At 70.2% G+C, this 57,232-nt stretch carries 50 protein-coding genes and 3 pseudogenes (1 of these 53 cut by a window edge); 26 read left to right on the top strand and 27 right to left on the bottom strand.

The genetic code is table 11. From position 1 onward, the window contains the following. Nucleotides 1–386: the 5' portion of a hypothetical protein gene (locus tag ACGF2V_RS29030; RefSeq protein WP_362710285.1), read on the bottom strand. The gene continues 661 nt to the left of window position 1, outside the view; only the first 386 of its 1,047 coding nucleotides appear in the window; it begins with the start codon at nt 384–386; its stop codon lies beyond the left edge, outside the window. 344 nt (nt 387–730) lie between these two features. Here ACGF2V_RS29030 and purN point away from each other — a divergent pair, with 344 nt between their 5' ends. After that, the gene (gene purN / locus ACGF2V_RS29025) at nt 731–1,387 is read left to right on the top strand and encodes a phosphoribosylglycinamide formyltransferase (RefSeq protein ID WP_362630755.1); all 657 of its coding nucleotides are present in this window, start codon (nt 731–733) and stop codon (nt 1,385–1,387) included. Then, nucleotides 1,374–2,927: a bifunctional phosphoribosylaminoimidazolecarboxamide formyltransferase/IMP cyclohydrolase gene (gene purH / locus ACGF2V_RS29020; protein WP_362710282.1), complete on the top strand. Its 1,554-nt coding sequence runs from the start codon at nt 1,374–1,376 to the stop codon at nt 2,925–2,927. Before purN ends, purH begins: the two co-directional genes overlap by 14 nt. Before the next feature lie 122 nt (nt 2,928–3,049). Here the strand turns inward: purH and ACGF2V_RS29015 are convergent, their stop codons facing one another. Next, nucleotides 3,050–3,805, bottom strand: a complete 756-nt coding sequence (locus ACGF2V_RS29015; protein WP_362710279.1) for an RDD family protein — start codon at nt 3,803–3,805, stop codon at nt 3,050–3,052. 228 nt (nt 3,806–4,033) lie between these two features. Between ACGF2V_RS29015 and ACGF2V_RS29010 the strand changes: the two genes are divergently transcribed. From ACGF2V_RS29010 to ACGF2V_RS29000, 3 genes are all read left to right on the top strand, one after another. Then, nucleotides 4,034–4,897, top strand: a complete 864-nt coding sequence (locus tag ACGF2V_RS29010; RefSeq protein WP_362710277.1) for a bifunctional methylenetetrahydrofolate dehydrogenase/methenyltetrahydrofolate cyclohydrolase — start codon at nt 4,034–4,036, stop codon at nt 4,895–4,897. Nucleotides 4,898–4,927: 30 nt separating this feature from the next. Next, entirely contained in the window at nt 4,928–5,623 is a 696-nt protein-coding gene (locus tag ACGF2V_RS29005) for a DUF3017 domain-containing protein (RefSeq protein WP_362710274.1), read from the top strand. Between the two features lie 703 nt (nt 5,624–6,326). Further along, nucleotides 6,327–7,316 (top strand): malate dehydrogenase, encoded by a 990-nt coding sequence (locus tag ACGF2V_RS29000; RefSeq protein ID WP_362620876.1) that lies wholly within the window; start codon nt 6,327–6,329, stop codon nt 7,314–7,316. Nucleotides 7,317–7,542: 226 nt separating this feature from the next. On the opposite strand, the gene ACGF2V_RS28995 is transcribed toward ACGF2V_RS29000, so the two are convergent. The 8 genes and pseudogenes from ACGF2V_RS28995 to ACGF2V_RS28960 all read right to left on the bottom strand — a co-directional run bounded on the left by ACGF2V_RS28995 (nt 7,543) and on the right by ACGF2V_RS28960 (nt 13,317). Continuing rightward, entirely contained in the window at nt 7,543–8,277 is a 735-nt protein-coding gene (locus ACGF2V_RS28995; protein WP_362620877.1) for an isocitrate lyase/phosphoenolpyruvate mutase family protein, read from the bottom strand. A 493-nt stretch (nt 8,278–8,770) separates the two neighbouring features. Further along, a pseudogene (locus ACGF2V_RS28990) lies at nt 8,771–8,908 on the bottom strand (carboxymuconolactone decarboxylase family protein); the annotation flags it as partial. 165 nt (nt 8,909–9,073) lie between these two features. Next, nucleotides 9,074–9,697 (bottom strand): hypothetical protein, encoded by a 624-nt coding sequence (locus tag ACGF2V_RS28985; protein WP_362710271.1) that lies wholly within the window; start codon nt 9,695–9,697, stop codon nt 9,074–9,076. 11 nt (nt 9,698–9,708) lie between these two features. Continuing rightward, nucleotides 9,709–11,208, bottom strand: coding sequence for a hypothetical protein (locus ACGF2V_RS28980; protein WP_362710269.1), 1,500 nt, complete (start codon nt 11,206–11,208; stop codon nt 9,709–9,711). A 17-nt stretch (nt 11,209–11,225) separates the two neighbouring features. After that, a complete protein-coding gene (locus ACGF2V_RS28975; RefSeq protein WP_362710266.1) occupies nt 11,226–11,711 on the bottom strand; it encodes a hypothetical protein in 486 nt (161 codons plus the stop codon). A 268-nt stretch (nt 11,712–11,979) separates the two neighbouring features. Continuing rightward, a complete protein-coding gene (locus tag ACGF2V_RS28970; RefSeq protein ID WP_362710263.1) occupies nt 11,980–12,522 on the bottom strand; it encodes a hypothetical protein in 543 nt (180 codons plus the stop codon). A gap of 125 nt (nt 12,523–12,647) precedes the next feature. After that, the gene (locus ACGF2V_RS28965) at nt 12,648–13,076 is read right to left on the bottom strand and encodes a hypothetical protein (protein ID WP_362710260.1); all 429 of its coding nucleotides are present in this window, start codon (nt 13,074–13,076) and stop codon (nt 12,648–12,650) included. Next, nucleotides 13,073–13,317, bottom strand: a pseudogene (locus ACGF2V_RS28960) (hypothetical protein). The gene ACGF2V_RS28965 and the pseudogene ACGF2V_RS28960 overlap by 4 nt, the downstream one beginning before the upstream one ends. A 101-nt stretch (nt 13,318–13,418) precedes the next feature. Here ACGF2V_RS28960 and ACGF2V_RS28955 point away from each other — a divergent pair. From ACGF2V_RS28955 to ACGF2V_RS28940, 4 genes and pseudogenes are all read left to right on the top strand, one after another. After that, nucleotides 13,419–14,245 (top strand): annotated as a pseudogene (locus ACGF2V_RS28955) (Scr1 family TA system antitoxin-like transcriptional regulator). After that, nucleotides 14,242–14,442 (top strand): DUF397 domain-containing protein, encoded by a 201-nt coding sequence (locus ACGF2V_RS28950; protein WP_362620883.1) that lies wholly within the window; start codon nt 14,242–14,244, stop codon nt 14,440–14,442. Before ACGF2V_RS28955 ends, ACGF2V_RS28950 begins: the two are co-directional and overlap by 4 nt. 709 nt (nt 14,443–15,151) lie before the next feature. Beyond that, nucleotides 15,152–15,454, top strand: a complete 303-nt coding sequence (locus ACGF2V_RS28945; protein WP_362620884.1) for a hypothetical protein — start codon at nt 15,152–15,154, stop codon at nt 15,452–15,454. A gap of 6 nt (nt 15,455–15,460) precedes the next feature. Next, nucleotides 15,461–16,657, top strand: coding sequence for a glutathionylspermidine synthase family protein (locus ACGF2V_RS28940; protein WP_362620886.1), 1,197 nt, complete (start codon nt 15,461–15,463; stop codon nt 16,655–16,657). 223 nt (nt 16,658–16,880) lie between these two features. Here ACGF2V_RS28940 and rocD read toward each other — a convergent pair whose 3' ends face one another. Beyond that, complete coding sequence (gene rocD / locus ACGF2V_RS28935; protein ID WP_362620888.1) at nt 16,881–18,086, bottom strand: ornithine--oxo-acid transaminase; 1,206 nt, start codon at nt 18,084–18,086, stop codon at nt 16,881–16,883. A gap of 221 nt (nt 18,087–18,307) precedes the next feature. Between rocD and trpS the strand changes: the two genes are divergently transcribed. After that, the gene (gene trpS, locus ACGF2V_RS28930) at nt 18,308–19,321 is read left to right on the top strand and encodes a tryptophan--tRNA ligase (RefSeq protein WP_362620890.1); all 1,014 of its coding nucleotides are present in this window, start codon (nt 18,308–18,310) and stop codon (nt 19,319–19,321) included. Between the two features lie 129 nt (nt 19,322–19,450). Beyond that, nucleotides 19,451–20,041: a 2'-5' RNA ligase family protein gene (locus ACGF2V_RS28925; protein WP_362620892.1), complete on the top strand. Its 591-nt coding sequence runs from the start codon at nt 19,451–19,453 to the stop codon at nt 20,039–20,041. 188 nt (nt 20,042–20,229) lie between these two features. Here the strand turns inward: ACGF2V_RS28925 and ACGF2V_RS28920 are convergent, their stop codons facing one another. Next, a complete protein-coding gene (locus ACGF2V_RS28920) occupies nt 20,230–21,168 on the bottom strand; it encodes an SDR family NAD(P)-dependent oxidoreductase (RefSeq protein WP_362710256.1) in 939 nt (312 codons plus the stop codon). 184 nt (nt 21,169–21,352) lie between these two features. Beyond that, nucleotides 21,353–22,738: an FAD-binding oxidoreductase gene (locus ACGF2V_RS28915; protein WP_362620896.1), complete on the bottom strand. Its 1,386-nt coding sequence runs from the start codon at nt 22,736–22,738 to the stop codon at nt 21,353–21,355. Nucleotides 22,739–22,889: 151 nt separating this feature from the next. Here ACGF2V_RS28915 and ACGF2V_RS28910 point away from each other — a divergent pair, with 151 nt between their 5' ends. Continuing rightward, complete coding sequence (locus ACGF2V_RS28910) at nt 22,890–23,882, top strand: YihY/virulence factor BrkB family protein (RefSeq protein WP_362620898.1); 993 nt, start codon at nt 22,890–22,892, stop codon at nt 23,880–23,882. Here ACGF2V_RS28910 and ACGF2V_RS28905 read toward each other — a convergent pair. After that, nucleotides 23,830–25,107 carry a D-alanyl-D-alanine carboxypeptidase gene (locus ACGF2V_RS28905; protein ID WP_362620899.1) on the bottom strand — a complete coding sequence of 426 codons (1,278 nt, stop codon included), beginning with the start codon at nt 25,105–25,107 and terminating at the stop codon, nt 23,830–23,832. The two genes, ACGF2V_RS28910 and ACGF2V_RS28905, sit on opposite strands and share 53 nt — an antisense overlap. A gap of 121 nt (nt 25,108–25,228) precedes the next feature. Between ACGF2V_RS28905 and ACGF2V_RS28900 the strand changes: the two genes are divergently transcribed. The 3 genes from ACGF2V_RS28900 to ACGF2V_RS28890 all read left to right on the top strand — a co-directional run bounded on the left by ACGF2V_RS28900 (nt 25,229) and on the right by ACGF2V_RS28890 (nt 28,835). Next, nucleotides 25,229–25,474, top strand: a complete 246-nt coding sequence (locus ACGF2V_RS28900) for an SCO4848 family membrane protein (RefSeq protein ID WP_362620900.1) — start codon at nt 25,229–25,231, stop codon at nt 25,472–25,474. Nucleotides 25,475–25,504: 30 nt separating this feature from the next. Then, entirely contained in the window at nt 25,505–27,088 is a 1,584-nt protein-coding gene (locus ACGF2V_RS28895; protein WP_362710254.1) for a metallophosphoesterase, read from the top strand. A 190-nt stretch (nt 27,089–27,278) separates the two neighbouring features. After that, nucleotides 27,279–28,835 (top strand): ABC transporter substrate-binding protein, encoded by a 1,557-nt coding sequence (locus ACGF2V_RS28890; protein WP_362710251.1) that lies wholly within the window; start codon nt 27,279–27,281, stop codon nt 28,833–28,835. Between the two features lie 220 nt (nt 28,836–29,055). Here the strand turns inward: ACGF2V_RS28890 and ACGF2V_RS28885 are convergent, their stop codons facing one another. From ACGF2V_RS28885 to ACGF2V_RS28850, 8 genes are all read right to left on the bottom strand, one after another. Continuing rightward, nucleotides 29,056–29,802, bottom strand: coding sequence for a TetR family transcriptional regulator (locus tag ACGF2V_RS28885; protein ID WP_362710249.1), 747 nt, complete (start codon nt 29,800–29,802; stop codon nt 29,056–29,058). A 198-nt stretch (nt 29,803–30,000) separates the two neighbouring features. Then, nucleotides 30,001–30,573, bottom strand: a complete 573-nt coding sequence (locus ACGF2V_RS28880; RefSeq protein ID WP_362620908.1) for a hypothetical protein — start codon at nt 30,571–30,573, stop codon at nt 30,001–30,003. Between the two features lie 262 nt (nt 30,574–30,835). Then, complete coding sequence (locus tag ACGF2V_RS28875) at nt 30,836–31,510, bottom strand: FxLYD domain-containing protein (RefSeq protein WP_362710247.1); 675 nt, start codon at nt 31,508–31,510, stop codon at nt 30,836–30,838. Between the two features lie 295 nt (nt 31,511–31,805). Further along, nucleotides 31,806–32,564 carry a succinate dehydrogenase iron-sulfur subunit gene (locus tag ACGF2V_RS28870; RefSeq protein WP_362620912.1) on the bottom strand — a complete coding sequence of 253 codons (759 nt, stop codon included), beginning with the start codon at nt 32,562–32,564 and terminating at the stop codon, nt 31,806–31,808. Next, nucleotides 32,564–34,318 carry a succinate dehydrogenase flavoprotein subunit gene (sdhA, locus tag ACGF2V_RS28865; protein ID WP_362620914.1) on the bottom strand — a complete coding sequence of 585 codons (1,755 nt, stop codon included), beginning with the start codon at nt 34,316–34,318 and terminating at the stop codon, nt 32,564–32,566. The genes ACGF2V_RS28870 and sdhA overlap by 1 nt, the downstream gene beginning before the upstream one ends. Before the next feature lie 31 nt (nt 34,319–34,349). Continuing rightward, a complete protein-coding gene (locus ACGF2V_RS28860; RefSeq protein ID WP_351524346.1) occupies nt 34,350–34,826 on the bottom strand; it encodes a succinate dehydrogenase hydrophobic membrane anchor subunit in 477 nt (158 codons plus the stop codon). 5 nt (nt 34,827–34,831) lie between these two features. Beyond that, nucleotides 34,832–35,212: a succinate dehydrogenase, cytochrome b556 subunit gene (sdhC, locus tag ACGF2V_RS28855; protein ID WP_073781590.1), complete on the bottom strand. Its 381-nt coding sequence runs from the start codon at nt 35,210–35,212 to the stop codon at nt 34,832–34,834. Nucleotides 35,213–35,419: 207 nt separating this feature from the next. Next, a complete protein-coding gene (locus tag ACGF2V_RS28850) occupies nt 35,420–35,974 on the bottom strand; it encodes a 2-oxo-4-hydroxy-4-carboxy-5-ureidoimidazoline decarboxylase (RefSeq protein ID WP_362710297.1) in 555 nt (184 codons plus the stop codon). Nucleotides 35,975–36,492: 518 nt separating this feature from the next. Here ACGF2V_RS28850 and ACGF2V_RS28845 point away from each other — a divergent pair. After that, complete coding sequence (locus ACGF2V_RS28845) at nt 36,493–38,091, top strand: glycoside hydrolase family 20 protein (RefSeq protein ID WP_362710244.1); 1,599 nt, start codon at nt 36,493–36,495, stop codon at nt 38,089–38,091. Nucleotides 38,092–38,206: 115 nt separating this feature from the next. On the opposite strand, the gene ACGF2V_RS28840 is transcribed toward ACGF2V_RS28845, so the two are convergent. Next, nucleotides 38,207–38,638 (bottom strand): hypothetical protein, encoded by a 432-nt coding sequence (locus ACGF2V_RS28840; protein WP_362620919.1) that lies wholly within the window; start codon nt 38,636–38,638, stop codon nt 38,207–38,209. Between the two features lie 686 nt (nt 38,639–39,324). Between ACGF2V_RS28840 and ACGF2V_RS28835 the strand changes: the two genes are divergently transcribed. Then, nucleotides 39,325–40,140 (top strand): RNA polymerase sigma factor, encoded by an 816-nt coding sequence (locus tag ACGF2V_RS28835; protein WP_362710241.1) that lies wholly within the window; start codon nt 39,325–39,327, stop codon nt 40,138–40,140. After that, the gene (locus ACGF2V_RS28830; RefSeq protein ID WP_362710238.1) at nt 40,119–41,636 is read left to right on the top strand and encodes a hypothetical protein; all 1,518 of its coding nucleotides are present in this window, start codon (nt 40,119–40,121) and stop codon (nt 41,634–41,636) included. Before ACGF2V_RS28835 ends, ACGF2V_RS28830 begins: the two co-directional genes overlap by 22 nt. Before the next feature lie 158 nt (nt 41,637–41,794). Here the strand turns inward: ACGF2V_RS28830 and ACGF2V_RS28825 are convergent, their stop codons facing one another. Further along, nucleotides 41,795–42,649, bottom strand: coding sequence for a peptidoglycan-binding protein (locus ACGF2V_RS28825; protein ID WP_362620923.1), 855 nt, complete (start codon nt 42,647–42,649; stop codon nt 41,795–41,797). A 469-nt stretch (nt 42,650–43,118) separates the two neighbouring features. Between ACGF2V_RS28825 and ACGF2V_RS28820 the strand changes: the two genes are divergently transcribed. The 3 genes from ACGF2V_RS28820 to ACGF2V_RS28810 all read left to right on the top strand — a co-directional run bounded on the left by ACGF2V_RS28820 (nt 43,119) and on the right by ACGF2V_RS28810 (nt 45,944). After that, the gene (locus ACGF2V_RS28820; protein WP_362621048.1) at nt 43,119–44,699 is read left to right on the top strand and encodes a methylmalonyl-CoA mutase family protein; all 1,581 of its coding nucleotides are present in this window, start codon (nt 43,119–43,121) and stop codon (nt 44,697–44,699) included. A gap of 96 nt (nt 44,700–44,795) precedes the next feature. Next, complete coding sequence (leuE, locus tag ACGF2V_RS28815; protein ID WP_362620925.1) at nt 44,796–45,461, top strand: leucine efflux protein LeuE; 666 nt, start codon at nt 44,796–44,798, stop codon at nt 45,459–45,461. 210 nt (nt 45,462–45,671) lie between these two features. Then, nucleotides 45,672–45,944, top strand: coding sequence for a DUF397 domain-containing protein (locus tag ACGF2V_RS28810; RefSeq protein WP_362620926.1), 273 nt, complete (start codon nt 45,672–45,674; stop codon nt 45,942–45,944). Nucleotides 45,945–46,001: 57 nt separating this feature from the next. Here ACGF2V_RS28810 and ACGF2V_RS28805 read toward each other — a convergent pair whose 3' ends face one another. After that, a complete protein-coding gene (locus tag ACGF2V_RS28805; protein WP_362710236.1) occupies nt 46,002–47,417 on the bottom strand; it encodes a polysialyltransferase family glycosyltransferase in 1,416 nt (471 codons plus the stop codon). Continuing rightward, nucleotides 47,417–48,394, bottom strand: a complete 978-nt coding sequence (locus ACGF2V_RS28800; protein WP_362710233.1) for a glycosyltransferase family 2 protein — start codon at nt 48,392–48,394, stop codon at nt 47,417–47,419. The genes ACGF2V_RS28805 and ACGF2V_RS28800 overlap by 1 nt, the downstream gene beginning before the upstream one ends. A gap of 209 nt (nt 48,395–48,603) precedes the next feature. Between ACGF2V_RS28800 and ACGF2V_RS28795 the strand changes: the two genes are divergently transcribed. The 4 genes from ACGF2V_RS28795 (at nt 48,604) to ACGF2V_RS28780 (ending at nt 53,386) form a co-directional block, all read left to right on the top strand. Then, complete coding sequence (locus ACGF2V_RS28795; protein ID WP_362710230.1) at nt 48,604–49,953, top strand: DUF6716 putative glycosyltransferase; 1,350 nt, start codon at nt 48,604–48,606, stop codon at nt 49,951–49,953. Nucleotides 49,954–50,026: 73 nt separating this feature from the next. Further along, on the top strand, nt 50,027–51,313 hold the full coding sequence (locus ACGF2V_RS28790; RefSeq protein ID WP_362620933.1) for an acylneuraminate cytidylyltransferase: 1,287 nt from the start codon (nt 50,027–50,029) through the stop codon (nt 51,311–51,313). Between the two features lie 49 nt (nt 51,314–51,362). Further along, nucleotides 51,363–52,319 carry an N-acetylneuraminate synthase family protein gene (locus ACGF2V_RS28785; RefSeq protein ID WP_362620934.1) on the top strand — a complete coding sequence of 319 codons (957 nt, stop codon included), beginning with the start codon at nt 51,363–51,365 and terminating at the stop codon, nt 52,317–52,319. Between the two features lie 11 nt (nt 52,320–52,330). Then, the gene (locus ACGF2V_RS28780; protein WP_362710228.1) at nt 52,331–53,386 is read left to right on the top strand and encodes a hypothetical protein; all 1,056 of its coding nucleotides are present in this window, start codon (nt 52,331–52,333) and stop codon (nt 53,384–53,386) included. 157 nt (nt 53,387–53,543) lie between these two features. Here the strand turns inward: ACGF2V_RS28780 and ACGF2V_RS28775 are convergent, their stop codons facing one another. Next, nucleotides 53,544–55,058: a N,N-dimethylformamidase beta subunit family domain-containing protein gene (locus tag ACGF2V_RS28775; RefSeq protein ID WP_362710225.1), complete on the bottom strand. Its 1,515-nt coding sequence runs from the start codon at nt 55,056–55,058 to the stop codon at nt 53,544–53,546. A 494-nt stretch (nt 55,059–55,552) separates the two neighbouring features. Here ACGF2V_RS28775 and ACGF2V_RS28770 point away from each other — a divergent pair, with 494 nt between their 5' ends. Then, nucleotides 55,553–56,779 (top strand): amidohydrolase, encoded by a 1,227-nt coding sequence (locus ACGF2V_RS28770; protein ID WP_362710291.1) that lies wholly within the window; start codon nt 55,553–55,555, stop codon nt 56,777–56,779. The last annotated feature ends 453 nt before the right edge of the window (nt 56,780–57,232 follow it).

The raw sequence follows: 57,232 nt of genomic DNA, 5'->3' as shown, positions 1-57,232 counted from the left end.
GACCCGCCGCCCTGGCCTCCGTCTCCCCGCCGCCCGTCGCCGCGGCCGTCGTCGGCGTTCGAGGGGTGCCGGGGCTGCCAGGGCTGGTCGGGGCGGTTCTCGGGCGGTGCGGCGAACGGGTTGTCGTCGGCGGGACCGGCGGACTTTTGAGAAGCCGTGGAACCCGCGGAGCCCGCGAAGCCCGCAGACCCGGCGGAATCGGAGGAGGACGGGGAGGAGTCCGCGGGGGACCGGTGCTCCCGCAGCAACGGTGATGAGGCCGACGCGGAGAGCGGCCACGACGACGGAGAGGGCGCTACGGGCGACGGCAGCGGCACCAGTGAGGCCGGCCCGGGCAACGGCTGCGGCGAGTGGTGGAAGGCAGTGCGGCGGCGTCGGTCCGTCATGTGGTGAACGTCTTCCCCATCTCGTCATTTCCGTCCTGCGGACGGTTCCCTGTCCCTTGACGCTACCTCCCGGCCAGGAAGGGCGGAAAGCTGGGAGTGGCGGCGCCGTGCGGGCGGAGCACCGACCCCGGTCCGCCCCGGGCCCGATGGTGGCCGATATGGGACGGATGCGCGGTCCCTCACCCCGTCCCGAGGGGGCTCGTACGGCTCCCGGTATCGTTGCTGACGGTCGACCGTTCGTAGAGTTCCCCGTATCGAGGGGCGCGATTCTTTCGTACGACCATACAAATTGAGCGTCGCTTGCTTCATGCCGCCTGCTTCATCACGCGAGAAAGGGCCCAGCCGTGGCCTCCCCGCCCCCTTCCGCTGCACCGGCCCGCCTGGTCGTGCTGGTCTCCGGCTCCGGAACGAACCTCCAAGCCCTGCTCGACGCCATCGGTGACGACCCCGAGGGCTTCGGCGCGCGGGTCGTCGCGGTCGGTGCCGACCGTGACGGCATCGCCGGTCTGGAGCGGGCGGAGCGCGCCGGGCTGCCGACCTTCGTGTGCCGGGTCAAGGACCACGCCACCCGCGAGGAGTGGGACGCGGCGCTCGCCGCCGCGACGGCCGAGCACCGCCCGGACCTCGTGGTGTCGGCGGGGTTCATGAAGATCGTGGGCAAGGAGTTCCTTGCCCGGTTCGGCGGTCGGTTCATCAACACCCACCCCGCCCTGCTCCCCAGCTTTCCCGGTGCCCATGGAGTGCGTGACGCGCTCGCGTACGGCGTGAAGGTCACCGGGTGCACCGTCCACTTCGTCGACGACGGGGTCGACACCGGTCCGATCATCGCGCAGGGCGTGGTCGAGGTGACCGAAGAGGACACGGCGGAGGGCGAAGCGGCCCTCCATGAACGCATCAAGGAAGTCGAGCGCAAGCTGCTCGTCGAGGCCGTGCGGCGGCTCGCCCGCGACGGCTATCGCATTGAGGGACGAAAGGTTCATCTCGGTCATGTCGGTGAATAAGCCCATCCGCCGCGCCCTGGTCAGTGTCTACGACAAGACGGGGCTCGAAGACCTCGCCCGCGGTCTGCACGAAGCGGGCGTCGAGCTGGTCTCGACCGGCTCCACCGCCGGGCGGATCGCCGCTGCCGGGGTGCCCGTCACCAAGGTCGAGGAGCTCACCGGCTTCCCCGAGTGCCTCGACGGCCGTGTCAAGACGCTGCACCCGCGCGTCCACGCCGGCATCCTCGCGGACCTGCGTCTGGACGCCCACCGCGAACAGCTCGCCGAGCTGGGCGTGGAGCCGTTCGACCTCGTCGTCGTCAACCTGTACCCGTTCAAGGAGACCGTCGCCTCCGGCGCCTCCGCCGACGAGTGCGTGGAGCAGATCGACATCGGCGGCCCGTCCATGGTCCGCGCCGCCGCCAAGAACCACCCGTCGGTCGCCGTGGTCACCAGCCCCGAGCGGTACGCCGACGTCCTCGCCGCCGTCAAGGCGGGCGGCTTCGACCTCGCCGCCCGCAAGCGCCTGGCCGCCGAGGCGTTCCAGCACACCGCCGCGTACGACGTCGCCGTCGCCTCCTGGTTCGCCGCAGACTACGCCGCCGCCGACGACTCGGGCTTCCCGGACTTCTTCGGTACGACGTACGAGCGCGCGAACGTCCTGCGGTACGGCGAGAACCCGCACCAGCCCGCCGCGCTCTACACCGCCGCCGCCGGCGGCCTGGCCGAGGCGGAGCAGCTGCACGGCAAGGAGATGTCGTACAACAACTACACGGACACCGACGCCGCGCGCCGGGCCGCGTACGACCACGCCGAGCCGTGCGTCGCGATCATCAAGCACGCCAACCCGTGCGGCATCGCGATCGCCGACGACGTCGCCGAGGCGCACCGCAAGGCGCACGCCTGCGACCCGCTGTCGGCCTTCGGCGGGGTCATCGCCGTCAACCGTCCGGTGACCGTGGCCATGGCCGAGCAGGTCGCGGAGATCTTCACCGAGGTCATCGTCGCCCCGGCGTACGAGGACGGCGCGGTCGAGGTCCTGGCCCGCAAGAAGAACATCCGCGTGCTGCGCTGCCCCGACGCCCCGACCGCCCCGGTCGAGGTCAAGCCGATCGACGGCGGCGCGCTGCTCCAGGTCACCGACCGCCTCCAGGCCGAGGGCGACGACCCGGCCAACTGGACCCTGGCCACCGGTGAGGCGCTCTCCGAGGACGAGCTGAAGGAGCTCGCCTTCGCGTGGAAGGCGTGCCGCGCCGTCAAGTCGAACGCGATCCTGCTCGCCAAGGACGGCGCCTCGGTGGGCGTCGGCATGGGACAGGTCAACCGGGTCGACTCCGCGAAGCTGGCCGTCGAGCGGGCGGGCGAGGAGCGCGCACGCGGGTCCTACGCGGCCTCCGACGCGTTCTTCCCGTTCCCGGACGGGCTGGAGATCCTGACCGCCGCCGGTGTGAAGGCCGTGGTCCAGCCGGGCGGTTCGGTCCGTGACGAGCTGGTCGTCGAGGCCGCGCAGAAGGCGGGCGTGACGATGTACTTCACGGGCACGCGCCACTTCTTCCACTGAGCGTCGCGCGCCTGAGCGCGAAGGGCCGGAACTCCGTGAGGAGTTCCGGCCCTTCGGCTGCGTGGGCGTGCCCGGCACACGGGCACGCCCACGGAACGTCGGTTCCCGACGTCAGCGCTTCGTCAGCGCTTCTTGAGCACCAGCGTGCCGGCGGCACGGTCGTGCCAGCCCTGCAGCTTGCCGGAGTTGTCGAAGAACGGCGACAGGTAGACGAGGACGGCGCCGATGTAGCAGAGGAACGCGCCGACGATCGGAATGATGTAGCGGATGAAACCGGCACCGAGGCCCGGCTTCTGACCGGTGCTCTCCTTGACAACACGCAGGCCGAGGGCCATCTTGCCCAGCGTCGCACCGACCAGCGAGACCATCAGCCACTCGTAGAGCAGCGTGATCAGGCCGAGTATCAGGAGCATGCTGAACATGGTGGCGATGAAGCCGGTGCCGGCGTCGTTGATGCAGGAGTCGTAGCCGGGGGTCCCGGCGGTGCAGTCCTGAGCGCTGCTCGCGAGGCCCACGGCGCCGGCCAGACCGATCGCGCCGATGATCAGGTACACCACGAAGACGGCCACCCCGTCGATCAGGCGCGCGCAGAGACGCAGCCCCATCGTGGCGATCTGGACCGTGCCCAGGTTCGGCACGTTGATGAAGCCGTTGTTGGCCTGGATCGTGCCGGGGGCCTGCTGCGGGTAGCCGTATCCCGGCTGGCCCTGCGGCGGCTGACCGGGCTGGGGCGGGTAGCCGTATCCGGGCTGGCCCTGCGGCGGCTGACCGGGCTGCGGCGGCTGACCCGGCTGCTGCGGGTAGCCGTATCCCGGCTGGCCCTGCGGCGGCTGACCGGGCTGCTGTCCGTAGGGGTTGTTCGGGTCGCCGAAGCTCATCTGGGGAGTTCCTCCAACGTGCAAATGGGGACGATGCGGCCGCACGGAGGAAGAAGAGGTCTGTGGTCCGCCCCCCGGTACTACTGCGGCACAGCGCTCATCATCGTTATAAATGAAATGTAAGTTTGTCCAGTCTGGATGGCTGGATGTTGCTCAAGCGAGACATGGCGGCTGTTCCCGGCCACCGGGAATTGGTATACGGGCGGGGTCATCCGCGAGTATGGGGACATGAGCGCCCAGATTCTCGATGGCAAGGCCACCGCAGCCGCGATCAAGTCCGATCTCACCGTCCGCGTGGCGGCCCTCAAGGCGCGGGGCATCAACCCTGGCCTCGGAACCCTGCTCGTCGGGGACGACCCGGGCAGCCGTTGGTACGTGAACGGCAAGCACCGCGACTGCGCGGAGGTCGGCATCGGCTCCATCCAGCGCGAACTCCCCGACACCGCCACCCAGGAGGAGATCGAGGACGTCGTACGGGAGCTCAACGCCGACCCCGAGTGCACGGGTTACATCGTGCAGCTGCCCCTGCCCAAGGGAATCGACACCAACCGCGTCCTGGAACTGATGGATCCTGCCAAGGACGCCGACGGGCTCCACCCGACGAACCTGGGCCGGCTCGTGCTGAACGAGACGGGTCCGCTGCCGTGCACCCCGCAGGGTGTCGTCCAGTTGCTCCGCCACCACGGCGTGGAGATCAACGGGGCGAACGTCGTGGTCGTGGGCCGGGGCGTCACGATCGGCCGCCCGATGCCGCTGCTGCTGACCCGCAGGTCCGAGAACGCCACCGTCACCCAGTGCCACACCGGTACGCGTGACCTCTCCGCGCACCTCAAGCAGGCCGACATCATCGTCGCCGCCGCCGGGGTGCCCCACATCATCCAGCCCGAGGACGTGAAGCCGGGCGCGGCCGTGCTCGACGTCGGCGTCAGCCGGGACGAGAACGGCAAGATCATCGGAGACGTCCACCCGGGCGTGGCCGAGGTCGCCGCCTGGCTCTCCCCGAACCCGGGCGGTGTCGGTCCGATGACCCGTGCCCAGCTGCTCGTCAACGTGGTCGAGGCGGCCGAGCGCGCCGCGTCCGCCGCCGCCTGACCCGGCGGACCCGAATCCGGAAGGAACCCCATGGGTGCTGGTACGAGCCCGGCCGACCCGGCCACCGAGGCTGATGCCGCCACGGCGGACGAGGGCGCATCGAACCGGGCCGAGTCGAACCGGGCCGAGTCGAACCGGGCCGAGTCGAACAAGGGCGGTGACGTCGGCTCCGCCTCCAGCTCTGGATCTGCCTCCGGTTCTGGATCCGCCTCCGGCTCCGCTTCCGGCCCTGCTGCTGATTCCGGTCCCGTCCCGGGGTCCGGTCCCGTCCCGGGCTCCAGCAGCGAACCGACCGGCACGGCAGCGGGTGCCGCGCCCGGCGGCTCCGGTTCGTCGCGGCGGTTCCCCCTGTTCACCCGGGACACCGCGCGCCCCGAGGGCGGTGGCCGGGCCGCGCCCGGGGACGCGCCCGCGCCGGCCCGGCAGTGGCCGCTGCTCGCGGTGCTCTGTGTGGCCGGCATCGGGCTACTGATCGTGGCCGTCGACCCCTTCGCCCAGGCGTTCCGGGTCGGCACGCTCCTGATCGGCGCCTCCCTCATCGGCGGCGCGGTGCTGCGGCTCGTGGTCCCGTCGGTCGGCATGCTGGCGGTCCGCTCCCGCTTCACCGACCTGGTGACGTACGGCCTCCTCGGCTTCCTCATCGTGATGCTCGCGCTGGTGGCCCAGCCCAAGCCGTGGCTGGACATCCCGTTCCTGGAGGAAGCGGTCCACTTCACGATCCGCTGATTCCCGCCCGTACGACAGCGGCGCCGCCTCCATGGGCGGCGCCGTGTGCGTGGCGTCCGTCCCTTCCCCCGAGGAGGGACGGACACCGAGGGAGGCGAGCCACCGGAACTCACGTTCCGCATGGTGGCGACTTGAGTGGCCCTGCCCCGTCCTGGCTTCAGCCTCGTGGACGGCGAAGAGCGGTTCAAGGGAGCCCTGGGGCTTGTGGCACGGAAGTGACCATTCCGCCACGGTGTGATCGCCGCGCAACGGTGTCGGCCCTGTTCTGAACGACTCCTGTACGACGGCGGCCCAGGGCGTACGAGCGGACCTTCACACGCCTACGAACCTTTTGCCGACGCGTACGAGCGAGGGGCCGACTCGTGCGCGTGACGGGCGAACCCGTGCGCGTGACGTGGACGCGTACACGTACGCATCCGGTCCACGAGGAGGCGTACGCGCCCCACGGATGCGCACGAGCGACACGGGCGCGCCGCGCGCACAGGGGGCCGGGGTAGCCCCTGCGCGGGGAAGCGGCGGATGCGACCTGGTGAGCAAAGTGCGACAACGTGTGCGGGGCGCCACAGGGGGCCGAACGGCCGGAAGGTTCCGGGTCGGATAGCCTGACCGCTGGATATCTCTTCACGTCAAGATTCAGGGATGTAGGGATGTCCAGCACCAGGGGCCAGGAACCCCCACCGCCAGCTGTCTAACGGAGATCGCCATGACCCGCACTCCCGTGAATGTCACCGTGACCGGCGCAGCCGGCCAGATCGGCTACGCACTGCTCTTCCGCATCGCTTCCGGCCACCTGCTCGGCCCGGACGTGCCGGTCAACCTGCGTCTCCTGGAGATCCCGCAGGGCCTGAAGGCCGCCGAGGGCACCGCGATGGAGCTCGACGACTGCGCCTTCCCGCTGCTGCGCGGCATCGAGATCACCGACGACGCCAACAAGGGATTCGACGGTGCCAACGTCGCCCTGCTGGTGGGCGCCCGCCCGCGTACGAAGGGCATGGAGCGCGGCGACCTGCTCTCCGCCAACGGCGGCATCTTCAAGCCGCAGGGCAAGGCGATCAACGACCACGCCGCGGATGACATCAAGGTCCTCGTCGTCGGCAACCCGGCCAACACCAACGCGCTCATCGCGCAGGCCGCCGCCCCGGACGTACCGGCCGAGCGCTTCACCGCGATGACCCGCCTCGACCACAACCGGGCGATCTCGCAGCTGGCAGCCAAGACCGGCGCCGCCGTCTCCGACATCAAGAAGATGACGATCTGGGGCAACCACTCGGCGACCCAGTACCCCGACATCTTCCACGCGGAGATCGTCGGCAAGAACGCCGCCGAGGTCGTCAACGACGAGGCGTGGCTGGCCGACACCTTCATCCCGACCGTCGCCAAGCGCGGCGCCGCGATCATCGAGGCCCGTGGCGCTTCCTCGGCCGCCTCCGCCGCCAACGCCGCCATCGACCACATCCACACCTGGGTCAACGGCACCGCTGCCGGCGACTGGACCTCCATGAGCGTCCCGTCGGACGGCTCCTACGGCGTGCCCGAGGGCCTCATCTCGTCCTTCCCCGTCACCACGAAGGACGGCAAGTACGAGATCGTCCAGGGCCTGGACATCAACGAGTTCTCCCGCACCCGCATCGACGCGTCGGTGCAGGAGCTCACGGAGGAGCGCGACGCGGTGCGCGAGCTCGGCCTGATCTGACCGTTCCGGTCCGGATCGGAACGGTTTCGTTCCTGTCTGGACCAGTTCCGGTCCGATTCCGATCCGGTTCCGGTTCCATTCCGGTTCCGTTCCGGCCCGGTTCGGCGCTGTCTGGGACGTACGTCTTCACGCGCGTACGCCACCGCCCCCGTCGGGGCTGCATTCGCAGTCGCTGCCGGGGGCGGTGGCGTACCCGCGCCGGTCAACCGGTCAGGAGCGCGGGTGTTCAGCCCTTGAGCAGTTCGTCGGCGATCTCGCGCAGGGCGGCCATGGCTCGGTGCTGCAGCCCGGGGCCGAACGTGATCCGGGTGGCACCCAGCTCCCCCAGGCGGCGCGGCGGCGGTCCGTCGGGCAGGCCGACCGCGTTGAGCGGGCCCGGGACGGCGGCGGCCAGCCGGGGCAGGGCCTCGGGCGGCGCCATGATCGGGTAGACGCAGTCCGCGCCCGCCGCCACGTACGCCCGGGCGCGGCGGATCGTCTCCGCCTCCTGGTCCGTGCCGTCGGGGACGCCGTGGACGTACGTGTCCACGCGGGCGTTGACGAAGAGCCGGTCACCAGCGGCAGCCCGAACCTCCGCCAGCCGGTCCGCCTGCCGCTGGGCGTCGACGAGGACGCCGTCGACCGAGTCCTCCAGGTTGCAGCCCACGGCGCCGGTCTCCAGAAGGCGTTCCACCAGTTCTGCGGGCGGCAGCCCGTACCCCGCCTCGATGTCCGCGGACACAGGAACGGTCGATGGGACGGCGCGCACGATCCTCGTCACGGCCGCGAACATCTCGTCGGCGGGCGTCTCCCCGTCCCTGTGGCCGAGTGAGGCGGCGATACCGGCACTGGGCGTGGCGAGCGCGGGGAAGCCCGCCTCGACGAGGACACGGGCACTCGCCGCGTCCCACGGACCCGGGAGGATCAGCGGGTCATCGGGGGCGCGGTCGAGGTGGAGGGCTCGAAGGACTGACGCGGTCATCGTGGACTCCCGGGGAAAGGGTCGTGAGGGGGCGGGTGCGCGGAGTGTGGGGGCGTGTGACGCGATCGGGGCCTGCGGACGGGCCCAGAGTGGGGACGCGCAGGCCCTTTGCGGCGGCATGCTAGGTCAGCGGGCGCGCGGGGCACGGAGGACGCGCAGGACGTACGAGGCGCGCAATCCGCGCAGAGGCACGCAGCCGTGTACGAGGCACGGAAGGCGCGGGGCCGGCAGAGTGACCCGTGACCCATGTGGCGTGGCCTCGTACGGACCTCGTACGGACAAGGACGCGCGCGGCACAGCCCGTACGGTGAGTGGCGTATGGCGGAGGTTCGTACAACGAGAGCACGCACGGCGTATACGCGCACAACGTGAACGCGTTCGCCCGGCGCGTACGGCAGAGCCCGCGTACGGCCGGTCCCGTGCGACGGGAGCGGGCTGCCGTCCCCGGGGCGGGGCGGACGCACCGGCCCGGCGCGTCACCGGGCGGCGCGCGTCAGTGCTTGCTGTCACCCGGCTGGTAGTGGCCAGGGACCATACGGGTGGTCACGGCGAACCGGTTCCAGGCGTTGATGGTGGTGATCGCGGCGACGAGGTGGGCCAGCTCGGTCTCGTCGAAGTGCTTGGCGGCGTTCTCGACGCCCTGGTCATGGGCTACGGGGCGCCGACCGACAGCCCCTGGGCGGGCGCCCTGGACTCGCTGGTCCGCGTCCTGCGGTCCGTGACCTCCGAGCCCTGACGGGGCGAGGCACGGTGGTCGGTGTGACCGCACGGTGTCGGCCTGCCGACCGCAGCACTTCTACGGACCGGAGCTCGCGGGAGGTGGCGTCACGGTCGGCTCGATGGTCGATCGGACGTAGATCCGAGTGGTGCCGGGGCTGAATTCGTGCGCGAACAGGTCGACGCAACGCCGAAGGTGCTTGCCTTCGGGAGAGTCGAGGTCATCGGGGCACAGGCTGACTTTCCGCAGTCCCTGCACGAGCGTCTCGGGTTCTGCCAACCCGAGGTGGGAGAAAGCGGCGGCGGGCCGGTAACCCTTCTCCTTCGGGTGGAAGTTGCCGATCATCCTGGTGTCCTCCGGGAGAAGGCGACCCGTGTAGGCATCCGCCTCCTTGCTGGGCAGGACGAAGGACAGCAGTCCCGTGTCGTGACGCTCACCCACTTTGTAGCCCGCACGCCGGTCCGACGCCGCCTCCGGAATGCGGATACCCAGCTGCCCGCTCATCCAGGCCGGGGTGGCTCCCGCCTCCCAGCAGCAGTTCATCTCCCGGTCCAGCAGGTCCGACTCCACATCGTCGACGGCCCAGGCGAACACGCCGATCAAAGCGGCGACGCAGGCGGCAAACGCCAGCGCGACGACGATCAGCAGTCGTCGACGACGCCCGGGCAGCTCCTCGGCGGAAATCTTGTTGGAATTGCTCACCGGTTGAACCTCTATCGCGCTTCCTGCTGCTCGCGGCCGGGGTCTGTGCGACCTTCCTCGCGTCCGGGCTCGTCCGGTTCCGGCAACGGGTCGTAGTTTGAAGCTGATCCGCCCAGATCGTAGTGCTTGCTGGAACTGCTGCCCGCCATGTCGAATTCGCTGGCGATTCCCGTGGTGTGAAGGCGGGCCATCTGCCCGTCAGGGATTGACATCTCGCCGATCACCGGGACATCAATGGTCACTCCCTTGTTCTCGTCCCAGTTGTAGCGGTCCCACGCGTTCGCCTGATAGTCGAGGCCCACTCTGGGCTCGCCGTTCGCGTCCGGCACGACGGTGACCACTCCGGTCACGTTCGACCTGGTGGAACCGACCGCGTAGAACCAGTTGTTGTTGACTTCCTTTTGGAAGGTGAAGTCCTTGTTGCTGGTCTCCACGGGTATGGAGACCGGACGGCCGCCATTCTTCCTGAACTCCTCAAGCGCTTGCTCGCGCCATGCGTCCTGGTGGTCCCTGATGGAACTCTCGATGTGGTCGCGGAAGTCGGGAACGTCGGACATCATCTTGTCCACGGGCAGATCCATGTTCGTCCCGCTGTTCCCCAAGTAGTGCGCCATGTGCCGAGCAGCGTCGCTGTCACCCTTCCAGTCGGCTGCCTCGGCGATCAGATTCATCTTCTCGCGGGTTCTCCGTTCCTCTGCTCCCGGTTCCTCCACGCCGTGAGGGCCGGATCCGCGGTCGGGGGCGATTTTCTTGACCGTCGGGGAGAGCAGTCCGGCAGCTAGAAGGTCGTCTTTGTGGCCACTCCACAACTCAGCACGGGCCTGTGGGCTCAACGATGTCCAAAGGCGCCGTAGTTCAGCGCGTTGCGAGGCGTTGGCGTCATCACCGAGCGAAGCCAGCCTTGTGGCCCGAGGCAGTTGGTCCTCGTCCAGCGAGGTGTAGGTTGCGTGCCCCGCGTTGTGCGGGTCACCGCCGTGGCTCTTCTTCAGAGCGCGGGTCACGGCCGCGTCGATCTCCGACGCATGCGCCACGAGCCCCGTGAGGGTGTCTGCGTACCACTGCACCAGGTCTTTCGTCCGCTGAGAAGACCCTTTGGCATCACAGAACGGCTCCATGACCTTCACCGTGCCGTTGGGGCCGTCCGTCACCAGGAGACCTGGATCAGGCTCCCCCGAGTGGTCCGGATCTCCCTTACGGGCTTCGGCGGTCAAATCCCGTGCCCGCTTCTGAACGTACGTGAGTTCACCGTGCGCGTCTTCAAGGACGGCCGCGATGCTCTCGGCCTCCCTGTGCAGGTCTGAGATCTCCTTGACCGTCTTACGAACGAACTCCTTGGTGACCGAGGCGTTCACGCCCGCCCACTGTGCCTCATCCGACATCCGCAGGAGGGTTCCGGTGGCATCGGCCTTCAGCGTTCCCAAGCGGCCTGCAGCCAGCTTCCAATCAGCGGCGGCCGTACTCAGCTTCTTCAGGTCCGCTTCCATCAGGTCCGTATAGGTGAGAACGCTCATTGCCCCCGCTTCCGCGCTCACTTCACGTACTTCATCAGTTCCGACACCGGGACTGCCGACCCGTCCCTCTGTCGTAGGCTCGCTGCGATCTCCGACTCGTCCTTGGCATGTGCCTTCTTCGAGTAGTCCAAGTGGTTGGAGATGTGTGCGCACATCTGCAGGACGGTCTTGACCTGCGAAGTCCAGGCTTCGAGTGTCGTGTACAACTCCGCGCCAGCACTGAAGTTCCGCGCCTGCAACTCCGCCGCCGCCTGGGCAGTCGTCCCGGCTTCGCCCTTGTCCATGCCCGCACCGGCGATGTCGGAGCGTTTCCGCAACTCGCCATGGATTCTGAATGCCTCGTTGCCCACCGCGCCCAAGTCGTCCTGATGCACCACTAGGTCGGCTTCGCCTCCGGCACCGGAGCCCGCAGGCGTGGACCCAGCGGAGTTGAGGCGCATGTTCTCCGAATGGCGCTCCTGCACCTGCGACTTGATGCGTGACCAATCGTCTTCGAACGTCACCAGTCCCCCCTAGCCGTTCCGACGAACACCCTACCGAACTCGATCCAGACAGGTCAGATTCAGGGCCCGGTCCGGCAAAGCGAGTGCGGCGTGTGCGGGTTCACACCTGTTCTGTGCTGCCTCGTCGCGGCGGTCCGTACGATTTAGATCGGACGCGTACTCGTGAATGTGCCTTTCGCCGTCCAGAACCTGTGGCACCAGCAGGTCGCGGAGGGGGGCGGTGACATGCCAGGAGTGCGGGGCGGCGCGGTAAGGGGTCTGCCGCCGGCTATGGGAGTTCGGTGACGGTGACGTCGCGTGGTTCGCGGTGGAGGCGGGAGGCGAGTATGCCGGGGAGACGGGGCTCGCCGTAGGGGGCGAGGACGTCGTTGTCGGAGGTGTGCCATCCGGTGTCGGTGAGTTGGTAGAGGGTGCCGGAGACCCCGTGGAGGCGGGGTTTGCGTACGCGCAGTACGGCGTGCTCGGTGCGGCGCAGGAAGGGGCACTGGTGGAGGGAGATGTGGGCGTGTTCGGTGCACAGGGGTGGCATGGAGGTGATGGAGCGTTCGGGCCAGGTCGGGGGTGAGTCGGGGCGGCGCCAGTCGAGGAACAGCCAGCCTTGCTTGTTGCGGTCGGCCGGCCCGCCGCAGACCTGGCACAGCATCTTCTCCATGCAGGCGCGTTGGCGGCCCACATGCATGGAGTTGTACTGCACACGCCCGCCGGTCGATTCGTGCATGCGCACCCACAGGTTCCCGTGATGGTTCCGGTCCCCCGGGCGCGGATTGCGGTACGCGAGCCGGGGCACGCCCGCAGCGAACTCGATCGTCAACTCATGCTGGCGTACGGGGTGTTCGGTTGGTGCGTGACGCGACGTACGGCGTCAGGAGAGGCATGGGTGCGCTTCCCTTTCGGTAGCCGGGCGGGGTATGTGGGTTCTGCGGGGTCTGTGAGGGGCTACGCGGCGATCAACGCGCGCGGTACGGGCGTGGGCTGCGTTACGACCAGCGGGCGGGCGGTGAGCCCGTACCAGCACGCCTCGTCCCTGGCGACGAACTCGAACTCGCGTCCTGCGGCGAGATGTTGCAGAGCCACGGTCTGACGTTCGTCGTCGGCGGCCCAGGCACGCAGCTCGGTCGGTGCGTCGAAGGCGGGCACGGTTGCAGGCGGGCGTGTGGGAGCGAGCAGGGGCGGCTGCCCGGGCCGTAACACGTATGGGGGAATCCACGGGGTGCCCGGTTTCGGGTCCAGCCCGTTCGTGATCCGTACGGCCTGGCCGCGCAGCCACCGCAGCGCGAGCCGTGGCGAGCCGACCAGAGCTCCACCGAGCTGGACGGTCGTCCGGCTGTCACCCGCATACGTCCCGGCGAGGGACGGCCCCGTCACAGCAGCTCACCACGGCTACGACGGTTGGCGCGGGCCAGCTCGGCACGCAACCGCTCTGTCGGTCGGCCGGCCGTACGTCCTCGGGGGCGACGGCCCACTCGACCCCGCCGCCGACGGGACGCAGGGACCACTTTCCGCACCACTCACCGCGGAACTCGCCGGGGTCGAGGCCAGAGCCGGGGCCGGGGTGTGCGGGGGTTCCTGTTGGTTCGAGGCGCCGTTCTTCGCGGACACGGTCCACTCCTCTCCGTAGTGGTTCCACTACCAAGGCGGCTCAGCGTGACCTACAGTCAGCCTGTCTTCAACTTGCGTGAATTGATTAGAGAGTTGGACGTCTAGATAATGAATCGCAAGGAGTTGGACCCTGAGGAGTCGCCGGGTGCGGCTTTCGGGCAGCGTTTGCGCATGCTGCGGGACAAGCGCGGCTGGACGCAGGACGAGCTGGGCAAGCGCATGGGCTGCTCAGGGACGCACATTTCAGCCGTTGAAACTGGTCGCCGCCCTCCAACTCGCCGGTTTGCGGCATCTGCTGACAGGGTGCTCGGCAGTGGAGACAGGCTCGAACGCCAGAGTCGAGCCGTGAGGCAGACGTCGCTACTTGAGGGGTTCCCGGAGTACGTTACCCATGAGACGCGCGCGGCAGAGATCAGACTTTATGAAGTTGGTGTCATGCCCGGCATACTCCAGACACCGGAGTACGCATCAGCGCTGACCGCTCGTGCGGTTGAACGGGGAGCCATCACACCCGAGCAAGGAGACGAGCGAAACGCCTCGTAGCGACACGTCAGACAGCCCTCCAACGCACGCCGCCGCCCTTGGTGTTCGTAGTACTCGACGAGAGTTGCCTCAGAAGGCCCGTTGGCAGTCCGGACATTATGGACGCGCAACTGGAGCGGTTGGTCGAGTTCGCCGCACTGCCGAACAGCGTGCTCCAAGTCGCCCCGTTCGCCATGGGTGATCGTCGCCCACTCAGCTTGCCGCTGTACATCCTGACGATGGCGAACCGTGCTCTCCTCTCGTACGCGGAGTCCGCGCAGCGTGGGCGGCTTAAACGGGAAAGCCCTGCCGTGGTGCCCTTGCTGACGGCCTACCATCAGTTGCAGGCAGAAGCGCTGTCCCAAGCGGAATCCGTGGCCGTGATCAACCAGTTGCGAAAGGGCATCCCGTGACGACCGAATCCCCCCGTTGGTTCAAGTCCTCGTACAGCGAGAACGGCGGCGCTTGCATTGAGGTCGCTGACAACCTCGCTGCCCTTCACGGCCTCGTCCCGGTCCGTGACTCGAAGAACCCGAACGGTGTGGTGCTAAACCTTTCCGTCGACGCCTTTGCGTCCTTCGTGTCGGGCGTCAAGTCCGGAGATGTCTAGGCTGCTTGATCCTTACCTTGCGCCATATGCGCCAACTCGAAGCTGCCCCATCGCATGGAAGGCGATGGGGCAGCTTGTTGTCCGAAACGTCACCATGACAACCAAGTCCGGTGACACCAGTTTGGTGCTTGAGCGCGAGCGACGCTCGGCCGCAGCGGGCATCCCCGCGTGCGCGGGGATCACAGTTCCTGACCTGCGGGTTTAGGTGGCGCGAGGGCTGTTTTTACTTACTTCTTTGAATTGCGATATCAGGGTCAAAGTAGCCCTTTCTGTGTGCTGGTATGGTCGCGCCTTGCTGCTGCACGCATATAGCCGGAGTTGAGAAACCCTGTGGCTTCGAGGCTACTCGGTGGCGGCTCCCCTTCGATGGGGATCGTCGGCGTGAGATCACTTTCTGACGGATCGTCGGACCTGGCATTCGCCTCTCTCCTCCCGTCCGGAGTGCTTGGCGATCACGTTTTGCTGGGGTAGGGGAGGGGTGGTGAGTCGGCATTCGACGTTGCCGGAACGCTGGGGCATGGCGTACCCCGAGGTTGCCCGGCGAGGTGGTCTCGTCCCGGAACGCGTCTCTCGCCTCCCATGGTGCCGCCCGGCACGTGAGTGGTCTCCGGTGTGGGCCTCGTGCCCCCACTTCCCGTCGCGATCGGCCGCGCTTTAATCTGACGAACGGCCGTACTGGCTGGATTCATACGACGGGGGAGACGGAAACATGGCCATACGCAAGCTGAGGTCGAGCACCGTGGTGCTCGGCGGCATGGGGATGCTCGCCGCGGTGATCACCTCCTGCGGTTCCGAGCCGGACAAGCGGTGTGTCGACCCGCTGACCTACAAGCAACTGCCCAGCTACAAATGCAAGAGCGGTGGCGGTGGCGGCGACAGCAGCAGTGGAAGTGGCGGCGGTTCGTACTACTACGGTGGCAAGAGCAAGAACGGCAGGGTGGAGGGCGGCAGCTTCGACAAGGCGGCCGTCGAACGCGGTGGCTTCGGCTGCTCGGGCACCGGAGGCGGCTGAACCGGCATGGAACGCCGCACCACACAGCCGCGCCCCGGCTGGCAGGAGACGGTCGAGAGTCAGGGTGTGGTCTACCCGCTCACCCGCCACCCCGACGGGTCACTGCGACCGTACTGGGACGAGAGCGCCTACTACGTCTTCTCGCTGCCCGAGGTCGAGGCGCTGGAGGAGGTCGTCGAGGAACTGCACACGATGTGCCTGGCCGCCGCCGCGCATATCGTGGAGCGGGGCCGGTTCGCGGAACTCGGCATCACCGACCTGCGGTTGGCGGACCTGATCGCGGAGTCCTGGCTTCGCCGCGACGAACTTCCGTCCATCTACGGCCGTTTCGATCTGCGCTACGACGGAACCGGGCCGGCGAAGATGCTGGAGTACAACGCCGACACTCCCACTTCACTGGTGGAGGCCGCGAGTGCCCAGTGGTTCTGGATGGAGGACCGCTTCCCGGGCGCCGACCAGTGGAACTCGCTGCACGAACGCCTCGTCGAGGCGTGGCGTCGGCAGGCCGCGCTGCTGCCGCCCGGACCGGTGCACTTCGCGCACACCGAGGGCGACGAGATCGGCGAGGATCTGATGACGGTCGCCTATCTGCGGGAGACCGCAGAACAGGCCGGACTCGACACGGAGGCGCTCTCCGTGGAACAGATCGGCTGGGACCGGCTGACGGGCCGGTTCGTGGATGAACGCCTGGGGTTCATCCGCAGTTGCTTCAAGCTGTACCCGTGGGAGTGGCTGGCGACCGACACGTTCGGGCCGCACGTCCTGGACACCCTCGACAACGGCGGCGGCACCGGCACCACCTGCTGGATCGAGCCCGCCTGGAAGATGCTCCTCTCCAACAAGGCGCTCCTGGCGATCCTCTGGGAGCTCTACCCGGGCCACCCGAACCTGCTCGCCTCCTACCTCGACGGTCCGCGTGAACTGGCGACGTACGGTACGGGCGCCGGGGCCGGCTACGTCACCAAGCCGCTGCTGGGCCGGGAAGGCGCCGGGGTCACGATCCACGAGCCGGGGAGCCCCGAGGTGCTGCGCGACGAGCCGTGCTGCTACCAGGAGTTGGCCTCCCTTCCGGACTTCGACGGCAACCGGGTCGTACTCGGGGCGTGGGTCGTCGAGGGCGAGGCGGCGGGCCTCGGCATCCGGGAGTCGGAGGGGCTGGTGACGGACGAGTACGCCCGCTTCCTGCCCCACGTCATCCTCTAGCCGGAAGCAGGCCGGAAGCAGGCCGGAAGCAGGCCGGAAGCAGGCCGGAAGCAGGCCGGAAGCAGGCCGGAAGTCGGCCGGAAGTCGGCCAGGAGTCGGACGAACGGGTCCCGGGGTCGGCCGCCCCCCGGGACCCGTTCGTCCGGACCGTTCGTCCGGACCGTTCGTCCGGATCCGGTCGACTCGGATCCGGACGTCCGGACCGTTCGACCCGGATCCGGATTCAGCCGCGCAGCACTCCGCGGATCTGCTCCAGGCCCCAGTCCAGGTCCTCCTTGCTGATCACCAGCGGCGGAGCGATGCGGATCGTCGAGCCGTGGGTGTCCTTGACCAGCACCCCGCGCCCCATCAGCTTCTCGGAGATCTCCCGGCCGGTGCCGCGGTGCGGGGCGATGTCGACGCCCGCCCACAGGCCGCGTCCCCGTACCTCCTCCACCGCGCCGCCGCCCACCAGCAGGTTCAACTCCTGGTGGAGGTGTTCGCCGAGTTCGGCCGCCCGCTGCTGGTACTCGCCGGTCCTGAGCATCGCGATGACCTCCAGCGCGACCGCGCAGGCGAGCGGGTTGCCGCCGAACGTCGAGCCGTGCTCACCGGGCCGGTACACACCGAGCACGTCCCGGGAGGAGACCACCGCCGACACCGGGACCACGCCCCCGCCCAGAGCCTTGCCGAGCACGTACATGTCCGGCACCACCTCCTCGTGCTCGCACGCGAAGGTCTTCCCGGTCCGGCCCAGGCCCGACTGGATCTCGTCCGCGATGAACAGCACGTTCCGTTCCCGGGTCAGCTCGCGCACCCGGGGGAGGTAGCCGGGCGGCGGCACCAGTACTCCGGCCTCGCCCTGGATCGGCTCCAGCAGCACCGCCACCGTGTTCTCGGTCATCGCCTCCGCGAGCGCGGTCAGGTCCCCGTACGGAATGATCTCGAACCCCGGTGTGTACGGGCCGAAGTCCTCCCGCGCCTCCGGGTCCGTGGAGAAGCTGATGATCGTCGTCGTACGGCCGTGGAAGTTGTTCGAAGCCACGATGATCTTGGCCATGCCGTCCGGGACGCCCTTCACCCGGTAGCCCCACTTGCGGGCGGTCTTCACCGCGGTCTCCACGGCCTCCGCCCCGGTGTTCATCGGCAGGACCATCTCCATGCCGCACAGCTCGGCGAGCCGCGCGCAGAAATCGGCGAACCGGTCGTGGTAGAAGGCGCGCGAGGTGAGGGTCACTCTCTCCAACTGGGCCCTGGCCGCGTCGAGCAGGCGTCGGTTGCCGTGACCGAAGTTGAGCGCCGAGTACCCGGCGAGCATGTCGAGATAGCGCCGGCCTTCCACGTCGGTCATCCAAGCGCCGTCCGCCGAGGCGACGACGACGGGCAGCGGGTGGTAGTTGTGCGCACTGTGCGCCTCGGCGGAGGCGATGGCGTTGTCCGTGGTCGACACGGGATCTCCGATCGTCGTGCGGCATGGGCGGGGAGATGGTGCCCACTTTGTATCGTCGGTCACAACCGGGGCGGGGAAACCAGTGATTCACGGCGTGCCCGCCCGCCCCGTGACGCCCCTGCCGTGCCCCGTACCGCACGCCCCGGCCGCGTACCCGTCCCCGCCGCACGGCTGCGCCACCGGCTGCCGGAGTTACGTGCCGCACCTGAGACAATGGGCCCATGGCCTCTGAACGTCCCCGCGTGCTCTCCGGAATCCAGCCCACCGCAGGCTCGTTCCACCTCGGCAACTACCTCGGCGCGGTGCGCCAGTGGGTGGCGCTGCAGGACTCCCACGACGCCTTCTACATGGTCGTGGACCTGCACGCGATCACCGTGCCGCAGGACCCCGCGCAGCTGCGCGCGAACACCCGGCTCGCCGTCGCTCAGCTCCTTGCCGCCGGTCTCGATCCGGAGCGCTGCACGCTCTTCGTCCAGAGCCATGTGCCCGAGCACGCCCAGCTCGGCTGGGTCATGAACTGCCTCACGGGCTTCGGCGAGGCGTCCCGCATGACGCAGTTCAAGGACAAGTCCGCCAAGCAGGGCGCTGACCGCACCACCGTCGGACTCTTCACGTACCCGATGCTGATGGTCGCCGACATCCTGCTGTACCAGGCCGACCAGGTCCCGGTCGGCGAGGACCAGCGCCAGCACCTGGAGCTGACCCGCGATCTCGCCGAGCGGTTCAACGGCACCTACGGTGACACGTTCACCGTGCCGGACCCGTACATCCTCAAGGAGACGGCGAAGATCTACGACCTGCAGGACCCGTCGTCGAAGATGAGCAAGTCGGCGGCCACCCCCAAGGGCCTGATCAACCTTCTCGACGAGCCGAAGGCCACCGCCAAGAAGGTCAAGAGCGCGGTCACCGACACGGACACCGTCATCCGCTTCGACCGGGCCGAGAAGCCCGGCGTCAGCAACCTGCTGACCATCTACTCCACGCTCACCGGTGCCGGTATCGCGGATCTTGAGCGGAAGTACGAGGGCAAAGGCTACGGTGCGCTCAAGACCGACCTCGCCGAGGTCATGGTCGACTTCGTCACACCGTTCCGCACCCGCACCCAGGAATACCTGGACGATCCCGAGAGTCTGGACTCGATCCTGGCCAAGGGTGCCGAAAAGGCCCGTGCCGTGGCGGCCGAGACCCTGGCCCGAACGTACGACCGGATGGGCTTTCTGCCCGCGAAGCACTGAGTCCAAGGACCCTGGTGGTTTCGTCGCCCCGGGCGTCACACTGACGATGGGAAATCCACCGGGTGGATGGCCGAAAAGTGGCTGTTCACCATCGAGGACAACCGACCTTCGAGGATTGAGGAGAACGACGTGGGGACCGTAACGCTCGGCGTTTCGATCGCGGTCCCGGAGCCCTACGGCAGTCTGCTCCAGGAGCGGCGCGCGAGCTTCGGGGATCCTGCCGCGTACGGCATTCCCACCCATGTCACCCTCCTTCCGCCGACCGAGGCCGCCGCGGCCGACCTGCCCGCGATCGAGGCGCACCTCGCCCAGATCGCGACGGCCGGCCGCCCCTTTCCGATGCGGCTGTCCGGGACGGGCACCTTCCGGCCTCTCTCGCCGGTCGTCTTCGTTCAGGTGGTCGAGGGCGCCTCGGCGTGCTCGTGGCTCCAGAAGCGGGTCAGGGACGCCTCCGGGCCGCTGGTGCGCGAGCTCCAGTTCCCGTACCACCCGCACGTGACCGTGGCGCACGACATCCCCGAGCAGGCGATGGACCGTGCGTACGAGGAGCTCGCCGACTACGAGGCCGCCTGGACCTGCGGTTCGTTCGCGCTGTACGAGCAGGGCGCGGACCGCGTGTGGCGCAAGATCAACGAGTTTCCGTTCGGCGCCGGGGACGGTACGCCCGCCGTGCCCGCGCAGGGCGGCTCCTCCGTGGACGAGCCCTCCCTCCAGTCCTGACCCGTCCCCCGTACGCGCCCGTCCCGGTCCCGTCGGGGCGGGCGCGACGCACGTCGGACCGGGGGCGTACATAGTCGCACCGGCAGGCGCGGAACAGCGGGCCCGGTATGCGTCACACCGGCAGGCGCCGGAACAGCGGCCCGGTATGCGTCACACCGGCAGGGGCCGGAACAGCGGCCCGGTGTGCGTCACACCGGCAGGCGCCGGAACAGCGGGCGCGGCACATGCCGCAGCGCCGACATCACCATGCGCAGCGCCCCGGGCACCCACACCGTCCCCGAGCGTCGCCGCAGCCCCGTCACGATCGCCCTCGCGACCGCGTCCGGCGTGGTCACGAGAGCGGGTGCCTCCAGCGGCGCCGAGGCGATCCGGGACGCGGCATGCCCGTACTCCGCGAACCGTGAGGCCGTGAGTGGTGATGCTACGGACCGTGATGCCACGGACCGTGATGCCACGGACCGTGACGGAACGGTTTGTGCCGCCGTGGTGCGTGAGGTCGGGGGCCGCGGTGTCGTGGGGCGCGGTGTCGCGGGCTCGGTGGATGCCGCTTCCGGCCGTACGACACCGGGGCGCACGACCATCACGTGTACCCCCGTGCCGCGCAGCGCTTCCCCCAGGCCCTGGGCGAACGTGTCCAGGCCCGCCTTGCTGGACCCGTAGATGAAGTCCGCGCGGCGGGCTCGCTCGCCGGCCACCGAGGACAGCACCACGAGCGAGCCGTGCCCTTGCGCCTGGAGCCTGCCGGCGCACACCAGCCCGGCGGAGACGGCTCCCGTGTAGTTGGTCTGGGCGACCCGGACCGCGCCCAGCGGCTCCTCCTCGTCCCGTTCCTGGTCGCCCGCGATGCCGAAGGCGAGGAGCACGACGTCGATGTCGCCCTCGGCGAAGACCTTCCCGAGAACCGTTTCGTGGGTCTCGGGGGCGAGGGCGTCGAAGTCGACCGTACCGACGTCGGCGCCGCACGCGCGCAGCTCGTCGGCGGCCGATTCGAGAGCGGGGGAGGGGCGCCCGGCCAGCCGGACGGTACGGGTGCGCCCGGCGATCAGCCGGCGCGCGGTGGCGAGGGCGATGCTCGACGTACCGCCGAGCACGAGCAGGGACTGCGGAGCACCGAATGCGTCCTTCACGGAACACTCCTTGCTGACGGGAGAGGGACGGGGGCTTGGGGACGGACGGCGTGGGGGACGGACGGCGTGGGAGACGGAAGCGCGGGAGACGGGGGAGGAGAGGTGAGACGCGGGGAGGAGAGGTGAGACGCGGGGAAGAGACGCGGGGCGGCGCGCAGTCGGTGGTCCCGGGCAGGCGGCCCCGTCAGAGCGACAGGCGCCGCGACAGGTCCGAGCGGAACGCTCCCTCCGGATCCAGTTCCGCGCGCAGCGACCGGAATTCGTCCAGCCTCGGGTACATGGCGGCGAGCATCTCCGGCCGCAGCCGCGCGTCCTTCGCCAGACACACCCGACCACCGGCCTGCGCCACCTCCTCGTCCAGCGAGTCCAGGAACCGGCCCAGACCCGGCAGGGCGGCGGGCAGGTCGAGGGCGAGCGCCCATCCGGGCATCGGGAACGAGAGCCAGCCCGGGTCGCCCGTGCCGAGCCGCTTCAGCACCGCGAGGGGCGAGGCGCAGCGGCGCCCCGAGATCCGGCGCACGATCCGGCGCAGCGCCTCCTCCTGCCCGTGGCCGACGACGAACTGGTACCGGACGAATCCGGCGCGGCCGTGCAGACGGTCGAGGCGGTCGGGAAGACCGAGGAAGTCGAGGCGGTGGCCGTGCGCGGGCCCGTCCATGGGGTGGAAGAACGTGGACAGCCGCTGGAGTTCGCCGATCCGGTAGAACGGTGCCCGGCGGTACCGGAGTTCGTTGAGGAGCGCCACGGAGGCGCGGCCGAGCGGTCCCGCCGGTACGGGGGCGGGGGCGGCGGGCAGTCGGCCCGGGCGGAACGCGAGGGGTGCGCGCCGGGCGCCCGCCGGGAGCACGTACGGGGGCGCATGCTCCCCTCGGGTGAGTACGGAACGTCCCGTCGACCGGCCCTGGGCCTGGAGGTCGATCCAGGCGGACGAGTAGCGGTAGCGGTGGTCCCCGGCGGAGAGCCTGGCGAGCAGGTCGTCCAGGTCGACGGCCCGCTCGGTGTCGACCGTCATCCACGCGCTGCCGACGCGGTGCAGCCGGAGCGTGGCCGAGAGGATCACCCCCGTCAGCCCCAGCCCGCCCGCGGTCGCGTCGAAGAGGGCGGTGCCGGGCAGGACCGTACGGATCCGGCCGTCGGCGGTCAGCAGCTCCAGTTCCCGCACGTGTCGGCTGAAGGAGCCGGAGACGTGGTGGCCCGGTCCGTGGACGTCGGAGCCGATCGCGCCGCCGACGGTGATCCGGCGGGTGGCCGGTGCGACCGGCGGGAACCAGCCGAGCGGCAGCAGGACCTCCATCAGCCGGTGCAGGCTGACGCCGGCGTCGCAGACCACCAGACCCGCCCCGGCGTCGATGGTGCGGATACGGTTCAGCGCGGTCATGTCGAGCACGGAGCCGCCGCCGTTCTGCGCCGCGTCGCCGTGGGCCCGGCCGAACCCCCGGGCGATGGAGCCGCGTGGCCCGCAGCCGCGGACCGTCGCCGCCGCCTCCTCGTAGGAGCGCGGGCGGAAGCGCAGGGCGGTCGTCGGGGCGGTACGGCCCCAGCCGGTCAGGGACACGGTGTCGACGGACATGACGGTGACCGTATCGCCTGAGAAAACCCATTCGAGGGATTTATCAATGTGCTCACCTATATGGGCGATTCAATATGTTTCGATGCGTTTCAACTCGTTCGCCGGTCAGGAGGGTTTCGGGTTTCGGTGTCCGGACAGGTAGTCGTATGTCATGGACTGGCTGAAGAAGCTCCCCGTCGTCGGGCCGATCGTCTCCCGGCTGATGAAGACTCACGCCTGGCGCTCCTACGAGACGCTGGAACGGGTCCACTGGACCAGGCTCGCGGCGGCGATCACGTTCATCAGCTTCCTGGCGCTGTTTCCGCTGATCGCGCTCGGCGCGGCGATCGGGGCCGCGCTGCTCACCGAGAAGCAGCTGCACCGGATCGAGAACGTGCTCGCCGAGCAGGTGCCGGGCATCTCCGAGCAGCTCGGCATCGGCGATCTGGTGGCCCATGCCGGGACGGTCGGAGGGGTTGCCGGTGCGGTGCTGCTGTTCACCGGCATCGGCTGGATCGGTGCCATGCGGGACTGCCTGCGCGCCGTATGGGGCATCGACGACGTCGACACGGGCAACCCCGTCGTCCGCAAGCTCAAGGACGCGGGGCTGCTGCTGGGGCTGGGCGGGGCGGCGCTCGCCACGCTCGTGGTCTCCTCGGCCGGTTCCGTCGCCGTCGGCTGGACCGCGGGCGTGCTGGGCATCCCGAACCAGGGCGCGGGCGCCGTGGTGCTTCAGGTGGCCACCCTGCTGGTGGCGGTCCTCGCCGACTTCCTGCTGCTGCTCTACCTGTTGACGCTGCTGCCCGGCGTCGAGCCGCCGCGCCGCAGGCTGCTGGTCGCCGGGGTGATCGGCGCCGTCGGCTTCGAGCTGCTCAAACTGCTGCTCGGCAGCTACATCAAGGGCGTCGCCTCGAAGAGCATGTACGGCGCCTTCGGGGTGCCGGTGGCACTCCTGCTGTGGCTCAACTTCACCGCGAGGCTGCTGTTGTTCTGCGCCGCCTGGACGGCGACGCCGAGCAACGGAGAGAAAGCCGGTGAGGACGACGGAGGGAAAGACGGTGAGGACGGCGGAGGGAAAGCCGGTGAGGACGGCGGAGGGAACGCCGGGCCCGTCAGTGACGGGAACGGCGGCGCACCAGGTCCGGCAGCGGCCAGCGCCGGTTGATCAGGAACGCCCCTCCGCCCACCAGCACCACGGCGCCCGAGGCGATCCCCAGCGCGATCCCGGCACCACTCCCGCCGCCGTCGCCGGAGGTCGCGGTCCCGGCGGCGTGCGTGGAGCCGCCGCGGCCGTCGCCCGTCCCGTTCGCGGCCGTGGGGCCCTTACCCGTCCCGCTGCCGGTGTCGTTCTCCGTACCGGTCCCGGCGGACTTCGGCGGCACCAGCTCGCCGACCGGGGTCACCTTGCCGTCGGCCTCGAAGCCCCAGTCGAGGAGGCTCGCGGCTTCCTTGTAGACGGCGTGCTGCTCCTTGGACGACGGGTTCATGACGGTGACGAGCAGCACCTTGCCGTCGCGCTCGGCGACTCCGGTGAAGGTGTTGCCCGCGTGGGTGGTGTAACCGTTCTTGACGCCCGCGATGCCCTTGTACGGGTCGACCCCGTCCGCGCCGGTGAGCAGCCGGTTGGTGTTCTGGATCGCGAAGGTCTCGCGCTCCCCGTTCTTCTTCTTCGCGCCGGGGAAGTCGGCCTCGGCCGTCGAGCAGTACTCCCGGAAGTCCGCCTTCTGGAGCCCGCTGCGGGCGATCAGCGTCAGGTCGTACGCGCTGGAGACCTGCTCGGGTGCGTCGTACCCGTCGGGCGACACCACCTTCGTGTCGAGCGCCTGCAGCTCCTCGGCGTGCGTCTGCATGTCGGCGACCGTCCGGGGGACGCCCCCGTACATCGAGGCCAGCGCGTGCACGGCGTCGTTGCCCGACCGCAGGAACACCCCGAGCCACAGGTCGTGGACCGTGTAGGTGAGATTCTCCTTCACCCCGACCAGGCTGCTCCCCTCGCCGAGATCGGCGAGGTCCTCGGGCCGCACCGTGTACGTCCGGGTCTTCGGCTGGAGCTTGGGCAGCACGGTGTCCGCGAAGAGCATCTTCAGCGTGGAGGCGGGCGGCAGCGGCCAGTGCGCGTTGTGCGCGGCGAGCACGTCGCCGTTCTCCGCGTCGGCGACGATCCACGACCTGCCCGTGAGGCCCTTGGGCAGGACCGGGGCCCCGGCCCCCAGCTTGACCTGCGTACCGGCCCGACTCAGCAGCTCGCCCCCGACCTGCGACATGTCGGAGGGCGGCTTCGGCTCTTTGTCGGAGGCGTCCTTGTCGGCCGCCGACGCCGGACTGATGGCAAAGGCGGACAACATGGCGGCAGATGCGACCGTCAGCACGATCTTCTTCAGTGCAGGCACGGTCGGAAACGTACAGGGTGAAGATATGAACATGGGCACGGACGGCTTGACCCGCCGTGGGCGACGCCGGGACAGCCCACCCCGGGCGACCTCGCCGCAGGGTGGCGGACATACTGGGTCCATGAAGCTCAGCCGTCCCGTCTCCTGGTTCCTGCTCGCCTTCGGGGTGTGGAGCTGGGTCATCTGGATCACTTTCGTCAAGAATCTGGCGAAGGACGCCAGCGGGCTCGCCTTCGACGACGCGGGTGACCCGACCGGCTACTTCTGGGTGCACCTGCTGCTCGCCATCACGTCCTTTCTCCTGGGGACGGCAGTCGGGGTGATCGGGTTCCGAGGTCTCAGGGCCCTGCGCCGCGAGCGTCGATAACCGGACGGACGAGCGGCGGGGGAGACGTACATGGCCGTTGCGGGTCTCGCGCTGGTGGTGCTCGTGGTGCTCACGCTGCTGGCCTGCGTGCACCGCTACCTCTGGCAGCGCTTCGTCGGCGACACGACGGCCAAGGGCAGTGCCTGGCGCCGGGCAGGCACGGTGGCGGCGTACCTGCTGCCGCTGCTGAGCATCGGCGCCCTGGTCGCCGGCCGCGCCGGTGCGCCCTTCCGGCTCCAGCAGGCGCTGGCCTGGCCGGGCTATCTGTGGCTGGCGGCGGTGCTCTACCTGACCCTCGCGCTGTTGGTGGGCGAGGTGGTACGGCCGGTGCTGCGACGGGTGCTCGCGCGCCGGGACGCCGTACGGGGAGAAGGGGAGACCGTACGGGAACGACCGGACGGGCACGCCCGGCACGGGGAGATGCCCATGCCGGCCCCGTCCCTGCGATGTCGACCGGAGGGGCGCGCGCGGGGCGGGGTCTCGCGGGGCGGGGTCTCGCGGGGCGGGGCCACGGACGCGGAAGGTGCCTCGGCGGCTGAGGCTTCCTCAGCCGGGCCGGAGCCCTCGGCCGTCGTGGTGGGTGCCGGTGACGGCGGCTTCCGTGCAGCCGACTCCGAAGCCGTGCGAGTCGATTCCGGATCCGCGTCCGCCGATTCCGGATCCGTCGCCGCCGGGCTCGCGGCCGACGCCGGGAACGGCACGGGGTCCGGCGCCGGGACGACCGGCACCGGTCCCGGCATCGAGCCCGACCGCCACACCGCTTCCGGCGCCGGCACCGCAGCCTCCGCTCTCACCCGTCGCCGGTTCGTCGCGCGGGCGGTCGGGGGCGCCGCCGCCGTCGCCGGGCTCGGCACGGTCGGGCACGGCACGTACGGCGTGCTGCGCGGGCCGCGGGTCGAGCGGGTCACCGTCCCGCTCGCCAGGCTGCCGCGCTCCGCGCACGGCTTCCGGATCGCCGTCGTCAGCGACATCCACCTCGGGCCGATCCTCGGCGCCGCCCACACCCAGCGGATCGTCGACACGATCAACCGGACCCAGCCGGATCTGGTCGCGGTCGTGGGCGACCTGGTGGACGGGACCGTCGACGACCTCGGTCCGGCGGCGGAACCGCTCGCCGGGCTGGACGCCCGCCGGGGGAGCTTCTTCGTCACCGGGAACCACGAGTACTACTCCGGTGCCGCCCCATGGGTCGACCACGTGAGGGAACTGGGCCTCCACCCGCTGGAGAACGCCCGGGTCGAGATCGACGGATTCGACCTCGCCGGTGTCAACGACATCGCCGGGGAGAGCGAGGGGCAGGGCCCGGACTTCCACGCCGCGCTCGGCGACCGCGACCCCGCACGCGCCTCCGTCCTCCTCGCCCACCAGCCCGTCGTCATCGACGACGCCGTGGCCTGGGGCGTGGACCTCCAGTTGTCCGGACACACCCACGGCGGGCAACTCTGGCCGGGCAACCTGGTCGCCGGACTCGCCAATCCCACCGTCGCGGGACTCGAACGGTACGGGGACACCCAGCTGTACGTCACGCGCGGGGCGGGCGCCTGGGGGCCGCCGGTACGGGTGGGCGCGCCCTCCGACATCACCGTCGTGGAACTGGCTTCGCGACAGATCTGACGCTCCGTCGTTGTCTTGTTACAGACACTGTTGAAGGCCCAAGGTTTCAAGTGCCGAACAAAAGGCTATGAGTCCCAGTTTTGGTCTTCCAGATGTGAAATTCGTGTGATTGGGTGAGCGCGAGCATTGCGGTGGCCCGCGTGTCTGCGCGCGACACCAAGGTGGGGCTGGTAATAGGGAGAACACGTCCATGCGGTCGGTCCGGGTACGGATTCTCGCGATTCTCGCGGTTTTGGTCATCGCAGGCGTCACTGCCTGGCAACTGCTCCCCTCCGACGAGGTGAAGCGCGATCCGATCCTCGTCGGTACCACGGACGCGGTGACCTCGCTCGATCCGGCCGGTGCGTACGACGTCGGTTCCTGGGCGATGTACAGCAACGTCTACCAGTCCCTGCTGACGTTCAAGCCGGGCGGGACCGTTCCCGAGCCCGATGCCGCCGAGAGCTGCCAGTTCATCGGCCAGAAACTCCAGACGTACCAGTGCAAGCTCCGGGACGACCTGCACTTCTCGAACGGGCGCCAGATCACCGCCGCCGATGTCAAGTTCTCCATCGACCGCATGATCAAAATCAAGACGGAAACCGGTCCGTGGGTGCTGTTCCCGACCCTGAAGAACGTGGTGACCGAGGGCCGCACCATCACCTTCAACCTCTCCTCGCGCGACGCGACGTTCCCGCAGAAGCTGGCCACGGGAGCCGGTTCGATCGTCGACCGCGAGTCGTACCCGTCGGACAAGCTCCGGGCCGGGAACACCGTCGACGGCTCCGGCCCGTACCTGCTGAAGTCGTACCAGCCGGGCAAGCTGGCCGAGTTCGTTCCCAACCCGCACTACAAGGGCGCGGTGGCGAAGTCCGGTGTCCCGGTCGCCGTGCGCTACTACAAGGAGTCGGAGGAGCTCCTGGCGGCATGGAAGTCCGGCAAGCTCGAAGTGACGCATCGTCAGCTACCGCCGGCCGCGCTCGCCGCGCTCAACCCGGGCGACCCCGATCTGCGCATCACCGAGGCGGACAGCGCCGATATCCGCAACCTCGTCTTCAACGTCCGCCCCGACTCGCCGTTCGCCGACAAGAGGGTCCGGCAGGCGGTCGCTTCGGTCCTCGACCGCGGGCCGCTGGTGACCGACGTCTACGAGGGCACCGTCGAGCCGCTCTACTCGCTGATCCCGCAGGGCGTCATCGGGCACAGCACGCCGTTCTTCGACGCCTATCCCTCTCCCGACTCCGAGCGCGCCAAGAAGCTGCTGCAGGAGGCCGGTGTGCAGACCCCTGTGAAGATCACTTTCGCCTACGGCAGCGGCGACGGGGCGTACGTCAAGGAGGGCGCCGAGATCCGCCGCCAGTTGGAGAAGGAGGGGATGTTCAAGGTCACCCTCAAGGCCGTCGACTGGCAGCAGTTCCTGAAGGATTACCCGACCGGCAAGTACGACGCGTACGCCATCGGCTGGTTCCCCGACTACCCGGACCCCGACACGTTCAGCCAGCCGCTCGTCGGCAGCGAGAACAGCCTCCACAACGGCTACTCCAGCAAGAAGGTCGACTCCCTGATCGCGTCCACGCTCCGGTACAGCGACCGCGGCCGCACCTCCTCGGACTACAAGAAGCTCCAGGCGGTGGTCGGCGAGGACGTGCCGCTGGTGCCGCTGTGGCAGAAGAAGGACTACGTCCTGAGCAAGACCACGGTCTCCGGCTCGCAGTACCTCTCGAACGGCACCGGCATCTGGCGGCTGTGGGAGCTGCGGCGGATCTGACGGGCGGTGCGGGTGGGCGTGCCCTCCGGCGGGCGGCCGGGCTCATCCTGGTCGCGAGCCTGCTCGCCGGGCTGCTGGTCACGGCCAGGGCCCCCGGGCGGTGACGCGCGGACGGGGCCCCGACCGGCGCCGCCTCCCGGCGCCGCCGCAGTCCCCGTGCCCACCCCGCCCCGGACCGCCGCACCGGACGGCGCGGGCCCCGCCCTTCGGGCGGACGACGCTACTTTCGGAACACACCCTGGCGCTTCGCGGCGCCCGGCAGGAACTCCACCAGCACCTCGTGGATCTGCCGCACCAGCGGCCTCAGCGCCCGGAACCGTGACAGGGCGATGGCCCGTGCGGCGATCGGGGCGGCGCGCTCGACCAGACGACGGCTGCGCTCGGTGTGCTCCGTGCGGTCGTACACCCAGTACAGCACCAGGCCCATCTGCATCAGCCACATCAACTGCGGCAACACCTCGGCCAGTTCGGGGTCGGCCTTGGTGTCGGAACCGGCCAGGCAGCGCCGGTGGATGGAGATCGCGGCCTCCCGGGCCGCGACCGAGTCCGCCGCGAACGGGCTGAGCGGACTCTCCGGGTCGGCAGCGTTCTTGAAGAACTGAGCGGCGAACCGGTGGTAAGGCTCCGCCACGTCCAGCCAGGTGAGCAGGACCCCGCGCATCCGCACCGCGAGGTCCTCGTCGCCGTTCAGGACCGGCCGCACCGCCGCCTCGTGCTCGGCGGCGAGCCGGTCGTAGAAGCCCTGGACGAGGTGTTCCTTGTTCGTGAAGTAGTAGTAGGCGTTGCCGACGGAGACTCCGGCCTCCTGGGCGATGGCCCGCATCGTCGTCTTGTCGTAACCACGCTCCTGGAAGAGCCGGAGCGCGGTTTCGAGGATGAGCGTGCGGGTCTGCTCGCTCTTGGGGGCCCTGGCGTCCTTGCCCTGGGACGCCTCGGTCTCCTGCACGTCCTTCGCTTCCTTCACCACAGCCCCGAGCGTATCCGCCCCGGTCGGTCCGTGGTTCCGGGGACCGTGCGGATCCCGGGCGCCGTGCGGTACCCGGGATCCGCACGGCTGCCGGGAACCCGTACAGGTGCCGCCCCTGCCCCCGTCGCCGCGGGGTGGCGGCGTGACGGTGGGGCCGTACGCGGTACGCCGGAAGCGCCGCGCCTCCCTGGCGGAAGGTCAGGCGCTCATCGCCCGGGCCGAGTTGAGCTGACCCATCACCCACGGGAAGGTCTCCGGACCGGTCGCGGGGATCATCGTCGAGTGGTGCTTCCCGCCGCTGGTCACCGAGACCTGGATGAAGCCCGTCGTCTTCTTCTCCTTCATCAGGAGAAAGAGCAGACCGACCAGGCAGAGCAGGGCGAAGACGATCGCCAGCACGATCGCGACCGTGGGGATCCGCTCCTCGGTGTGCGACAGGTCCGTCGCGGACCACACCGCGCCCTTGAGCGGCATGGTGCCGACCGGTGTGATGATCTGGTCGTTCACGATGGTGATGTCCCCGAGCGCCAGCAACGGGGCGCCCGCCGCCGGCGCGCCCGGCTGCGGATGGCCGTGACCGGGCACCATCGGCTGGGCCGCGGGCCCCGGGGGGTAGCCGTAGGCGGGGCCGGGCTGCGCGGCCGATTCGGGCAGCGGCTGCGGGTACCCGTAGGCCGGAGCGCCCCCGCCGGCGGGCCCGTTCCCCTGCCCGCCCGGCTGGGGAGGGCCCCACTGGTACGAGTTGTCCGCGTGCGGATTCGGATCGCTCAACGTTCCCCGCTCTCGATCAAGCTTGTGCCCCGGGCTCTGTCGCGCCGGCAACGGCACACCGGTGTCCGTTCCGCACGACCGTACCGCCCGGACCGGAAGCGCGCAGCAGTCGGTCCCGCATCCGCGGGACCTGTTCGAGCACGACCGGTTCCCGCCGGACACCATCGACCGGACGGTCCGATCGGACCCGCCGACCGGGTGCGACCGGCTTCGGACACGACCGGTTCCGGGCACGATCGGTGGGACATCGGCTGAGCCGCCGTCACCCGACCGACGGGTACCGGGTCACATCCGTCACCTTGCACTTCGTGTCCGCCGGGGAGTCGCCCAGTCCCTGAGCCTTCTGCGTCGACTTCTGTCCCGGGGCCAGGTTGTTCGCCGCGGCCATCCCCTCGGCCACCCGCGTACCGGACTTGTCCAGGAACTCCACGGTCACGATGTAGTTCGACTTCACGTCGCTGTGGTTCACGATCTCCACGTCGACGGACGGCCACTTGGTCAGATCGTTGACCTCGCACGTGGACAGCTTCACGTCCGCCGCGGCATCGGCCTTCGCGTCGTCCTCCTTCCCGGCGGGCTTCTCCTCGCCGGGCTTCTTCCCGGAGGCGTCGTCCTTCGCCGGTGCGTCCTTCCCGGGTGCCTCGTCCTGCGACGACTCCCCTGAGGAACTGCTCTCCTGCACGGCCGGAACGTTACTCACCACGGACACGACCAGGGCCCCGCACCCGCCGAGCAGCACCAGGCCGCCGAGCACGGACAGGGTGACGATGAGCCCGGTCCGGCGCCGCTTCGGCGGCGGCACCGGAGCGCCCCATCCCGGCCCCTGCGGGTAGGGCTGCTGCTGGAACGGCTGCTGCTGCGGGGGCTGGCCACCCCACTGCGGAGGCTGCGGAGGCTGATGCGGCTGCGGGCCGGGTGGCGGGAAGCCCTGGGACATGCGTGATCCCCCCAAAGGATGCTGGCGTGAGAAAACACCCTATGTCCTGGCCGGAATCCGTTGCACCAGAAGTGCCGGAATCGTGATGGAACTGTGCGGGTCACAGCTCCTCGTGCGGGCCATGGCTTCTCGCGCGGGTCGTGGCTCCCCTGCGGGTCATGGTTGTCGCGCGGCCGGGAAAGGGGCGGGCCGGACGGCTCCGTACGCGTTGCTGCGGCCGGACGGCGAACGGCCCCGCCCCGCGCACTCGGCGCGGGGCGGGGCCGTGGGAGACGGCGGTGCCGTGAGCTGCTGCTCAGAAGCGGCGCGTGATCAGCGCCCGCTTGACCTCCTGGATCGCCTTGGTGACCTCGATGCCGCGCGGGCAGGCGTCCGTGCAGTTGAACGTGGTGCGGCAACGCCACACGCCGTCACGGTCGTTGAGGATCTCCAGACGCTGCTCGCCGCCCTCGTCACGCGAGTCGAAGATGAAGCGGTGCGCGTTGACGATCGCCGCCGGGCCGAAGTACTGGCCGTCGTTCCAGAACACCGGGCACGAGGACGTGCACGCGGCGCACAGGATGCACTTGGTGGTGTCGTCGAAGCGCTCGCGGTCCTCGGCGGACTGCAGGCGCTCGCGCGTCGGCTCGTTCCCCTTGGTGATGAGGAAGGGCATGACGTCGCGGTACGCCTGGAAGAACGGCTCCATGTCGACCACGAGGTCCTTGAGGACCGTGAGGCCCTTGATGGCCTCGATCGTGATCGGCTTCTCCGGGGCGATGTCCTTGATCAGCGTCTTGCAGGCGAGCCTGTTCTTGCCGTTGATCCGCATCGCGTCGGAGCCGCAGATGCCGTGGGCGCAGGAGCGGCGGAACGTCAGCGTGCCGTCCAGGTCCCACTTGATCTTGTGGAGCGCGTCGAGCACACGCTCCTTCGGGTCGATCGTGACCTGGAAGTCCTCCCACCAGGCTTCTTCGGAGACCTCGGGGTTGAAGCGGCGGATCCGGAAGGTCGCCGTGATGTACGGCGAGGCGGCGGACTGCGCCTCGACCTTGTCCAGAGTCGGGGTTGCCATCAGTACTTACGCTCCATCGGCTGGTAGCGGGTCTGGACGACCGGCTTGTAGTCGAGCCGGATCGACTCGGTGCCGTCGTCGGCGACCTCGCGGTACGCCATGGTGTGGCGCATGAAGTTGACGTCGTCGCGGTTCGGGTAGTCCTCGCGGTAGTGACCGCCGCGGGACTCCTTGCGGGCCAGCGCGGAGACTGCCATGACCTCGGCCAGGTCGAGCAGATTGCCCAGCTCGACGGCCTCCAGGAGATCGGTGTTGAACCGCTTGCCCTTGTCCTGGATCGACACGTCGAGGTACCGCCTGCGCAGCTCGGCGATCTTGTCGACGGCCGCCTTGATGGTCTGCTCGGTCCGGAACACCATCACGTTGGCGTCCATGCACTCCTGCAGCTCCTGACGGAGCGCGGCGACCCGCTCGGAGCCCGTCGAGTTGCGCAGCCGCTCGATCTGCTCCTCGACCTGCTGCGCCGGGTTCTCCGGGAGCGGCACGAAGTCGCTCTTGGCGGCGTACTCGGCGGCGCCGATGCCGGCGCGACGGCCGAACACGTTGATGTCGAGCAGCGAGTTGGTGCCCAGGCGGTTGGCGCCGTGCACGGACACGCACGCGACCTCGCCGGCGGCGTACAGGCCCGGGACGACGGTGGTGTTGTCGGCCAGCACCTCGCCCTCGACGTTGGTCGGGATGCCGCCCATGGCGTAGTGCGCGGTCGGCTGGATCGGGATCGGGTCCGTGTAGGGCTCGATGCCGAGGTACGTGCGCGCGAACTCGGTGATGTCCGGGAGCTTGGCGTCCAGCTGCTCCGGCGGCAGGTGCGTGAGGTCGAGGTAGACGTGGTCGCCCTCGGGACCGCAGCCGCGGCCCTCACGGATCTCCGTGTAGATGGAGCGGGAGACGACGTCACGGGACGCGAGGTCCTTCATGACCGGCGCGTACTTCTCCATGAAGCGCTCGCCGTCCTTGTTGCGGAGGATGCCGCCCTCACCGCGGGCGCCCTCCGTCAGCAGGATGCCCATGCGCCAGATGCCCGTCGGGTGGAACTGGAAGAACTCCATGTCCTCCAGCGGCAGACCGCGGCGCCACGCGGCGGCCTGGCCGTCACCGGTCAGGGTGTGCGCGTTCGACGTCACCTTGAAGAACTTGCCGGTGCCGCCGGAGGCGAAGATGATCGACTTCGCCTGGAAGACGTGGATCTCGCCGGTCGCCAGGTCGTACGCGACGACGCCCGCGGACTTCTTGACTCCATCGACGTCCTGGAGCAGCAGGTCGAGGACGTAGAACTCGTTGAAGAACTCCACACCCTCCTTGACGCAGTTCTGGTACAGCGTCTGGAGGATCATGTGGCCGGTGCGGTCCGAGGCGTAGCAGGACCGGCGGACCGGGGCCTCGCCGTGGTTACGGCTGTGGCCGCCGAAGCGACGCTGGTCGATGCGGCCCTCGGGCGTGCGGTTGAACGGCAGGCCCATCTTCTCCAGGTCGAGGACGGAGTCGATGGCCTCCTTCGCCAGGATCTCGGCGGCGTCCTGGTCGACCAGGTAGTCGCCGCCCTTGATCGTGTCGAAGGTGTGCCACTCCCAGTTGTCCTCCTCCACGTTGGCCAGCGCGGCGGCCATGCCGCCCTGCGCGGCGCCCGTGTGGGAGCGGGTGGGGTAGAGCTTGGTGAGCACGGCGGTACGGCTGCGCTTCGTGGACTCGATGGCCGCGCGCATGCCGGCGCCGCCGGCGCCGACGATGACGGTGTCGTACTTGTGGATCTGCATGATTTCCTCTGGTCCCTCTGGCCCGGCGCGCCTAGCGGATGTTCGGGTCGAAGGTGAAGATCACCAGCGTGCCCAGCAGGACGGTGAACACCGTGGCGGTGTACAGGAGCATCTTCAGCCAGAAGCGGGTGTTGTCCCGTTCGGCGTAGTCGTTGATGACCGTACGGAGGCCGTTGGCGCCGTGCAGCATGGCCAGCCACAGCATCCCCAGGTCCCAGATCTGCCAGAACGGCGAGGCCCAGCGGCCCGCCACGAAGGCGAAGCCGATCTTGGTGACGCCGCCGTCCAGCACCAACTGGATCAGCAGGTGGCCCAGGACCAGGACGACCAGGACGATGCCCGACAGGCGCATGAAGAGCCAGGCGTACATCTCGAAGTTGGTGCGCGAACCCTTGGGGGTCTTGCCGGTGCGCTTGCGCGGCGGCTCGATGACCGGGGCCGGGTTGTCGACGTCGTAGAGGCTGACGCCCTCGACGGAGCCGATCGCGGCGGAGGACTCGGTGGACATGGGCCTCAGCTCCCGAAGACTTCGCGTACGGCGTGACCGAGGACCGGGTACAGGGCCCCGACCATCAGCACGATCCAGATGCCCACGACGGACCAGAGCATCTGCTTCTGGTAGCGGGGGCCCTTGGCCCAGAAGTCCACGGCGACGATACGCAGACCGTTGAGCGCGTGGAAGAGGATGGCGGCCACGAGGCCGTATTCGAGCAGCGCCACGATCGGCGTCTTGTATGTGGCCACGACATCGTCGTACGCCTCGGGGGACACACGGACGAGAGCGGTGTCCAGGACGTGTACGAACAGGAAGAAGAAGATGAGGACACCGGTGACTCGATGAGCCACCCACGACCACATGCCTTCCCGGCCGCGGTACAGCGTTCCAGCCGGCACGGAAAAACCCTCCGGGAGCGGGGATCGGGGCCGGCCGGCTTGACTGTCGGTCTGACCCGGCCGGGTACGGTCCACCGGCCCCGGCCATCGTAGCGACGGTTTGTCGGTTCGCCTGCGTCGGGGCCTGTGGTGTGATCAAAGTGGCAATCAAACGGCCACGGACGGGCTAGAACGGGACGTCTCGGCACGGCCGACCGCCCCGTTCCGTTATGAATCCGATATCAGACCGATGAGGCGGCCCCGGGCGAGTCGCCGCATCTCGTCGGCCGTGGTGACCCGCTCCTGGTCGGGGTCGTGGCCCAGCCTGGCCCGGATCCCGGCGAGCACCTGGTCCGGATGCTCGGCGGGATCGAACGCGTCCAGGCAGATGACGAAGACATGCCCGAAGCGGCTCTCGTACGCCGCGTGTGCGGCGCGCAGTGCCAGATGGGCGGAGCGCGGGGCGGTGTCGCTCAGCCCCGGCGCGGTCTCGGCGGCGAGCGCCTCGGCGAGGTCCGCCGGGGACATGTCGTACCCCGCCTCCTCGGCGGCGGCCAGCAGCGCGCCCGGATCGGGGTAGGGGCGGTGGGCGGCCAGCCGCAGCGCCCAGCGACGGCTGCCGCAGCAGGTGAGGAGGGCGGCTTCGGCGTCGGCGGGCGGCAGGGCGTTGAAGCGGGCGAGACCGGGGAAGCGGTGGAGGCCGGGGAGGTGGTTCGGGGCGGGCGCGGTGCCCGGGGTCGGCTTCGCCTGTCCGGGATGCTGAACGGGCAGGGCCGTCCGGATGGCCGGTTGCCGCGGTCGCTCCGGGAGGCCGGCGTGGGACTCGCTGGACCTGGACAGCGTGGTGCTCCTCGGGTCAACGGGTTCTGCACACCTGGAGTCGGTGGGACGGGTGAGACCAGGCGGAGACAGGGTGAAGAGAGAGACGAATGGGCCTCAAAGCTATCGAGGCCGGGCAACAGTCCTACGACGGATACGCGAACTTCACCCGGACGGGAGAGTTTCGGAACGTCCGATGGGCCGTTGGGATGTATCCAAACGGCTCGGCGGCCGCGTTCCAAGGAGATCGTCGGCGTTTCGCTCGCTCCGGCGCTTCTCCGGCGTCTCCTCCTTCGTCGTTCCGCCCGTCCCGTCGTTCCGCCCGTCCCGTCGTTCCGCCCGTCCCGGCGTTTCGTTCGCTTCGGCGACCTGCCCGTCTTGGCGTTCCGCCTGCCGCGGCGTTTCCCTCCGAGCCATGGAGGGACGCAGCCCACCGCTTCGCTCTTGGCCGCTTCCCTTCTCATACCGGAGGTTTCTGACCGATGTCGCTCTCACGCGGCGCCCTCGTGACCGGGGCGGTCCTCACCGCGGCAGCCGCCGTGACGGTCGCCGTCGTCGTCTGGCAGGCAGGTCCGGGCAGCGGACCCGCAGGGGAGACAGGGGCCCGCACGCCCACCGGCTCCCCGGCGACCCCCTCGCGGACCTATCCGCTCTCCTCCGCTCCCCGCACGATTCCGGCCGTGCGCGAACACATCGCGGCACGCGGTCCCGGCTGGCGGCCCGGCCCGGACACCGGGGTCGTCCTCGCGGGCGGCAGCGGCGCGCTCGCGGACGAAGGGCGGCTGCTCGCCCAGGAGCTGAGGATCCGCTACCGGGGTGACGTCCCCGCCCGGCCGGGTGACGTGGAGCTGGCCCTCACCCCGGGCAAGGGCACCCCCGAGTCGTACACCCTCAGGTCCCGCGACGGGCGGGTCACGATCAGCGGACCCGACCAGGCCGGTGTCTTCTACGGGACCCGCACCCTGAAGCAGTCGGTGCGTGCCGACGGCGCGATGCCCGAGGGCGAGGTGCGCGACCGCCCCGACCGGCCGCAGCGCGGATTCAACCTCGACATCGCGCGCAAGTACTACTCCGTCTCCTGGATCGAGGACCGGCTGCGCGAGATGGCCGACCTCAAGCTCAACCAGTTCGGCCTGCACTTCTCCGACGACCAGGCGTTCCGCATCGAGTCCGAGACCCATCCCGAGGTGGTGTCGCCACAGCACCTGACCAAGGCCGAGGTGCGGCGGATCCTCGGCCTCGCGAACCGACTGCACATCCAGGTGGTCCCCGAGATCGACTCGCCCGGCCACTTGGGCGCGGTCCTGAAGGCCCACCCCGGCCTCCAACTGCGCAACGTGTCGGGGGTGCGCTCGCCCGGTTCGCTGGACATCTCCAATCCGGGGGCGGCCGAGCTCATCGACGAACTCCTCGGCGAGTTCACCGAGCTGTTCGGCGGCCGGTACTGGCATCTCGGCGCCGACGAGTACCTCGCGCTGATGGCGCGGGACCCGGCGGCCTCGTACCCGCAACTGCAGCGCGCCGCTCAGCAGAAGTACGGGCCGCAGGCCGGTATCAAGGACCTCGCCACCGGCTGGCTCAACGACCGTGCGGCAGTGGTGCGTCCGCACGGCAAGCAGCCCAAGGCGTGGAACGACGGCTTCTTCCGCGGTGGCGTCGTCCGTGCCGACAAGGACATCGAGGTCGAGTACTGGACGGGCAGGGAGTACGGCGCCCGCCCGCCGGAGGAGTATCTGGTCGAGGGGCGGAAGGTGGTGAACCTCAACGACGAGTTCCTCTATTACGTGCTCGGCCAGCCCAACAACTTCGTCTACCCCACGGGCCGGCGGATCTACGAGCAGTGGACCCCGCTCGTGCTGCGCGGTACCCGGCCGGTCCCGGCAAGCTACTCCAGGCAGATCCTGGGAGGCCGGTTCGCCGTATGGGGCGACTTGCCGAACGCGCAGACTCCGCAGCAGGTGGCGCAGGGTATCCGGATGCCGCTGCGGGCGACGGCCCAGAAGCTGTGGGACCCGGGTAAACCGGCGCTGAGCTGGGACCAGTTCCAGGCACTGGCGAGGCGGATCGACAAGGTGGGCTGAGCGGGCGGGCCGGATTCCCGGTGGACAGTGCGGGGGCCGGGGCTAAGTTCGCAAGCCGCGCGCTCCGGGGAGGGGCGCGTGTTCCTTGCGTTCCTGGCTCAGAATCCTGAGGGGGCTACTTTCCTCGGATACCCGCCACATACGCGGCGATTCGTGGCCTGTCGTTTTCGATCTGCCCCAGGATGGCCTCCGCTGTTTCACGGCGCCGTGTCCCCAGCTCGCGGTAGACGAGCCAGAGACCCATGCGTGCGGCCTCCCGGCAGCGGTCGCCCAGGTCGGTGTTGCCCAGGGCGACCTCGTCCGCGTCCGATTCGCCCATCACGATCTGCTGGAGGAGCTCCAGGACGAGGTCGCGGGCGTCGGCGGACACATCGTCGAGCAGTCCCGCGAGCAGGACGGAAACCGTGGGAAGGGCGGCGCTGTGCAGTTGGCCCTGCACCACGACGACGTTCTCCAGGTCCCAGTAGGCCGCCATGGCCTGGTCCTCGTCCGCTGCCGCCAACAGGCGGCGCAGCGCACCGGGCACACTGCTGGATTTGTCGCCCAAAGTCCGGAAATCCCCCCAGGGTGTGCGGGCAATCTCTACCTCGGCCAGGCTCCTGCTCACCGGTCACCATCCCGTTCTCGTTGATCAATTCGACCACGGCCCGCCGGCCAGGTTCGGATGCAACGGCGACATCCCGGCCGAGCGGGCGCCGGAGCATGTCTTCGGCCGCAGCTTCGGGATTCCTCGACTCCGCCGAGGCGGGACTCGCCCCAAGCCCCGTCGAGGTCTCGGCCGATGTGCGACCCCACTCGCCGGACCGCACCGCCGCCCCGTACGGAAAGCGCCGAGTGGAGGGGCCCGCAAGCGCGCGCCGGGAACGGCGCAGCGCGTCGGTCTGGGGCGGATCGGGTGAGCGTCCGGCCGCGTTGGTCACGCCGCTGGTCCCTGAGAGGTCCCGAACATCGGATCACGCTTGGTCAGAGATGGTAGGAGAAACGAGGACGACCGGGGCCGCCACCCCCCACAGGAGAGGCCCCGGTCGTCTTCTACGGGGCCGTGGGACGACCTCGTACTCCACTCAGCGCCGCCGCCGCGATTTCTGTCACACCACCCTCTGTCCGAAGAATGTTGCAGCTTGTACAAGGCGTGGACGTACTCACGCGTAAGGTCGTAGCGTGCTGAGTCGCGCAGAGTGACGCGGCAGTGATGACCAGCTGCTATTCAAGACAGCAGGGCAGGTTGAGGGAGTGCTGGGGGACGACGCTGAACTGACTGCCGCTGTACTCGCGGCGCAGGGCGGGGACGAAGATGCCTTCCGTACTGTGTACCGCGCTGTGCAGCCGCGGCTGCTCGGTTACATACGGACGCTCGTGGGTGAGCCGGACGTCGAGGACGTGGCGTCCGAGGCGTGGCTGCAGATAGCCCGCGACCTCGACCGCTTCGGCGGCGACGCGGACCGCTTCCGCGGCTGGGCGGCGCGCATAGCCCGCAACCGCGCCCTGGACCATCTGCGGATGCGCGGCAGGCGCCCCGCCATAGGCGGCGACGAATCGGAGCTGTCGGACAGGCCGGCCGCTTCCGACACCGCCGACGAGGCGATGGAGGCCCTGGCCACCGGCAGCACGATGTCGCTCATCGCTCAACTGCCCCGGGACCAGGCCGAGGCCGTGGTGCTGCGCGTGGTCGTCGGCCTGGATGCCAAGAGCGCGGCGCAGACGCTGGGCAAGCGGCCGGGGGCGGTGCGCACCGCCGCGCACCGGGGACTGAAGCGGCTGGCCGAGCTGCTGCGCGTGAACGGTGCGAGTGGTGTGAACGGCGTGATGGACGAGGGCGGTACGGACGGCCCGGCCGGCGGGGGCGACGACAACGGCGCGAGCGGCGGGGAAGGGGCGGGGGGAACGGATCGGGCGGACCGCGTTCGCGCGGGCGATCCGGCGGACCAGGGCCCGACGGGCCGGACGACGGAGCTCGATGCCGTGCCCGCCCAGCGTCCCGCACACCAGGGGCGGGCGGCGCCGGCCGGTGTGACGCATTCGCGTCCATGGACGCAGAAGGACATGTGATGGCCGACGAGCGGTACGAATGGCTTGACGAGGACGCGGCGGAGAAACTGCTTCGCGGCGAACCGGTCGCTCCCCTCGACGGTCACGAGGCCACGGAGGCGGAGGAGCTCGCGGCGGCGCTGGAGGCCGTCGCACGGGCCGCCCGCCCGGCCACCGGTGAACTGCCGGGCGAGGCCGCGGCGCTGGCCGCCTTCCGCGCCGCCGCGCATTCGGCGCCCGCGGGCGCCACGAGTCGTGGCGAGGCCGCGACGGACCCGGGCGCGACCGTCACGAACGCGGAGGTGGCCGCGCACACCGACGTGCCCGCGCACACCGACGTGCCCGCGCACACCGACGTGTCCGCGCACACGCACGTGCCCGCGCACACGCACGTGTCCGGGCACGCGGAGAAGGCGGGCGAACCCGTCATCGCCGTCGGCGACTCCGTCGGAGTGCTCGACCTCCTCCACATAGGGCCCGCCACCGGCACCCCCGCCACCGGCGAGGCCGCCCCGAGCGTCCCCCCGGCCACGGGCCGCGGCCGTACCCGTACCCGTACCCGTTCCCCGCGCCGGAGCAGGCCCGTGCGGTTCGGCCTGGTCGCTTCCTTCGCGGGTTGCGCGATCGGCGGGATGGCGTTGGCCGCGAGCGCGGGCATGCTCCCCGGCCCGTTCGGCAGCCACGCCCCGGCACCGACGAGTTCGGTGTCGGCCGACGCGTCCCCCGACGGGGGCGGCTCGCAGGACGTCACGGGCACGCCCAGCCCCGCGAAGCCGCCGGTCTCCCCGGACACGACGCCCGCCGCTCCCCGGTCCGGCTCCTCCGCCCCCGGCGACGGTCGGGACACCGGCAAGAGCGGCGAGGACGCCGACCCCGAGGGCGGTGACGGCAGGAGCACCGGGCGCGGGCCGGACGGTTTCCCGTACGGCAAGGCGCGCGAGAATCCGGGGAACCGGACCTCCGGCCGCTGGGACGCCGAGGCGAAGCGGGCGTGCCGGGACTACCGCGACGGCGACCTGGACGACGACCGCAGACGCTCTCTGGAGGCGATGGCGAAGGGTGCCCGCAATCTGGAGCGTTTCTGCGACCGGATGCTCGCCGACGGCGGGAACGGGCCGAAGCGGCAGGGCGATCAGGACGGGCAGGGCGACCGGGACCGGCAGGGCGATCAGGACGGGCAGGGCGACCGGGACCGGCAGGGCGATCAGGACGGGCAGGGCGACCGGGACCGGCAGGGCGACCGGGACCGGCAGATAGGGGCGGGCGACGACGACGCGCAAGAGCGCGGCGGCGGGCGCGGCCAGACCCTCCCGCCGGCCCGGTTCACCACCACCCCCGAGCCGGCGCCCGTGATCCCGTCTCCGCGGCGGCGCGTGCTCCCGTACGCGCCGCCGCCCGCCTCGCCGTCCACGATCCCGCCCTCGGCGACCCGGGCGGCGGGCGGTCCGGCCGCAGGCTCCCCGGCCGGGGACCGTGCGCACAGGGTCGCGGCATCGCCGCCCGCCCGCCAGGTGTGACGTTTTTCGAGGCCGTGACGCAGTAGTGAGTGCCGACTGGTCATCGGCAGCGCGAAGAGCCGAGGTTCCCCCCGTACCTGCGGCTCAGCGCATCGGCGCGGGTGGGGCATGTTCCCCCTGCCTCACCCGCGCCCCCTTTCCGGCCGACGTGACGGCCCTCAGCCGTAGACGACGACCTTGTCCCCCTCCTTCACCTGGGCGAACAACGAGGCGATCTTCTGCTCGTCGCGGACGTTGACGCAGCCGTGCGAGGCTCCGGCGTAGCCGCGGGCCGCGAAGTCCGCCGAGTAGTGCACCGCCTGGCCGCCGCTGAAGAACATCGCGTACGGCATGGCCGTGTGATAGATCGTCGACACGTGGTGCCGGGACTTCCAGAAGACGGAGAAGGTGCCTTCACGGGTGGGCGTGTACTGGGAGCCGAAGCGGACGTCCATCGACGAGACGATCCGGCCGTCGATCATCCATGACAGCGTGCGGCTGTTCTTGCTGATGCACAGCACCCGGCCCGTCATGCAGCGCTTGTCGGGCTTGGCGGCGGGCAGGGTGGTCGGCGGACGCAGTTCGCTGGCCGTCGGCGGGCGCGTCATGCCGAGCAGCCGCTGCCAGGTGACGGTGTCCGTCTCGCCGGTGGCGGCCAGGCCGCGCTTGGTCTGGAAGGACCGCACGGCGGCGGCCGTGACCCCGCCGTAGTAGCCGGTGGGGGAGCGGTCGAAGTGACCGATCTGCCGCAGCCGGGCCTGGAGCTCGCGCACCCGCTCCCCTTGGGTGCCGCTCGCGATCAGCGGCGTGCTCTGCGGGTCCGGTTTGGTCGACGGCTCGGACGGCGTCGGCGTGGCGGACGGCTCGGTGGTCGCGGTGGCCGTCGGGGAGGCCGACGAGGGTGTGGCCTTCGGGGACGACGACCGCCGCGCGACGGGCTTGTCGTCGTCGTTCGGCGTGGCCCCGGGCGGTGCCGGCGGCGGCGACGAGCCGTCGGCGGGCGGCGCCTCGCAGCCGGCGGTCGCGACGGCCACGGCGAGGACGGCCAGCGTCGCCTTGGCCGTGGCCCCTGCCCAGCCCCGTTTTCCGCCCTCTGCCCAGCCCCGTCTCCCGCGCCCTGCCCGACTTCTGCCGCCCGTCCGCGACGTGAGCGGCGCGGTGCCCCGCGACCCGAGCGGTGCCCCGCCCCGTGCCGTGCCTGCGGTGGTGCTGCGTATCATCTCGGTCCCCTGCTCCTCCGGGTTGTGTCGGTGTCCCATGGGACGGATTCCCGCCCTGCCCGGTTGCCAAAGCCCGCGCACGACGGGGCAAACCTGCGCATGATGGGGGAAAGTGGCCAAGGTGACAGGGCCGGGCAGGTGCTGTGAGCAAGGTCCCAGCGTCCGCCCCTCCATCGGCCTCGTGCCCGTCGATACAGTCCGTCGCGGGAACCCCACCATCACCAGTAAGTGGCTTGTGGTCGACAAGCGGCTTGTGAAGCAGCTTCAGCGGGAGGCACAGCAGATGACGCGTGAGTCGGAGTCGGGACTGCCGATCGAGCCGGTGTACGGGCCGGACGCACTCGACGGCTGGGACCCGGCGGAGAAGCTGGGGGAGCCGGGCTCGTACCCGTTCACGCGCGGTGTCTACCCGACGATGTACACCGGCCGCCCGTGGACGATGCGGCAGTACGCGGGCTTCGGCACGGCCACGGAGTCCAACGCCCGGTACCAGCAGCTGATCGCCAACGGCACCATGGGCCTCTCCGTCGCCTTCGACCTCCCCACCCAGATGGGCCACGACTCCGACGCGCCCATCGCGTCCGGCGAGGTCGGCAAGGTCGGGGTCGCGATCGACTCGGTCGACGACATGCGGGTCCTGTTCGACGGCATCCCGCTGGACAAGGTCTCCACGTCCATGACGATCAACGCCCCGGCCGCCCTGCTGCTGCTCCTGTACCAACTGGTCGCGGAGGAACAGGGCGTCGGCGCCGAGAAGCTGACGGGCACGATCCAGAACGACGTGCTCAAGGAGTACATCGCGCGCGGCACGTACATCTTCCCGCCGGGCCCCTCGCTCCGCCTGATCGCGGACATCTTCAAGTACTGCCGGGCCGAGATCCCGAAGTGGAACACCATCTCGATCTCCGGCTACCACATGGCGGAGGCCGGCGCCTCGCCCGCGCAGGAGATCGCGTTCACGCTCGCCGACGGCATCGAGTACGTCCGTACCGCCGTCGCCGCGGGCATGGACGTGGACGACTTCGCGCCCCGCCTCTCCTTCTTCTTCGTCTCCCGTACGACGATCCTCGAAGAGGTCGCGAAGTTCCGCGCCGCCCGCCGGATCTGGGCACGGGTGATGCAGGAGGAGTTCGGCGCGAAGAACCCCAAGTCGCTGATGCTGCGCTTCCACACCCAGACCGCGGGCGTCCAGCTCACCGCCCAGCAGCCCGAGGTGAACCTGGTGCGCGTCGCCGTCCAGGGGCTGGCGGCGGTCCTCGGCGGCACGCAGTCGCTGCACACCAACTCCTTCGACGAGGCGATCGCCCTGCCGACCGACAAGTCCGCCCGCCTCGCGCTGCGTACCCAGCAGGTCCTGGCGTACGAGACGGACGTCACCGCGACCGTCGACCCGTTCGCGGGTTCGTACGTCGTGGAGAAGATGACGGACGATGTCGAGGCGGCGGCCCTGGAGCTGATGCGGAAGGTCGAGGACCTGGGCGGGGCCGTGCAGGCGATTGAGCACGGCTTCCAGAAGAACGAGATCGAACGCAACGCGTACCGGATCGCTCAGGAGACCGACAGCGCCGAGCGTGTCGTGGTCGGTGTCAACCGCTTCCAGCTCGACGAGGAGGAGCCGTACGAGCCGCTGCGCGTCGACCCGGCGATCGAGGCGGAGCAGGCGGCCCGCCTCGCGAAGCTCCGTGCCGAGCGCGACCAGGACGCGGTGGACGCGGCGCTGGCCGAGCTGCGGAAGGCGGCGGAGGGCACGGACAACGTGCTGTACCCGATGAAGGACGCGCTCAGGGCGCGGGCCACCGTCGGCGAGGTCTGCAACGCGCTGCGGGAGGTGTGGGGGGCGTACGTGCCGACGGACGCGTTCTGACGCGTTCCGGGGCCTATCGCTCCGAAGCCGCCGCTCCTTGAGAATTCGCTGCTCCCGTCTGAACGGAGTGTCGTACCCACGTGCGACACTCCGTTCATGCTGGGTGTCACCGACCTTCCTACCTACCTCGCCGGTCTGGCAGTGATCGTGCTGCTGCCGGGACCGAATTCGCTGTACGTGCTGTCCGTCGCCGCCCGACGCGGGGTGCGCGCCGGGTACACGGCGGCGGCCGGGGTGTGGACCGGGGACACCGTGCTGATGACGCTGTCCGCGCTGGGTGCCTCGTCGCTGCTGCGGACCACGCCGGTGCTGTTCACCGTCGTCAAGTTCGCCGGTGCGGGCTATTTGACCTGGCTGGCCATCGGCATGCTGCGGGCGGCCGTTTCGATGTGGCGGGAGCGGCACCGGCGGGTGTCCGAGCTGGCCGAGGAGAGCACGGGGGCGGAAGCCGCCGGGACGATGGAGCGGCCCTACCGCCGGGCTCTGGTGGTCAGCCTCTTCAACCCGAAGGCGATCCTGTTCCTGGTCTCCTTCTTCGTGCAGTTCGTCGACCCCGGCTATGCCTACCCGGCGCTGTCGTTCCTGCTGCTGGGCACCCTGCTGCAGATAGCCAGCGTCCTCTACCTGTCGATGCTGATATTCGGCGGTACCCGCCTGTCCGCAACGTTCCGCCGCCGCAGGCGGCTGTCGGCGGGCGCGACCTCGGCGGCCGGGCTGCTGTTCCTCGGCTTCGCCATGAAGCTGTCCCTGGCCAGCGCATAGGGGGTCTGCCGTGGCTGAACCGATCTCCTCTGCCGAAGCGACGGCAGCCCAGTACGTCCGCATGAGTGTCCAGGGCAGCGACAGGCACTAGGAGCGCTGGGCCTGCCCGAGAGGCCCCAGGAGGCCCCCAGTGCGCCGGACGGAGAAGGGGGGCTCGGGCGGCGGGGGAAGTTTCCGGGTCAGGCGGTTGCGCAGGAGTGCCGAGGCGGAGTGGACACGGGCGGGCAGCCCGCCCAACAGTGCGCGGCTACCTGGCGCAAGAGCAGCTACAGCAACGGCGATGGCGGTAACTGCCTCGAAGTGGCCCAGGAGTTCGCACGCTGGCGCAAGAGCAGCCACAGCAACGGCGGCAACCGCGTCGAAGTCGCGGACGGCCACCCCGGTCTCGTCCCCGTCCGCGACTCCAAGCGTCCCGACGGCCCGGTGCTCGTGCTCCCCGCGTCCGCGTGGACGCCGTTCGTCGAGTCGGTCAAGGCGGCCTGACCACCGCACACCGACGGAACACGACCCCAGGCCCGGCCGCTGCGGCGAAAGCCCCCGTCAGCCCGTCGCCGCACGCTTCAGCGTGCGGGCCTTGCGGGCGATCCGGCGTACCGTCGCGTTGCGCGGGATGAACGCGAGCTGCTGGGGCACGGCGCCCGGCAGGCCCAGCGCGGTCAGGCGGCGCCGCTTGAAGTAGCGCCAGATGTCGTCCCGGTACCGGCTCAGGTAGCGCTCGGCCTCGGGCCGCAGTCCGGCCTGGAGTTGCGGCTGCATGGCGTAGCCGACGGCGCTGATCAGCCCGGTCGGCTTCCCCCGGACCTCGTCGGCGGAGGGCAGCGACCAGCCGGTGACGGCGGACGGGTCCTCCAGGTCGGGCAGCAACGCGTCGACGATCGTCAGCGGGACGCGGTTGCTGTTCTGGTACGGGGCGAGCCGTTCCAGCACGGTGTCGGTGCCGACGCGGGCCACCGGGAGCCCGTAGAACGACGCGGCGGTCAGCAGCGCGGTGGAGAAGCAGCCGACGACCAGGGCCGGCCGCATGGTCCCGAACAGTGTCTCGGCGAGGACGGGGTTGTCCAGGACGGTCAGGTCGGCACCGAGCCGTTCCGCCTCCAGCTCCAGCAGCCGCGCCCAGTGGGCCGGTGCGCTGGGGTGCGGTTTGAAGACGACCCGGGTGTGGCCGAGGGCGACGGCGCCGCGCAGCATCCGCGCGTGCAGCTCCTCCTCCTGCTGGGGCGTGAGGATGCCCAGCGTGGAGAGGTACTGGCCGAGCAGCAGGGCCGGTGCCGGTCCGGAGGCGGTGGGGGAGGCGCCGAACGAGGCGTTCAGCGAGGCGTCCAGGGCCGCCGACCCGGCCAGTTCGTCCAGCACCTCCAGGAAGACATCAGTCGGTACGACCTCGGACTCGACGCCGAACTCCGTGAGCAGCAGCGGCCGCAGGCCCGGCACCAGGTCCAGGTGGAGCAGTCGGCGGATGCGGGTGCCGAGCAACTGGTCGAGTCTGCTGCGGGTCGGGCCGTAGCTCATCAGGCCGTCGGCGTAGATGTGCACGGGGCTGTCGCCGAAGATCACGGAGAGGGCCTGGGCGGGGTTGGCCTGGATGGACTCGCAGGCGATCTCGACGGGCTCGTCCCCGAGATGCCACTCCCTGCGCACGGCCCGCTGCCACAGCGAGGCGTCCTGCTCCCGGGGCGACCATCCGGCGGGGTGGAACGGTCGGATGAATTCGTTCCACGAATACACCTCGTCGAATTCGGACTCCAGTTTCTCGAAACCGGGCCTGCGGTGGAGCGGTGTGCCCAGTTCGGGAGAGGCGGAGGTGTCGCTCACGACGAGAATGCGACGGTGTTCGGACCGGGGGCCGAACAGGCCCGCGCGCAACGCGGCGACGACCGTCGCGCCGGCATACTGCGTGCACGCGGAGAAGATCTGAGTGGTGGACCGGCCGACCGGTGCCGTGTACGTACCGGACATCAGGCCGCGACCTCCCGCGAAACGGAGCGGCGACGTACCCGGCGCAGCCGGTCCGCACGGCGGTCGCCCAGTGAATTCAGTGTGTCCACGAGAATGTCCTGGGGCATGCGTCGCAGAGAGGCCGCGCTCAGTGTGCGCAATTTCCGTGCCACTGCTGGTTCGAACCTTTCGATGGATTCCAGGTGATGTGCCATGACCGCGCAATAAGTCCGTACGGCCTTGGGCAGCAGCCGGTCCGCCTCCGGGTCCCGCGCCGTTTCTTCGAGCACCTGGTCGAACGCCCGGATGAAGTCGAGCTGTCGCACATCGCCGATCTGGGTGAGCGAGGACGCCACCCCGCGCCGGTAGAAGACCCCCTGCAGGCCGACCACCGCGAAGGACTCGGCCTCGCGGTGCAGGCGCCAGATCCAGGGCCGGTCCTCGGCGGTGCGCAGCCCGTCCCGGAAATGGAGCAGCCCCGACTCGACGAGCCGGCGGTGGTAGGCGCCGGCCCAGGCGAACGCGTAGTCCACGGGGGTCGACCGGTCGGAGGGCAGGATCACGTCGCGCGGCCGCATGACGGTGCCGCGCAGGCCGTGCGGGACCTGGTGGACCGTGCGCGTCCGGTCCGTGAACTGCACATGGTCCGTACGGACGAAGTCGCAGCCCAGCCCGGTGATGGCGGCGAGCAGTCGCTCGTAGTAGCCGGGAACCACCCAGTCGTCGCCGTCGAGGAAGGTGAGGTATTCGCCCCGCGCCGCGTCGATCCCGGTGTTGCGCGCGGTGGCCAGGCCCCCGTTCGTCTCGTGTCCGATCAGGACGGCACCCGGGATCTCGCGCTCCGCGCGCGCGAGTATCTCCGGCGTTCCGTCGGTCGAACAGTCGTCGACGAGGATGAATTCGAAATCCTCGCGGGCGTTGGCCCGCAGGCTTCGCAAGGTATCGGGAGCATATGCCTGCACGTTGTAGAACGGCACGATGACGGAGAGCTTGACCACATGCCACACGCTAGGTGCGGGGCCGTCATTTGCCTTGGCCCGGGAAAGGACGAAAGGTGAACGAAGAATGTCGAAATGATGAACCGGATCGGCCGTCCGCCCCGCACCGGGTTTTTGTGAACGCGATTCGTCGAACGTCGGCGGGCTGTTAACCAGCTGTTGTGGCCGCGTTGGGCCGCGAATCGAAATGCCTTCCTAAGTTCTGTGACGTGGCTCCACGTACCGATAAGACGACCGCCCTCCGGGTAGCCGTGCTCGCCGACTCCGACACCCGGTGGAAATGGGGCGTGCTCACCGCGCGCCGCCTCACCGCCACCGGCTCCGGTGGCCCGGCGCAGCGCGTCGAGATCAGCGGACTGCTGCTGCGCGGCCGGGCCACCCCGACCCCGCGCCAGCTCGCCGAGGTCGGTGACGTCGGCATCGCGTCCGACCGGGTGCGCGAGGTCACGGCCGTCGAGTTCCTGCACGCGGTACGGGACGAGGGGTACGACGTCGTCGTCCTCGCCCTCGTCGGGGGAGCCGTCCAGGCGATGCTGCACGGCCTCGCCGCGCTGCGCCTGCCGGCCCGGCCGGTCGTGGTCACCGGCTATGTCGGCGTCGTCTACGAGAAGCTCGCCGACGGGCTGCTGCTGCGGCACGGCGCGGACGTCGTGCTCGCCAACTCCCGCCACGACGCGGAGCGTTTCCGCGCGGTGTACGAAGGGGTCGGCGCCGACGCCTCGGCCGTCACGGAGGCCGCCCTGCCGTTCCTCGGCGGCGCGCCGTACCGCCCGAAGCAGGGCCGCGACACCGTCGTCTTCGCTGCCCAGCCCTCCGTTCCGGCCTCCCGCGCCGAACGCACGTACCTGCTGCGCCGACTCGTCGAGCACGCCCGGCTGCACCCGGACCGCGAGGTGCTGCTGAAGCTGCGGTCCAAGCCCGGCGAGCACACCACGCACATCGAGGAACTCCCGTACCAGCGGCTCGCGGAGAGGATCCCCGGCGGCCGGCCGCCCAACTTCCGTCTGGTGTACGGGCACATGGGCGAAGTCCTGGACGGCGCCGACCTGCTGGTCACGGTCTCCTCGACGGCCGCGCTGGAGTCCCTGCACCGGCGCATTCCGACCGCGGTCCTCACCGACCTCGGCGTCCGCGAGGCCCTCGGCAACCACCACTTCATCGGCTCGGGCCTGCTCACCTCCTGGGACCACCTGGACGGCGGCCACCGCCCGGAGCCCGACGCCGGATGGCTGGCCGGTCAGGGGGTCGCCGCCGACGGCACGTACGCCACCGCCTACAACGCAGCCCGCACCCGCGTGGAGGACCTGCTCGCCGTCGGCCGGCTGCCCGGGATCGCCCCGTACTACACGCCCGCCACCGCCCCCGGCTACCTCCCCGGCATCCTCGCCCGCCACCACCTGGGCCCCGACGGCCGCCCGCTGCCGGGCGCGGAACGGCCGCGCGCGACCGGCGGGCTGCGCGGCGCGGTCCGCGAGGCGGTACGGGAGGCGGCGCGGGGCGCGTACCGGCAGGGCGTCCAGCGGGTCGCCCCCGTCATCCGGCGGATGGGGGAGCTGTGACGGCCGCGCCCCGTGCCCTCGAACTCGTCGCCCGCGTACCCACCACCCACCGACCCCGACTCAAGGAGCAGCGATGACGCCGCCCACCGTGCTCGCCGTGATTCCCGCCCGCGGCGGATCCAAGGGCGTCCCGGCCAAGAACCTCGCCCAGGTCGGCGGCGTACCGCTGGTCGCCCGCGCCGTGCGCGCCTGCCTGGCCTCCCGCGAGGTCACGGACGTCGTCGTGACGACCGACGACGCGGCCATCGCGGACGCCGCCCGCGCGGCGGGTGACACCTCCGCCACCCCGGAGCGGCTGCACATCGTGCGGCGCCCGGCGGCCATCGCGGGGGACAGGGCGAGCAGCGAGGACGCGGTGCTGCACGCCCTGGACGCGTACGAGGCGATGGGCGACCGCACGGCCGACGTCGTGCTGCTGGTCCAGTGCACCAGCCCCTTCGTCGTACGGGAGGACATCGACGGGGTCGCCGCCGCGGTCGCCCGCGAGGGCGCCGACACGGCGGTCACGGTCGCCCCCTTCCACGGCTTCCTCTGGCGCGACGGCAGCCTCCTGGAGCAGGAGAACCACGGCGTCAACCACGACAAGTCCGTCCGCCAGATGCGCCAGGACCGCCCCGAGGACCTGCTGGAGACCGGCGCCGCGTACGCCATGGACGTCGCCGGATTCCGCGTCCACCGCCACCGCTTCTTCGGCCACACCGCCCTGGTGCGCACCGACGCCGCGCGGGTCCTGGAGGTCGACGACCCGCACGACCTGGCCCGCGCCCGCGCGCTCGCGCCGCTGCTGGACCCCTCGCCGCTGCCCACCCTCGCCGACGTCGACGCGGTCGTCCTCGACTTCGACGGCACCCAGACCGACGACCGGGTCCTCATCGACGCCGACGGACGCGAGATCGTCGCCGTGCACCGCGGCGACGGCCTGGGCATCGCGGCCCTGCGCAAGGCCGGGGTGCCGCTGCTGATCCTCTCCACGGAACAGAACCCGGTCGTCGCGGCCCGTGCCCACAAGCTCCGCATCCCGGTCCTGCACGGCATCGACCGCAAGGACCTGGCCCTCAAGCAGTGGTGCGACGAACAGTCCATCGCACCCGAACGGGTCCTGTACGTGGGCAACGACGTCAACGACCTGCCGTGCTTCGCCCTCGCCGGCTGGCCCGTCGCCGTCGCGAGCGCCCATGACTCGGTGCGCGCCGCGGCGCGTGCCGTCACGACCACGCCGGGCGGCTCCGGTGCGATCCGTGAGATCGCCGCCTGGCTGTTGGGTCCCACCCTCACGAACGCCGGCCTCACGCGATCCACCCTCACGAACCCCACGCTCACGAACCCCGGCTTCACGATCCCCGCCCAGTCCCCCGAGTGATCCCGGGTCCCCCAGACCCACGACACCCCGAACTAAGGAAACACACCTCATGAGCACCTCCCTTCTGCGCACCCTCGGCACCCGTACCGCAGGTCCCGGCCGCCCCGTCTACGTCACCGGTGAGATCGGCATCAACCACAACGGTGACCTCGACAACGCCCTCGCCCTGATCGACGTGGCCGCCGAAGCCGGCTGCGACGCGGTCAAGTTCCAGAAGCGCACCCCGGAGATCTGCACCCCGCGCGACCAGTGGGACATCGAGCGCGACACCCCCTGGGGTCGCATGACGTACATCGACTACCGCCACCGCGTCGAGTTCGGCGAGGACGAGTACCGGGCCATCTCCGAGCACTGCGCCCGGCGCGGCATCGACTGGTTCGCCTCCCCGTGGGACACCGAGGCCGTCGCCTTCCTGGAGAAGTTCGACGTCCCCGCCCACAAGGTGGCCTCGGCCTCCCTCACCGACGACGAGCTGCTGCGCGCCCTGCGGGCCACCGGCCGCACCATCATCCTGTCCACCGGCATGTCGACCCCGAAGCAGATCCGGCACGCGGTCGAGGTGCTGGGCTCGGCCAACATCCTTCTCTGCCACGCCACTTCGACGTACCCGGCCAAGGCCGATGAGCTGAACCTGCGGGTCATCAACACCCTCCAGCAGGAGTACCCCAACGTCCCGATCGGCTACAGCGGCCACGAGACCGGCCTCCAGACGACCCTCGCCGCCGTCGCCCTCGGCGCCGTGTTCGTCGAGCGCCACATCACCCTCGACCGCGCCATGTGGGGCTCCGACCAGGCCGCCTCCGTCGAGCCGCAGGGCCTCAGCCGCCTCGTCCGTGACATCCGCACCATCGAGGCGTCGCTCGGCGACGGTGTCAAGAAGGTGTACGAGTCCGAGCTCGGCCCGATGAAGAAGCTCCGCCGGGTCGCGGGCGTCGTCGCCGAGAACGAGGCCGCCCCGGCCGCCCAGAACGAGGCCGCCCCGGCCGCCGAGCCGGTCGCGGTCTGACGGGCCGACCGGTGAACCTCGCCTTCGTCGAGAGCCCGGTCCAGCTCCTGAACGTCCTGGAGTGGGCCTACGCAGAGGGAGGCGACGACCACGTCCTCGCGGACGTCACGGTCGTTGTCCTCCCCCCGGTCGACCCGATGTCGCGCGGTCAACTGCGCCGGATGGTGGAGCTGGCCCGCGACGAGGGCGTCAACGTCCGATGGCAGGAGGCGCGCGGCGGTGCGGGCGCGCCCCTGAAGACCCTGCGCGCCCTGGCCGGACTGCTGCGCGGCGCGGACCGGATCGTCATAGGGGACCCGTTCTCCCGTTACGTCCAGCTCCTGCTGACCATGGTCCGAGCCCGCCGTCTCACGGTGGTCGACGACGGCACGGCCACCATGGAGTTCGTCGCCCAACTCGCCCGCGGCGAGCGCCTGGTGCGCTGGCACCGCAAAGGCAGCTCGGGCCCGCGCGAACTGGTCCTGGCCCCGGTCACGGCCCGCGCCCGCAGCCGCTTCACCCCCTCGGCGACCCGTACGGTCGAGGTCTTCACGGCGATGCCGGTCGAGGCCCCGCCCGGCGTCACCGTCACCTCCAACGCCTTCGCCTGGACGCGGGCCCGCTTCGGCCCACCGCGCCTCACCAAGGGCGCGGACCTGGTCGGCACCTCCCTCGTCGAGACGGGCGTGGTCGACCAGGACCGCTACCTGGAAGCCGTCGCCGCCCTGGCCCGCACCCACCAGGCCGTCCGCTACTTCGCCCACCGCCGCGAGGCCACGGAGAAGCTCCACGCACTGGGGGCGGCCACCGGCCTGGAGGTCGTCCGCCCCGACCTCCCCCTCGAACTCATCGCCCGCCGCGGCCCCATCGGCCGCACCGTCCTCAGCTTCCCCTCCACGGTCGTCCACACCCTGCCGCTCGCCCTGGCGGGCACGGAGGCCAGGGTCGCGGTCTGCGACATAGCACCGGAATGGCTCCGCGACACCGCCTCCCCCCGCGCCCACGGCTTCCTGTCCGGGGTCACGGAGACCGCCCGCGACGTCCAACGGCTGGCGCCCTGGCGGGCGACGGCGGTCACGGAAGCGTGAGAGCGGCCCGACGGGGGACGACGGGGTACGACATGGGACGACCGGGTACGACGCAGGGCAGGCCGCGCGTGATCGAACCGTGAGTCCGGGGCGCGACCACGGGGCGCCATCGCGGGGTGCCTCGGACGGTGGGGGACGTGGCGCGCGAGCCCGGCCCTCAGGCGTTGCGGCGCTCCAGCATGCGGGACAGAAGATTGCGCGTGGCCCGCTGCACGTGCGGGTTCACGAAACCGGGCTCGTAGAGCGCCAGCGGCCAGTAGAACGTTCCGGCGACGAAGACGTGCGTGCCCCGCTCGTCGACGCACAGGCTGGTGTTCTGCACGGTACGGCCCCGGCCCAGCCGGTCGTTGTAGGGGGACGCGGAGAGCAGCGTCTGCGTGGTGCCCGCGGGCCGGGGCATGGCCGGATCGAAACCGTCGGCCTCGACGCCGACCAGGTCCGCGATCCTGTCGCCGTCCCGCAGGCCGGTGCCCGACCAGAACCAGTGACCGCTCTCCCGGACGACCAGGGGCACGGGCGTCTTCAGGATGCCGTTGTACTGGACGCCCAGCAGCCCCTGCTCCGCGTGCCGGTGCTTCGTGCCCAGCTCGCGCCACCGCACCGTGGGACCGCTCGGCCCCGGTTCGGGGTCGACGGCCTCCTTGTAACAGGTCACCACGCGGTTCGGACCGCCGTCGGCGGCGTCCTCGACGCGGATCTGGAAGTACATGTTGTTCGCGGTGAGGAACGCGAGGTGGGTTCCGGCCAAGACGGCGCGCTCGGCGCAGTCGCGCATCTGCCTGGACCAGTACTCGTCGTGCCCGGAGAACATCATCACGCGGTGCTTCGAGGGATCGACCCGGCCCTCGTGCAGGTCCACGCTGCTGGCATACGTGATGTCGTAACCGGCGCTCTCCGCCCATCGCGCCGCGCTGGTGTCCAGCTCGAACCAGTGCGGCGTGCCGGACATCGGGTAGGGCCGGTCGAAGGAGACCTTGAACGCGCGGTCCTCGGGCGCGCCCCACACGCCTTCGGGGCTGTAGCCGCGGTACAGGTTCTTTCCGGTGCGCCCGTCGTAGGGCCAGAGGTTGTACGCCTGGTACGTGGTGAAGGGGACGACCATCAGGATGTCGGAGCGGCGCCCGGTGTCGCGTACGACGAACGGCGTGCAACTGCCGTAGCCGTCCTCGGTCGTGAAGACGGCCACGTAGATCCCCGACCCCCATGACCCCGGTATGCGCAGCGTCCACGAGACCGGCCAGTCGCAGGCGATGAGCCGCGCGTCGCCCTCGGCGGCCGGCCTGGTTCGCGGGTGTACGGGCACCGGGTCGCTGGTCAGCAGGTGCCGGGTACCCGTTGCGCCGTAATGGCCCACGCGGTGGACGGCCACGGTGCACGTCTGGCTGCGGTGCGACGACAGGTGGAAGTCGATCGACTCCCCGCGGCCGACGGAGGTTTTCGACGCGTAGCCCTGGACCTGGCCGACGGTGTCGGAGACCGCCTTCGTACCGCCCCGCAGCCTGTTCCATTCCTTCGGATCCTTCGGAACCGCACGACTCCGCGGCACCGAGGGAGTGTTGCTGACGTGCGCGGCCGGGGTGGTTCCCTCCTGCACCCGGCATCCGGCCAGAGCGGCGGCGCTGATTCCGAACGCGGCCAACGCCGATCTACGGGACACCTTCGACACAGACACGCTCCGAGACCTGGACGCCGGGCCTGGTGCCCCGCGCGTGGACAAGTGCGACCGGCCGGCGCGGGAGCCGCGGCGCCCTACCCGTCGGCGATCGTTCCCACTCCTGGTGAATGTGACCGATCGTGAAGGATGATGGGGAGAAGATGTGGTTGGTTGCCTGCGGAAGGCATCACGCTGAACAGCGTGGTCGAAATGAGATTTTTAGTCTGAAATCGCCACTCTCTCGCCGATTCGGGGCGGCGCGACAGGCGTTGGCGCGACAGGCGTCGGGGCGACAGGCGTCGGCGACAGTGCGCAGGGCGGGCCCCTTCACCTGAACGGGCCCGCCCTGCGCCCCGCGTACGCCCCGCAATCGAAATGCGCGAGTTTACCCATCTCGTCGTCAGCTCACACGCAGCGACCCGGTCATTTATTCGTCTATGTGGCTGAACTTTTCTTGTTTCATGGTCAGTTGAAGGGGGAAGGGACGTACCCTTCACCGGGTGAACCACTTGATGTCCCGCGCGCCCGACGCTGATCCCACGACCTCCGGCGACCCCCTCCCCGGCACCCTGTCCGACGCCCTCCGCGCCGAGCTGATCGCCTTCCGGCGTGACCTGCACATGCATCCCGAGCTGGGCAACCAGGAGTTCCGCACCACCGCGGCCATCAAGGCCCGGCTGGAGAAGGCCGGGCTGCGCCCCCGGGTGCTCTCCACCGGGACCGGACTCGTCTGCGACGTGGGCACGCGGGACGACTCCACCCGGCCGATGCTCGCCCTGCGCGCGGACATCGACGCACTGCCGATCCCTGACACCAAGTCGGGGGTCCCGTACCGCTCCACCGTCCCCGACCGGGCACACGCCTGTGGGCACGACGTCCACACCACCTCGGTGCTCGGCGCCGGGCTCGTGCTCGCCGAGCTCGACCGGCAGGGGCTGCTCCCCAACCCCGTGCGTCTGATCTTCCAGCCGGCCGAGGAGGTGCTGCCGGGCGGGGCGCCCGACGTCGTCGCGTCCGGGGCGCTGGAGGGCGTCGGCCGGATCATCGCCGTGCACTGCGACCCGAGGGTGGACGTGGGGCGGATCGGGCTGAAGGTCGGCGCGATCACCTCCGCCTGCGATCGGCTGGAGATCGGCCTCGACGGCTCCGGCGGGCACACCGCCCGGCCGCACCTGACCACGGATCTGGTGACCGCCGCCGCAAAGGTCGCCACCGAGGTGCCCGCGCTGCTGTCCCGCCGGGTCGACGCCCGCGCCGGACTCGCCGTGACCTGGGGACGGCTCCACGCCGGGCACGCCTGCAACGTGATCCCGCAGCACGCCGAGCTCTCCGGCACCGTGCGCTGCCTGGAGCTGGCCGCCTGGCGCGAGGCGCCCGACCTGGTGCACGCGGCGGTCGACGAGGTGGCCGGGATGTACGGAGCCAAGACGTTGGTCAACTACGTCCGCGGCGTCCCGCCCGTCGTGAACGACGCCGCCGTCACCGATCTGCTCGCCGCCGCGATGACCGCGCGCCGCGGTGCCGACGCGATCGAGAGCACCGAGCAGAGCCTGGGCGGCGAGGACTTCTCCTGGTACCTGGAGCACGTCCCCGGCTCCATGGCCCGCCTCGGCGTCCGCACCCCCGGCGACAGTGCCCGGCTCGACCTGCATCGCGGCGATTTCGACGCCGACGAGGAGGCGATCACGGTCGCTGTCGAGCTCTTCACTGCCTCCGCGTTGCTCGATAAGGCAGCTTGACACTCCAGTGCGGCTTGCGGCCTGCCCGGTGAGTTCATCGGTGGACCGTTCTTGGCTGTGGCCGCGTTGGGCTGGTAGCTGTTGTCGGCGCCAGTCGGACCAGTGCAGCAGAGTGATGTCCCCCGCGGCCCGGCTACGTGGGTGAGCCGATGGCGGTGTTCGCTGCTGTCGCCTACGTCGAGCACACCCGTCAGTGGGCAGGGCATATGCCATGGCGGAGGCCACCACGCGGTCCCCGTTAATCTCCGGTGATCGCGCGGTGGCCGTAGCGGTTTCCCGCCAGGGTCTGCCACCAGGCCGAAGCCAGGCCGAGCGGGATTGCGGAGGACGCTGTCCCTGTTGATACAGGCCGGACAGTGCCCTAGGTGTACTGCCCTGTGAGGTTGGGGACGCGGCTGGCGGGTGGTTTGCCTTTCAGCGCGGTGTGTCCGCGGTGGTGATTGTAGGTGTGCA

Origin of the sequence: Streptomyces sp. NPDC047982, from assembly GCF_043204165.1 — a bacterium.
In the GTDB taxonomy this organism is placed as follows: domain Bacteria; phylum Actinomycetota; class Actinomycetes; order Streptomycetales; family Streptomycetaceae; genus Streptomyces.
This window is presented reverse-complemented; position numbering and strand designations above follow the sequence as displayed.

What these genes read in the sequence shown, in the direction of transcription:
- ACGF2V_RS28940 (WP_362620886.1), top strand. Translation starts at nt 15,461, where the DNA reads ATGGAACGCCGCACCACACAGCCGCGCCCCGGCTGGCAGGAGACGGTC.
- ACGF2V_RS29010 (WP_362710277.1), top strand. Translation starts at nt 4,034, where the DNA reads ATGAGCGCCCAGATTCTCGATGGCAAGGCCACCGCAGCCGCGATCAAG.
- trpS (WP_362620890.1), top strand. Translation starts at nt 18,308, where the DNA reads ATGGCCTCTGAACGTCCCCGCGTGCTCTCCGGAATCCAGCCCACCGCA.
- ACGF2V_RS28910 (WP_362620898.1), top strand. Translation starts at nt 22,890, where the DNA reads ATGGACTGGCTGAAGAAGCTCCCCGTCGTCGGGCCGATCGTCTCCCGG.
- ACGF2V_RS28995 (WP_362620877.1), bottom strand. Translation starts at nt 8,277, where the DNA reads ATGACCGCGTCAGTCCTTCGAGCCCTCCACCTCGACCGCGCCCCCGAT.
- ACGF2V_RS28980 (WP_362710269.1), bottom strand. Translation starts at nt 11,208, where the DNA reads ATGAGCGTTCTCACCTATACGGACCTGATGGAAGCGGACCTGAAGAAG.
- ACGF2V_RS28890 (WP_362710251.1), top strand. Translation starts at nt 27,279, where the DNA reads ATGCGGTCGGTCCGGGTACGGATTCTCGCGATTCTCGCGGTTTTGGTC.
- purH (WP_362710282.1), top strand. Translation starts at nt 1,374, where the DNA reads ATGTCGGTGAATAAGCCCATCCGCCGCGCCCTGGTCAGTGTCTACGAC.
- ACGF2V_RS29000 (WP_362620876.1), top strand. Translation starts at nt 6,327, where the DNA reads ATGACCCGCACTCCCGTGAATGTCACCGTGACCGGCGCAGCCGGCCAG.
- ACGF2V_RS28915 (WP_362620896.1), bottom strand. Translation starts at nt 22,738, where the DNA reads ATGTCCGTCGACACCGTGTCCCTGACCGGCTGGGGCCGTACCGCCCCG.
- leuE (WP_362620925.1), top strand. Translation starts at nt 44,796, where the DNA reads ATGCTGGGTGTCACCGACCTTCCTACCTACCTCGCCGGTCTGGCAGTG.
- ACGF2V_RS28820 (WP_362621048.1), top strand. Translation starts at nt 43,119, where the DNA reads ATGACGCGTGAGTCGGAGTCGGGACTGCCGATCGAGCCGGTGTACGGG.
- sdhA (WP_362620914.1), bottom strand. Translation starts at nt 34,318, where the DNA reads ATGCAGATCCACAAGTACGACACCGTCATCGTCGGCGCCGGCGGCGCC.
- ACGF2V_RS29015 (WP_362710279.1), bottom strand. Translation starts at nt 3,805, where the DNA reads ATGAGCTTCGGCGACCCGAACAACCCCTACGGACAGCAGCCCGGTCAG.
- ACGF2V_RS28945 (WP_362620884.1), top strand. Translation starts at nt 15,152, where the DNA reads ATGGCCATACGCAAGCTGAGGTCGAGCACCGTGGTGCTCGGCGGCATG.
- ACGF2V_RS28870 (WP_362620912.1), bottom strand. Translation starts at nt 32,564, where the DNA reads ATGGCAACCCCGACTCTGGACAAGGTCGAGGCGCAGTCCGCCGCCTCG.
- ACGF2V_RS29005 (WP_362710274.1), top strand. Translation starts at nt 4,928, where the DNA reads ATGGGTGCTGGTACGAGCCCGGCCGACCCGGCCACCGAGGCTGATGCC.
- ACGF2V_RS28790 (WP_362620933.1), top strand. Translation starts at nt 50,027, where the DNA reads ATGACGCCGCCCACCGTGCTCGCCGTGATTCCCGCCCGCGGCGGATCC.
- ACGF2V_RS28895 (WP_362710254.1), top strand. Translation starts at nt 25,505, where the DNA reads ATGGCCGTTGCGGGTCTCGCGCTGGTGGTGCTCGTGGTGCTCACGCTG.
- ACGF2V_RS28875 (WP_362710247.1), bottom strand. Translation starts at nt 31,510, where the DNA reads ATGTCCCAGGGCTTCCCGCCACCCGGCCCGCAGCCGCATCAGCCTCCG.
- ACGF2V_RS28805 (WP_362710236.1), bottom strand. Translation starts at nt 47,417, where the DNA reads ATGTCCGGTACGTACACGGCACCGGTCGGCCGGTCCACCACTCAGATC.
- ACGF2V_RS28860 (WP_351524346.1), bottom strand. Translation starts at nt 34,826, where the DNA reads ATGTCCACCGAGTCCTCCGCCGCGATCGGCTCCGTCGAGGGCGTCAGC.
- ACGF2V_RS28845 (WP_362710244.1), top strand. Translation starts at nt 36,493, where the DNA reads ATGTCGCTCTCACGCGGCGCCCTCGTGACCGGGGCGGTCCTCACCGCG.
- ACGF2V_RS28770 (WP_362710291.1), top strand. Translation starts at nt 55,553, where the DNA reads ATGTCCCGCGCGCCCGACGCTGATCCCACGACCTCCGGCGACCCCCTC.
- ACGF2V_RS28900 (WP_362620900.1), top strand. Translation starts at nt 25,229, where the DNA reads ATGAAGCTCAGCCGTCCCGTCTCCTGGTTCCTGCTCGCCTTCGGGGTG.
- ACGF2V_RS28785 (WP_362620934.1), top strand. Translation starts at nt 51,363, where the DNA reads ATGAGCACCTCCCTTCTGCGCACCCTCGGCACCCGTACCGCAGGTCCC.
- ACGF2V_RS28830 (WP_362710238.1), top strand. Translation starts at nt 40,119, where the DNA reads ATGGACGCAGAAGGACATGTGATGGCCGACGAGCGGTACGAATGGCTT.